The 55149-nt window shown below is 60.3% G+C and carries 58 protein-coding genes and 1 pseudogene (2 of these 59 only partly in view); 26 read left to right on the top strand and 33 right to left on the bottom strand.

Features of this window, described 5'->3' with window-relative positions:
- The 4 genes in view from AC1D2Q_RS04755 to AC1D2Q_RS04740 are tightly spaced (at most 39 nt apart) and all read left to right on the top strand, a layout consistent with a single transcriptional unit that may run on beyond the window.
- A protein-coding gene (locus AC1D2Q_RS04755; RefSeq protein WP_477812403.1) for a COG3014 family protein crosses the window boundary here: on the top strand, positions 1-1196 show its 3' portion. 199 nt of this gene lie to the left of the window's left edge; only the last 1196 of its 1395 coding nucleotides appear in the window; its start codon lies beyond the left edge, outside the window; the stop codon is at positions 1194-1196.
- Between the two features lie 15 nt (positions 1197-1211).
- Positions 1212-1583, top strand: a complete 372-nt coding sequence (locus tag AC1D2Q_RS04750; RefSeq protein ID WP_018927555.1) for a YcfL family putative periplasmic lipoprotein — start codon at positions 1212-1214, stop codon at positions 1581-1583.
- Between the two features lie 39 nt (positions 1584-1622).
- On the top strand, positions 1623-2210 hold the full coding sequence (lpoB, locus tag AC1D2Q_RS04745; protein ID WP_428635428.1) for a penicillin-binding protein activator LpoB: 588 nt from the start codon (positions 1623-1625) through the stop codon (positions 2208-2210).
- Between the two features lie 3 nt (positions 2211-2213).
- Positions 2214-2957 carry a penicillin-binding protein activator LpoB gene (locus AC1D2Q_RS04740; RefSeq protein ID WP_477746132.1) on the top strand — a complete coding sequence of 248 codons (744 nt, stop codon included), beginning with the start codon at positions 2214-2216 and terminating at the stop codon, positions 2955-2957.
- Between the two features lie 70 nt (positions 2958-3027).
- Here the strand turns inward: AC1D2Q_RS04740 and AC1D2Q_RS04735 are convergent, their stop codons facing one another.
- The 3 genes from AC1D2Q_RS04735 to AC1D2Q_RS04725 all read right to left on the bottom strand — a co-directional run bounded on the left by AC1D2Q_RS04735 (position 3028) and on the right by AC1D2Q_RS04725 (position 6278).
- Positions 3028-3660, bottom strand: a complete 633-nt coding sequence (locus tag AC1D2Q_RS04735) for a LysE family transporter (protein ID WP_477812402.1) — start codon at positions 3658-3660, stop codon at positions 3028-3030.
- 117 nt (positions 3661-3777) lie between these two features.
- Positions 3778-4368, bottom strand: a complete 591-nt coding sequence (locus AC1D2Q_RS04730) for a mechanosensitive ion channel domain-containing protein (RefSeq protein ID WP_477812401.1) — start codon at positions 4366-4368, stop codon at positions 3778-3780.
- Positions 4368-6278, bottom strand: a complete 1911-nt coding sequence (locus AC1D2Q_RS04725) for an ATP-binding cassette domain-containing protein (protein WP_477812400.1) — start codon at positions 6276-6278, stop codon at positions 4368-4370. Before AC1D2Q_RS04725 ends, AC1D2Q_RS04730 begins: the two co-directional genes overlap by 1 nt.
- A 50-nt stretch (positions 6279-6328) precedes the next feature.
- Between AC1D2Q_RS04725 and AC1D2Q_RS04720 the strand changes: the two genes are divergently transcribed.
- Positions 6329-6793 (top strand): TIGR02444 family protein, encoded by a 465-nt coding sequence (locus tag AC1D2Q_RS04720; protein WP_428635425.1) that lies wholly within the window; start codon positions 6329-6331, stop codon positions 6791-6793.
- On the opposite strand, the gene AC1D2Q_RS04715 is transcribed toward AC1D2Q_RS04720, so the two are convergent.
- Positions 6790-7908: an AlgP family protein gene (locus tag AC1D2Q_RS04715; protein WP_428635424.1), complete on the bottom strand. Its 1119-nt coding sequence runs from the start codon at positions 7906-7908 to the stop codon at positions 6790-6792. The genes AC1D2Q_RS04720 and AC1D2Q_RS04715 overlap by 4 nt on opposite strands.
- Before the next feature lie 192 nt (positions 7909-8100).
- Between AC1D2Q_RS04715 and AC1D2Q_RS04710 the strand changes: the two genes are divergently transcribed.
- A complete protein-coding gene (locus tag AC1D2Q_RS04710; RefSeq protein WP_477812399.1) occupies positions 8101-8766 on the top strand; it encodes an FKBP-type peptidyl-prolyl cis-trans isomerase in 666 nt (221 codons plus the stop codon).
- A gap of 61 nt (positions 8767-8827) precedes the next feature.
- Here the strand turns inward: AC1D2Q_RS04710 and rsd are convergent, their stop codons facing one another.
- From rsd to AC1D2Q_RS04675, 7 genes and pseudogenes are all read right to left on the bottom strand, one after another.
- Positions 8828-9298 (bottom strand): sigma D regulator, encoded by a 471-nt coding sequence (gene rsd, locus AC1D2Q_RS04705; RefSeq protein ID WP_253417656.1) that lies wholly within the window; start codon positions 9296-9298, stop codon positions 8828-8830.
- A gap of 180 nt (positions 9299-9478) precedes the next feature.
- Positions 9479-10019, bottom strand: a pseudogene (locus tag AC1D2Q_RS04700) (disulfide bond formation protein B).
- Positions 10020-10379: 360 nt separating this feature from the next.
- Positions 10380-11618, bottom strand: coding sequence for a heme biosynthesis HemY N-terminal domain-containing protein (locus AC1D2Q_RS04695; protein WP_477812398.1), 1239 nt, complete (start codon positions 11616-11618; stop codon positions 10380-10382).
- The gene (locus AC1D2Q_RS04690; protein WP_477812397.1) at positions 11615-12769 is read right to left on the bottom strand and encodes a uroporphyrinogen-III C-methyltransferase; all 1155 of its coding nucleotides are present in this window, start codon (positions 12767-12769) and stop codon (positions 11615-11617) included. The genes AC1D2Q_RS04695 and AC1D2Q_RS04690 overlap by 4 nt, the downstream gene beginning before the upstream one ends.
- A 16-nt stretch (positions 12770-12785) precedes the next feature.
- Positions 12786-13553, bottom strand: a complete 768-nt coding sequence (locus AC1D2Q_RS04685) for a uroporphyrinogen-III synthase (protein ID WP_477812396.1) — start codon at positions 13551-13553, stop codon at positions 12786-12788.
- A complete protein-coding gene (hemC, locus tag AC1D2Q_RS04680; protein ID WP_477812395.1) occupies positions 13550-14491 on the bottom strand; it encodes a hydroxymethylbilane synthase in 942 nt (313 codons plus the stop codon). Before hemC ends, AC1D2Q_RS04685 begins: the two co-directional genes overlap by 4 nt.
- Positions 14492-14618: 127 nt before the next feature.
- Positions 14619-15365: a LytR/AlgR family response regulator transcription factor gene (locus tag AC1D2Q_RS04675; RefSeq protein ID WP_007899317.1), complete on the bottom strand. Its 747-nt coding sequence runs from the start codon at positions 15363-15365 to the stop codon at positions 14619-14621.
- Positions 15366-15827: 462 nt separating this feature from the next.
- Between AC1D2Q_RS04675 and argH the strand changes: the two genes are divergently transcribed.
- Entirely contained in the window at positions 15828-17222 is a 1395-nt protein-coding gene (gene argH / locus AC1D2Q_RS04670; protein WP_477812394.1) for an argininosuccinate lyase, read from the top strand.
- A gap of 108 nt (positions 17223-17330) precedes the next feature.
- On the opposite strand, the gene AC1D2Q_RS04665 is transcribed toward argH, so the two are convergent.
- A complete protein-coding gene (locus AC1D2Q_RS04665) occupies positions 17331-17990 on the bottom strand; it encodes a glutathione S-transferase family protein (protein ID WP_477812393.1) in 660 nt (219 codons plus the stop codon).
- 126 nt (positions 17991-18116) lie between these two features.
- Here AC1D2Q_RS04665 and AC1D2Q_RS04660 point away from each other — a divergent pair, with 126 nt between their 5' ends.
- From AC1D2Q_RS04660 to AC1D2Q_RS04650, 3 genes are all read left to right on the top strand, one after another.
- A complete protein-coding gene (locus AC1D2Q_RS04660; RefSeq protein ID WP_477812392.1) occupies positions 18117-18401 on the top strand; it encodes a hypothetical protein in 285 nt (94 codons plus the stop codon).
- A gap of 233 nt (positions 18402-18634) precedes the next feature.
- The gene (locus AC1D2Q_RS04655) at positions 18635-18880 is read left to right on the top strand and encodes a TIGR02647 family protein (protein ID WP_477812391.1); all 246 of its coding nucleotides are present in this window, start codon (positions 18635-18637) and stop codon (positions 18878-18880) included.
- A 207-nt stretch (positions 18881-19087) separates the two neighbouring features.
- Complete coding sequence (locus AC1D2Q_RS04650) at positions 19088-21934, top strand: class I adenylate cyclase (RefSeq protein WP_477812390.1); 2847 nt, start codon at positions 19088-19090, stop codon at positions 21932-21934.
- Between the two features lie 6 nt (positions 21935-21940).
- On the opposite strand, the gene rnk is transcribed toward AC1D2Q_RS04650, so the two are convergent.
- From rnk to cyaY, 3 genes are all read right to left on the bottom strand, one after another.
- The gene (gene rnk / locus AC1D2Q_RS04645) at positions 21941-22351 is read right to left on the bottom strand and encodes a nucleoside diphosphate kinase regulator (RefSeq protein WP_477812389.1); all 411 of its coding nucleotides are present in this window, start codon (positions 22349-22351) and stop codon (positions 21941-21943) included.
- Positions 22352-22504: 153 nt separating this feature from the next.
- On the bottom strand, positions 22505-22732 hold the full coding sequence (locus AC1D2Q_RS04640; RefSeq protein ID WP_305410495.1) for a DUF1289 domain-containing protein: 228 nt from the start codon (positions 22730-22732) through the stop codon (positions 22505-22507).
- Between the two features lie 4 nt (positions 22733-22736).
- Positions 22737-23069, bottom strand: coding sequence for an iron donor protein CyaY (gene cyaY / locus AC1D2Q_RS04635; protein ID WP_018927535.1), 333 nt, complete (start codon positions 23067-23069; stop codon positions 22737-22739).
- Between the two features lie 238 nt (positions 23070-23307).
- On the opposite strand from cyaY, the gene lptM reads away from it, so the two are divergent.
- From lptM to AC1D2Q_RS04605, 6 genes are read left to right on the top strand one after another with little or no spacing between them, the layout of a single operon-like run.
- Complete coding sequence (gene lptM, locus AC1D2Q_RS04630) at positions 23308-23481, top strand: LPS translocon maturation chaperone LptM (RefSeq protein WP_253417644.1); 174 nt, start codon at positions 23308-23310, stop codon at positions 23479-23481.
- A 9-nt stretch (positions 23482-23490) separates the two neighbouring features.
- A complete protein-coding gene (lysA, locus tag AC1D2Q_RS04625) occupies positions 23491-24738 on the top strand; it encodes a diaminopimelate decarboxylase (protein WP_477812388.1) in 1248 nt (415 codons plus the stop codon).
- 4 nt (positions 24739-24742) lie between these two features.
- On the top strand, positions 24743-25573 hold the full coding sequence (gene dapF / locus AC1D2Q_RS04620; protein WP_477812387.1) for a diaminopimelate epimerase: 831 nt from the start codon (positions 24743-24745) through the stop codon (positions 25571-25573).
- 13 nt (positions 25574-25586) lie between these two features.
- A complete protein-coding gene (locus AC1D2Q_RS04615; protein WP_007941280.1) occupies positions 25587-26312 on the top strand; it encodes a DUF484 family protein in 726 nt (241 codons plus the stop codon).
- A gap of 2 nt (positions 26313-26314) precedes the next feature.
- Positions 26315-27214, top strand: a complete 900-nt coding sequence (gene xerC, locus AC1D2Q_RS04610; protein ID WP_258698516.1) for a tyrosine recombinase XerC — start codon at positions 26315-26317, stop codon at positions 27212-27214.
- Positions 27211-27918, top strand: a complete 708-nt coding sequence (locus AC1D2Q_RS04605) for an HAD family hydrolase (RefSeq protein WP_477812386.1) — start codon at positions 27211-27213, stop codon at positions 27916-27918. Before xerC ends, AC1D2Q_RS04605 begins: the two co-directional genes overlap by 4 nt.
- Before the next feature lie 80 nt (positions 27919-27998).
- Here AC1D2Q_RS04605 and sutA read toward each other — a convergent pair whose 3' ends face one another.
- The 4 genes from sutA to glnK form a co-directional block, all read right to left on the bottom strand.
- Positions 27999-28322 (bottom strand): transcriptional regulator SutA, encoded by a 324-nt coding sequence (gene sutA / locus AC1D2Q_RS04600; protein WP_018927530.1) that lies wholly within the window; start codon positions 28320-28322, stop codon positions 27999-28001.
- 102 nt (positions 28323-28424) lie between these two features.
- A complete protein-coding gene (locus AC1D2Q_RS04595) occupies positions 28425-28850 on the bottom strand; it encodes a secondary thiamine-phosphate synthase enzyme YjbQ (protein WP_007989493.1) in 426 nt (141 codons plus the stop codon).
- A 212-nt stretch (positions 28851-29062) separates the two neighbouring features.
- Positions 29063-30400, bottom strand: a complete 1338-nt coding sequence (locus AC1D2Q_RS04590; protein ID WP_477812385.1) for an ammonium transporter — start codon at positions 30398-30400, stop codon at positions 29063-29065.
- Between the two features lie 35 nt (positions 30401-30435).
- A complete protein-coding gene (gene glnK / locus AC1D2Q_RS04585) occupies positions 30436-30774 on the bottom strand; it encodes a P-II family nitrogen regulator (protein ID WP_002555808.1) in 339 nt (112 codons plus the stop codon).
- Between the two features lie 417 nt (positions 30775-31191).
- Here glnK and AC1D2Q_RS04580 point away from each other — a divergent pair, with 417 nt between their 5' ends.
- A complete protein-coding gene (locus tag AC1D2Q_RS04580) occupies positions 31192-31452 on the top strand; it encodes an accessory factor UbiK family protein (RefSeq protein ID WP_008076132.1) in 261 nt (86 codons plus the stop codon).
- 458 nt (positions 31453-31910) lie between these two features.
- The gene (locus AC1D2Q_RS04575; RefSeq protein WP_204124183.1) at positions 31911-32432 is read left to right on the top strand and encodes a BRO-N domain-containing protein; all 522 of its coding nucleotides are present in this window, start codon (positions 31911-31913) and stop codon (positions 32430-32432) included.
- A 52-nt stretch (positions 32433-32484) separates the two neighbouring features.
- On the opposite strand, the gene AC1D2Q_RS04570 is transcribed toward AC1D2Q_RS04575, so the two are convergent.
- Both AC1D2Q_RS04570 and AC1D2Q_RS04565 read right to left on the bottom strand, forming a co-directional pair.
- Positions 32485-32790, bottom strand: coding sequence for a HigA family addiction module antitoxin (locus tag AC1D2Q_RS04570; RefSeq protein ID WP_030129123.1), 306 nt, complete (start codon positions 32788-32790; stop codon positions 32485-32487).
- Positions 32791-32798: 8 nt separating this feature from the next.
- On the bottom strand, positions 32799-33077 hold the full coding sequence (locus AC1D2Q_RS04565; protein WP_026331819.1) for a type II toxin-antitoxin system RelE/ParE family toxin: 279 nt from the start codon (positions 33075-33077) through the stop codon (positions 32799-32801).
- 249 nt (positions 33078-33326) lie between these two features.
- Here AC1D2Q_RS04565 and AC1D2Q_RS04560 point away from each other — a divergent pair, with 249 nt between their 5' ends.
- Both AC1D2Q_RS04560 and AC1D2Q_RS04555 read left to right on the top strand, forming a co-directional pair.
- Entirely contained in the window at positions 33327-33512 is a 186-nt protein-coding gene (locus AC1D2Q_RS04560; RefSeq protein ID WP_019580492.1) for a hypothetical protein, read from the top strand.
- 123 nt (positions 33513-33635) lie between these two features.
- A complete protein-coding gene (locus AC1D2Q_RS04555; RefSeq protein WP_096479376.1) occupies positions 33636-35129 on the top strand; it encodes a YifB family Mg chelatase-like AAA ATPase in 1494 nt (497 codons plus the stop codon).
- A 6-nt stretch (positions 35130-35135) separates the two neighbouring features.
- On the opposite strand, the gene AC1D2Q_RS04550 is transcribed toward AC1D2Q_RS04555, so the two are convergent.
- The 3 genes from AC1D2Q_RS04550 to AC1D2Q_RS04540 form a co-directional block, all read right to left on the bottom strand.
- Positions 35136-36350, bottom strand: coding sequence for an aldose 1-epimerase family protein (locus tag AC1D2Q_RS04550; RefSeq protein WP_477812384.1), 1215 nt, complete (start codon positions 36348-36350; stop codon positions 35136-35138).
- 182 nt (positions 36351-36532) lie between these two features.
- Positions 36533-38509 (bottom strand): methyl-accepting chemotaxis protein, encoded by a 1977-nt coding sequence (locus AC1D2Q_RS04545; protein ID WP_305410502.1) that lies wholly within the window; start codon positions 38507-38509, stop codon positions 36533-36535.
- Between the two features lie 185 nt (positions 38510-38694).
- Positions 38695-39615 carry a LysR substrate-binding domain-containing protein gene (locus tag AC1D2Q_RS04540; protein WP_305503808.1) on the bottom strand — a complete coding sequence of 307 codons (921 nt, stop codon included), beginning with the start codon at positions 39613-39615 and terminating at the stop codon, positions 38695-38697.
- A gap of 157 nt (positions 39616-39772) precedes the next feature.
- Here AC1D2Q_RS04540 and AC1D2Q_RS04535 point away from each other — a divergent pair, with 157 nt between their 5' ends.
- A complete protein-coding gene (locus AC1D2Q_RS04535; protein ID WP_477812383.1) occupies positions 39773-41170 on the top strand; it encodes a NorM family multidrug efflux MATE transporter in 1398 nt (465 codons plus the stop codon).
- A gap of 84 nt (positions 41171-41254) precedes the next feature.
- Here AC1D2Q_RS04535 and AC1D2Q_RS04530 read toward each other — a convergent pair whose 3' ends face one another.
- A complete protein-coding gene (locus AC1D2Q_RS04530) occupies positions 41255-42925 on the bottom strand; it encodes a putative bifunctional diguanylate cyclase/phosphodiesterase (protein WP_477812382.1) in 1671 nt (556 codons plus the stop codon).
- Between the two features lie 262 nt (positions 42926-43187).
- Here AC1D2Q_RS04530 and rep point away from each other — a divergent pair, with 262 nt between their 5' ends.
- Together rep and AC1D2Q_RS04520 are read left to right on the top strand one after the other, a co-directional pair.
- On the top strand, positions 43188-45197 hold the full coding sequence (gene rep / locus AC1D2Q_RS04525) for a DNA helicase Rep (RefSeq protein ID WP_018927510.1): 2010 nt from the start codon (positions 43188-43190) through the stop codon (positions 45195-45197).
- 57 nt (positions 45198-45254) lie between these two features.
- Complete coding sequence (locus AC1D2Q_RS04520) at positions 45255-45827, top strand: xanthine phosphoribosyltransferase (RefSeq protein WP_477812381.1); 573 nt, start codon at positions 45255-45257, stop codon at positions 45825-45827.
- A 97-nt stretch (positions 45828-45924) separates the two neighbouring features.
- Here AC1D2Q_RS04520 and AC1D2Q_RS04515 read toward each other — a convergent pair whose 3' ends face one another.
- The 6 genes from AC1D2Q_RS04515 to dadA all read right to left on the bottom strand — a co-directional run bounded on the left by AC1D2Q_RS04515 (position 45925) and on the right by dadA (position 52088).
- Complete coding sequence (locus AC1D2Q_RS04515; protein WP_477812380.1) at positions 45925-47865, bottom strand: acetyl-CoA hydrolase/transferase C-terminal domain-containing protein; 1941 nt, start codon at positions 47863-47865, stop codon at positions 45925-45927.
- 132 nt (positions 47866-47997) lie between these two features.
- Positions 47998-48426, bottom strand: a complete 429-nt coding sequence (locus AC1D2Q_RS04510; RefSeq protein WP_081625748.1) for a c-type cytochrome — start codon at positions 48424-48426, stop codon at positions 47998-48000.
- Between the two features lie 170 nt (positions 48427-48596).
- Positions 48597-49145: a cupin domain-containing protein gene (locus tag AC1D2Q_RS04505; protein ID WP_018927504.1), complete on the bottom strand. Its 549-nt coding sequence runs from the start codon at positions 49143-49145 to the stop codon at positions 48597-48599.
- A 128-nt stretch (positions 49146-49273) separates the two neighbouring features.
- A complete protein-coding gene (gene alr / locus AC1D2Q_RS04500; RefSeq protein ID WP_477812379.1) occupies positions 49274-50347 on the bottom strand; it encodes an alanine racemase in 1074 nt (357 codons plus the stop codon).
- A gap of 111 nt (positions 50348-50458) precedes the next feature.
- Positions 50459-50812, bottom strand: coding sequence for a RidA family protein (locus AC1D2Q_RS04495; RefSeq protein ID WP_477812378.1), 354 nt, complete (start codon positions 50810-50812; stop codon positions 50459-50461).
- Complete coding sequence (dadA, locus tag AC1D2Q_RS04490) at positions 50784-52088, bottom strand: D-amino acid dehydrogenase (protein ID WP_477812377.1); 1305 nt, start codon at positions 52086-52088, stop codon at positions 50784-50786. The genes AC1D2Q_RS04495 and dadA overlap by 29 nt, the downstream gene beginning before the upstream one ends.
- Before the next feature lie 156 nt (positions 52089-52244).
- On the opposite strand from dadA, the gene AC1D2Q_RS04485 reads away from it, so the two are divergent.
- A complete protein-coding gene (locus AC1D2Q_RS04485) occupies positions 52245-52733 on the top strand; it encodes an Lrp/AsnC ligand binding domain-containing protein (RefSeq protein ID WP_003177284.1) in 489 nt (162 codons plus the stop codon).
- 3 nt (positions 52734-52736) lie between these two features.
- On the opposite strand, the gene AC1D2Q_RS04480 is transcribed toward AC1D2Q_RS04485, so the two are convergent.
- Positions 52737-53090, bottom strand: coding sequence for a YkgJ family cysteine cluster protein (locus AC1D2Q_RS04480; protein ID WP_007934627.1), 354 nt, complete (start codon positions 53088-53090; stop codon positions 52737-52739).
- A 147-nt stretch (positions 53091-53237) separates the two neighbouring features.
- Between AC1D2Q_RS04480 and AC1D2Q_RS04475 the strand changes: the two genes are divergently transcribed.
- Complete coding sequence (locus AC1D2Q_RS04475) at positions 53238-54551, top strand: NAD(P)/FAD-dependent oxidoreductase (protein ID WP_477812376.1); 1314 nt, start codon at positions 53238-53240, stop codon at positions 54549-54551.
- A 51-nt stretch (positions 54552-54602) separates the two neighbouring features.
- Here the strand turns inward: AC1D2Q_RS04475 and AC1D2Q_RS04470 are convergent, their stop codons facing one another.
- On the bottom strand, positions 54603-54848 hold the full coding sequence (locus AC1D2Q_RS04470) for a DUF1127 domain-containing protein (RefSeq protein ID WP_477812375.1): 246 nt from the start codon (positions 54846-54848) through the stop codon (positions 54603-54605).
- A gap of 179 nt (positions 54849-55027) precedes the next feature.
- Here AC1D2Q_RS04470 and AC1D2Q_RS04465 point away from each other — a divergent pair, with 179 nt between their 5' ends.
- Positions 55028-55149, top strand: the 5' end (the start) of a protein-coding gene (locus AC1D2Q_RS04465; RefSeq protein ID WP_477812374.1) for an aminotransferase-like domain-containing protein. It continues 1300 nt past the right edge of the window; the window shows 122 of its 1422 coding nt (coding positions 1-122); its start codon is at positions 55028-55030; its stop codon lies off the right edge, out of view.

Below are 55149 nucleotides of genomic sequence, written 5' to 3'. Positions count from 1 at the left end.
GTGAACTGCTGCGCGCCAAAGGCGACTTGTCCGGTAGCCAGAACGCCTGGAGCAGCGCCGATCAGGTGGTGGGCAAGTGGGAAGACTCGGTCAAGCTCGACACCGAAAAGTACCTGGCTCAGTTCGGCAGCTTCCTGGTCAATGACAAAGTCCGTCGCTACGAAGGCTACGACTACGAAAAAGTCATGCTGACCACGCAGATGGCCCTCAACCTGCTGGCAGTGAACGACTTCGACGGCGCGCGCACCGCGATCAAGAAGACTCACGAGCGTGAAGCGGTGATCGCCGATTTACGCGACAAGGAATACCTCAAGAGCGAAGAGCAGGCCGAGAAGGAAGGCGTCAAAACCCAGTACAAGGATCTCCAGGGTTATCCGGTGGCCAGCCTCGACGCGCCAGAAGTGGTCAGCCTGAAAAACAGCTACCAGAGCGCGTTCAGCCATTATCTGGCCGGTTTCGTCTATGAAGCCCTGGGCGAGAAAGACCTGGCCGCGCCGGGTTATCGCAAGGCCGCCGAGCTGCGCCCGAACACCCCGCTGCTGGAACAGGCGCTGGTGAATCTCGACAAACCCGCCAAGGACGACGACAGCGACATCCTGATCGTCGTGCAAAGCGGCCTGGCGCCGTCCCGCGACTCGATCCGCATTCCTCTGCCATTGCCGATCAGCAACAACGTGGTGATCACGCCGCTATCGTTCCCGATCATCAAGCCGGACACCTCCACCGCCCCCTTCGCCCAGATTGGCGTGGACGGTCAGCAACTGAACCTGACGCAACTCAACAGCACCACCGCCATGTCCCGCCGCGCGCTGCGTGATGACATGCCGGGCATCATCCTGCGCACCACTGTTCGTGCCGTGACCAAAGGCGTGGCGCAGAAGAAGATCAACGAAACCAACCCGCTGGCGGGTCTTGCGGTCGGCATCTCTTCAGCCGTGCTCGAAGGTGCCGATACCCGTACATGGCGCACCCTGCCGGACACCACTCAGGTGGTGCGTCTGCGCTTGAAGAAAGGCGAGCATCACGTCTCGCTGCCGAGTGCCATAGGTGGTTCGGTGGTCAAGATCACCGTCGATCAGCGCTATCAGGTCATCAGCCTGCGCGCCGTGGGCAATCAGGTATTCGCCAGCGGCCAGGCCGCCCATGTGATCCCGAGCGCCAACCCGACCACCGTGGCCAGCCTCAAACAACCTTAAGAACGGAGTCTTTGCATGCGCTTCAAACTCATCACTGTTGTCGCCCTGGCCTTGCTGGCCGGCTGCGCCACCCCGCCACCACCGGAGCCAGGCAGCGCTGCCAGCAAGGTCGTGGCCATGGGCAAGCTCAAGAACATCGTGGTCGGCGCCATGCGCGTGGCGCGGGAAAACGGCTTCATGACGGTCAACGCACAGCTGAGCAACACCAGCTACAACAACAAGACCTTCTACTACCGCTTTGCCTGGCTCGGCCCTGAAGGCTTCCCGGTTGCCGAAGAGGAAACCTGGAAAAGCCAGATGATGTACGGCGAGCAGACCAGTTTCATTCAGGCCATTGCGCCAACCGCCAAAGCCGTGGATTTCCGTCTCGAAATCAAAACGCCTTAAGCCCGACACCCTATTCGTTCAGTTCTAGAGAGCATTCCCATGTTTGCACGCTTTTCGTTCATCGCCGTCATCGCCCTCCTGGCCAGCGGTTGCGCCAACACTTCGCCGACGCTGGGCAGCAAAAACATCAGCTACGGTGACACCAAAGCCGTGGAAACCGTGACCAACGAGTTCGGCTCCACCGACCTGCAGATGATCGCCGAATCCATGACCCGCTCCCTGGCCCAGTCCGGCATCCTGCAAGGCCGTCCGGTGGTTCAGGTCTACGACGTGAAGAACAAGACCAGCGAGTACATCGATACCCGCGAAATCACCACCAGCATCAAGACTCAGCTGATGAAGACCGGCGTCGCCCGCTTCGCCAGCGACAACACCGCCATGCAAAGCCAGGTCGACCAGCTCAAACTGCAAAACCAGAGCGGCCTGTACAAGAAAAGCACCGTGGCCAAGACGGGCAACATGATCGCTGCCCATTACCGCCTTGAAGGTTCGATCAGCTCGATCGTCAAGCGCAGCAGCGACTACAAGGACGTCTTCTACAAATTCAGCCTGCAGTTGATCGACGTTGAAAGTGGTCTGGCCGAATGGATGGACGAAAAAGAGATCCGCAAAACCACGGAGCGTTAATCGATGCGCACATGGATTGGCATGATGGCCCTGGCTTGCGCGTTCAGCGTGCAAGCGGCCCCGAAAGTTGCAGTAGCGGATCTGGCGTACCAGGAGCGCGTGGAGCAATACGTCCACACTGTTTCGGCACAGAGTAACCACAGCCAGAGCTATTACGGCGCCAGTGGTTCGTCCAGTTACGAAGAGTACGAAGCCACCAGCAGCTACATCGAGCAAGGTGAGCTGCGCAAATTCACTGGTGACATCAAGGGCGAGATTCTGCGCACCGGCATGTTCCAGCTGGTGCAGGGCACGCCTTATACGGCATCGTCCAAAGGTGACGTGTATGACGTGATCAAGCGCATCAAGGCCGGTAGTTTCAAGGGTGCCGACTACGTGCTGTTCGGCACCGTGTCAGACATCGACTTCACCCGCGACATGAACGAACTGGCCAACACCGACAGTTATTCGGCGGTGCTGGCGTTGACGCTGGTGGCGGACTTCAGCCTGATCAACACCAAGACCTTCGAGATCACCTCGGCCTTCACGGCGATGGGCGAAGGTCAGGACACCAAACTGGTGAATGGCCGGGACATCCGGGTTTCCCTGAACCGCCCACGGGTGGTGCGTGACGTGTCCAAGGCGTTGGGTGAAGACGTGGCTTCACAACTGAGCCAACAGCTCGGTGGTGGCGGTTACGAGCAGCCGGGGCAGGCACCGCTGCGTAATAACCTGCCGCGAGATACGGCGCCGGTGATTCTGCACTGATCTCAGACTGGCCACTCTGTAGTAATGAAAAAGGCGACCTCGATAGGTCGCCTTTTTTGTGCCTGAAGCTTTATGTCGCTGCTTTGCGCAAAGTCGCCATGAATGCCGCCGCGCCGATGAACAGCCCGGCAAAAGTGCGGTTCATGCGTTTCTGCTGCCTGGGCGTGCGCAACAAACGCAGAACCTTGGCCGCAAGCCCGGTGTAGCCGGCCATGACGATCAGGTCGACACAGATCATGGTCACGCCGAGGATCAGGTACTGGGCCACTAGCGGCGCGTGGGGATCGATGAATTGCGGCAGCACCGCGAGCATGAACACCAAGGCCTTGGGGTTGCTGACGTTCACTAGAAAACCGCGGAACATCAGCGCCATCGGCTTGCCGATCTGCCGAATGGCAGCGTCGTCGTTCATCTCATTGGGCAGCGCGCGCCATTGCTTGACCGCGAGGTAGACCAGGTAGGCCACGCCGAACCATTTGATCACATAAAAGGCAGTGGCAGAGGCCGCGAGGATCGCACCGACACCGGCAGCGACAATCGCAATCTGCAACGCCAGACCCAGTTGCAGACCCAGGGCGTTCCAGTAACCGCGCCAGAAACCGTAGCGCAGGCCGCTGGACATCGACGCAATGGCGCCGGCACCGGGGGAAAGACTGATCACCCAGCAGGCGGCAAAAAATGCCAGCCATGTTTGAAGCAGCATCGCACACCTCGACTCAGACTCGTGACAAACGTCTAAGCTAATGCGCCTTACGGCCAATGACTATCGATTTTTTGCAGGACAGAGTGACTGCCGACCAGCGTTGACGGCGGTAGCGTCCTATCGAGCCTGTTTTTCGAACCCGTTCGAAGGAAATACATCAGTACCGCGCCAGCGTCGAACCGAGCGCTGGAAGAACAAGCTGTTGGGCACTTGCACCATGGCACTGCCGGTACCGAGCTCTTGGGCTTCGACCAGCGTGGTGTAGAGCAGATTGATCGCCACCACCCGGCCCTTGACGCCCGGCTTGTCGGTGGTGTCCACCAACTCGACCACATCGCCGATTCGGAATGGGCCGACGGTGAAGATCAGGATCGCGCACAACAGGTTGGACAGCACGCTCCACATGGCGAAAAACGCCACGGCAGCCACCGCCACGAAACCGGACAACGCGGTCCAGAGCACCGTGGCCGACACACCAAGGCGTTCCAGCACGAAGATCAGCGCGCTACCCATGATCAGCCAACGCAAACCACCGCGCAGCGGCATCAAGAACTGCGGCGGGAACGGGTAACGCTCGCCCAGGCGAGTCAGGCATTTGGCGACGACGCGCTGGGCGACATAGCCGGCCAGCAGGATCAGCAGGATTTGCACCACCAGCCAGAGCGGCTCGACCCACATCGCCGGCAACGGCAGCTTGAAGGCATCCATCAGGACAATGCCTCCAGCTCCGCCTGCATGCTTTCGAGCAATTCGAGCGCTTCCATCCAGGCTTCTTCCAGCTCGGCTTCACGCACCTTCAGCCGGGCCTGTTCGGCCAGCAGATCACGCAATTCGTTCTTGCGTGCCGGCTCGTAAATGTCGCTGTCGCCGAGGCTGGCGTCGATCTTCGCCAGTTTCTCGTGCAGTTTGCCCAACTCGGCTTCGAGCTTGTCGGCCTCGCGTTTGTGCGGTGCCAGTTGCTGACGCAACGCGGCGGCGGCCTGGCGCTGGGCTTTCTTGTCGGTCTTGTCCGGGTTGACCGGGGTGTTGCTGACCGGCACGTTGCGCTGACGGTACTCCACCAGCCAACGGGTGTAGTCTTCCAGGTCGCCGTCGAACTCCTCGACCTTGCCGTCTGCCACCAGATAGAAATTGTCAGTGGTGCTTTTGAGCAAATGACGATCGTGGGAGACCACCAGAACCGCGCCACTGAATTCCTGCAAGGCCATGGTCAGCGCCAGGCGCATTTCCAGGTCCAGGTGGTTGGTCGGTTCGTCGAGCAGCAACAGGTTCGGCCGGCCCCAGGCGATCAGCGCCAGGGCCAGTCGCGCCTTTTCGCCACCGGAGAAATTCAACACCGGCTCATCGATGCGTGCCCCCCGGAAGTCGAAACCACCGAGGAAGTCACGCAGGGTCTGCTCACGTTCGGTTGGCGCCAGGCGCTGCAAGTGCAGCAACGGGCTGGCCTTGGAATCGAGGGAATCCAGTTGATGCTGGGCGAAGTAACCGACCACGGTGTTCTCGCCTCGGGTCAGTCGGCCCGCCAATGGTTCGAGCTCACCGGAGAGGTTTTTGATCAGGGTCGATTTACCGGCACCGTTGGGGCCGAGCAAACCGATCCGCGCGCCAGGGGTCAATTGCAGCTTGACCTTCTCCAGCACGGTTTTTTCGCCGTAACCCAGGCGAGCGTCCGATAGATCGATCAGCGGGCTGGAGATTTTCTGCGATTCGCGAAAGACGAAATCGAACGGCGAATCGACGTGCGCGGCGGACAGCTCTTCCATCCGCTCCAGCGCCTTGATCCGGCTCTGGGCCTGACGGGCCTTGGTGGCCTGGGCCTTGAAGCGGGCAATGTAGCTTTCCATGTGCGCACGTTGCGCCTGTTGCTTCTCGTACGCCTGCTGTTGCTGTGCCAGACGTTCGGCGCGGGCCCGTTCAAACGCGGTGTAACCGCCGCGATACAGGGTGATCTTGCGTTGATCGACGTGAGCTACGTGATCGACCACGGCATCGAGGAAGTCTCGGTCGTGGGAAATCAGCAATAAAGTGCCGGGGTAGCTTTTGAGCCACTCTTCGAGCCAGATGATGGCGTCGAGGTCCAAGTGGTTGGTCGGTTCGTCGAGCAGCAACAGGTCCGATGGGCACATCAAAGCCTGCGCCAGATTCAGACGCATCCTCCAGCCACCGGAGAAATCTCCTACCTGCCGGTCCATTTGCTCGTTGGTGAACCCAAGGCCCGCCAACAGCTTGCGAGCCCGGGCATCGGCGGTGTACCCGTCGGCGCTGTCGAGTTCCGAGTGCAGGCGGGCCTGAGCGGCACCGTCATGGGCTGCTTCGGCCGCCGCCAGGTCGCGTTGCACCTGGCGCAGGCGCAGGTCGCCATCGAGCACGTAGTCGACCGCCAGGCGTTCGAGGGTGTCGACCTCCTGGCGCATGTGGGCGATGCGCCAGTCGGCCGGCAGGAAGCAGTCACCCGAGTCTGGGTGCAGCTCGCCCCGAAGCAAGGCGAACAGGCTCGATTTGCCGGCGCCGTTGGCACCGATGAGGCCGGCTTTGTGGCCGGTGTGCAGGGTTAGCTCGGCGTCTTCTAGCAGACGTTGCGGGCCACGCTGTAAAGTCAGGTTCTGAAGTCGAATCATAATGGCGGCGGAGTCTACCAGCTTCGCTCGCAACTGGCGCGAGTAGCACTATGTCCTCTGACCTGTGGAGCTTTTCCCTCGAGACTTACGCCCGTCCCGGCGTTGAACACGCCTGCCTGCAATTGCAGACAGCGGGCGTGAACGTGTGCCTGCTGCTGTGCGGGTTATGGCTGGGGGAACGTGGCGTTATCTGCAACGAACAACGCTTGCAGCTGCTACGCGATGTAGCCGGGCCTTGGGACGTGGATGTCGTGCAACCGTTGCGCGCCTTGCGCCAGCAATGGAAAGCCGCCGCTAGCGAAGATGCCGGGTTGGATGATTTACGTGAACAAGTGAAGACACTGGAGATGGAAGCCGAAAGGCATTTATTGCTGCGACTGGAGTGTTTGGCACAGAGTTGGCCGCAGTATGAGGCGACCGATCTAACGGCCTGGCTGGAAGGTGTGGCGGCAGGCGCCGCCCACCTGGACCGCGACGCGCTGCATCAGCTGCGCGTCGCGGTAAGCAGCACTTAGGAAGCGCTGGTTGGGGTGGTTGCTGCGATCGATGCGGCGGCCGGCGTTGGCGCTGGCGTGGCTGTCGAGGTGGCTGCTGCTAAAGCAGACGTCGCTGCCGGGTTGGCTGGCTTGGCAACTGGCGCGGCGGTCGGCTTGGCAACTGGCCCGGCGGCCGGCTTGGCGGCAACCGGTTTTTTCACGGCTGGTTTTACAGCTGGCTTGGCGGCTGGTTTTGCAGCCGGTTTGGCAGCGGCAGGTTTGGCTGCTGGTTTCGCTGCGGCAGGTTTTGCAGCAGCAGTTTTGGCAGCCGGTTTGGCTGCAGCTTTTGCAGCTGGCTTGGCAGCAGTTTTAGTCGCGACTGATTTCGCGGCAGGCTTGGCAGCAGGTTTCGCAGCGGCAGTTTTAGCCGCTGGTTTTGCAGCCGGTTTGGCAGCTGGTTTAGCCGCAGCAGTTTTCGCCACCGCCGGTTTAGCAGCAGCGGTTCTTGCAGCCGGTTTAGCGGCCGCTGTTTTGGCAGCGGCTGGCTTGGCGGCAGGTTTGGCAGCGGCTGTTTTAGCAGCCGGTTTTGCAGCGCTAGCAGCGATTGGTTTTTTTGCCGCAGGTTTAGCGGCAGGTTTTGCTGCGGCTTTCACCGGTGCTTTGGCGGCCGGTTTGGCGGCAGGCTTGGCCGGTGCTTTTGCAGCAGCCGGTTTGGCAGCGGCTTTCTTCGCAGGTGCCGCGGCTGGCTTGGCCGAACGCAGGGACAACGCCTTGCCGACAGCCTCTTGGACACGACCGACACCCTGGGCCAGTTTCAGGCTTTCTTGAGCGTCGCGTTTGAGTTGCAGGATGTAGCTGCGAGTGTCGGACTGACGAGCCTTGAGGGCGTCGAGCAGATCCTCAAGTTCTTTCACCGCATCCTTGGCCTTGGCTTGTGCCTTGGCTTTGCCGGCCGCCGCAGCGTCCTGCAGTTTGGTGCGGGATTTGTGCAGTTTTTCCTGCGCTTTTCCGCGCTGCTTCTCCAGTTTGGCGAGCAGTTTTTCAGCATCAGCCAAGGCTTGGGAACAAGCGTTTTCCAAATGCTCGAGCAGGCTGCCCGAGAGTTGTTGGAGTAAGTGCAACGGAGTATTTACTGGCTTCTTGGTGGCCGACATGGTTTACCTCCTGGCTGACGTGAATGCGGCTCATACTAGACCTCTGCTGCAACCGCCGCTAGGGCATGTTGACAGTATCGAAAGCGCTGCGTTGCAACGAAGTAAAAATGTTCTGCGCTTACGCAAAACCAGTTCACCTTCGAGAGCATTCACACTGGCATAATCCTGCGCATCCCAGGTCGGAGAGTGCCTATGTCGCGCTACCTTTTTTTATCGCTGTGCATGTTTTTCTCCGTGGTCCAGGCCGCCGAAAAAACCGCCACAAATGACGCTCACGATCTCGCTTACAGCTTGGGTGCGAGCCTTGGCGAACGCTTGCGCCAGGAGGTTCCGGACCTGCAACTTCAGGCACTGCTCGAAGGTTTGCAGCAAGCCTTCCAAGGTAAGCCGTTGGCGCTGAAAGACGAGCAGATCGAACAGATTCTTGCCGAGCACGAAGCCCAGGTCGCCGAGCAACCCGCCGTCGCGCAAAGCGAAGTTGCCCTCGAAAAAGAGCGGCGCTTTCTCGAGGGGGAAAAAACCAAACCCGGCGTCCGTCAATTGGCAGATGGAGTATTGCTGACCGAGCTGGCTCCCGGAACCGGCGCCAAGGCAGGACCGAACGGCAAAGTCCAGGTGCTGTATATCGGTCGTCTACCTGACGGCACCGTGTTCGATCAGAACAGTCAGCCGCAGTGGTTCAGTCTTGATAGTGTGATCAGCGGCTGGCGTAGCGCGCTGCAAAATATGCCGGTTGGCGCAAAATGGCGCCTGGTAATTCCATCGGCGCAAGCCTATGGCGCCGACGGTGCCGGCGACTTGATCGCGCCGTTCACGCCGCTGGTATTCGAAGTCGAATTGCGTGGCGCTACAAGCTGAATGCCGGAAACGAAAAACGGTGCGCAATGCGCACCGTTTTCAGTGTCCAGCCGGGAAGGGTTCAGGCCTGAACCGAACTCTCTTCCTTGTGGGCGGTATGCAGCACTTCGATCAGGCAATCTTCCAGTTCGAAGCGTTCACGCAGTTGGCTGCCCAGCTTTTCCAGCGCTTCGGCGAAACGCTCGGTGTCGTTGCAGTCACCCTTGTGACAATGATCATTGAACGACAGCGCCATCTCGGTGCTCACGTCGATTCGCGGGTTGATCTGCTCCGCCAGTTCAAGGCCGCCATCGTCGCCAAAGGCCTTGGCCTCATTGACCAGATGCTCACTCACTTCGAAGTGCCAGGCAGAAACGTAATCGACAAGAATCTCGCAGAACCGACCGTTCAAGGACTTGTCGGCGAAAGCCGGCTTGGCATTTCGCAAGTCGTGGAACGCCTTTACCAACTCTTCACGCTCTTGTAGCCAGCGGTCAATGAGCTTATGAACCCCACCCCAGCGTTCCTGAGCATTCTGACAACTATCTAACATGGCGATCTCTCTTCCCTAATGGGTCATGCCGTTCTACGCCTGCCCCCAAGACTCGGCACATCCGGTCTTGGTCAGGCAGAACAGCAACGAGCAACATAATTCCAATGATACGTGCGGGCCAGATTATGCCCGCGCGCCTATGGCTTCAAGGTACGCAGGAGATAAAGTTCATACAAGTGTTTAATCACCCGCCAATACCCGGTGCGACGACTCGTCGCTGACACGCGATCCAGACAAGGCGCAGCAATTGATACCCGCCCAGAATCATCATTGCAACGAAGAACAACAGGCTCCATTCCGGGATACTCAGGTCGAACAGCGTCCAGGAAATTTCCGCGCAGTCGGCGGTTCCCTTGAACAACCGTTGCACGGCGCACAACCAGGGTGTACTGGCAAACAGATCAGTCAGGTTGGGCGAGCATGCCGAGAGCTGATGCACCGGATCGCTCTGCAACACAACCTGCCGCCACGCCGTGACGGTACCCGCCACACTGCATAGCAGACCCAGTAACCAATACAGGAATGATCCGAAGCGACCAGGACCGTGCACCGAACCCGCCAGGCAGACACCCGTGAGCAGCGCCAGGCAAGCCCGTTGCAACAGGCACAACCCGCAAGGCTTGAGGCCGACCGCATATTCCAGGTAATAGGAAACGCCCAAGGCCAGGGCACCTGCAATGAAAACCATGAAAAACAAGGAGCGTGAGCAGGCCAAAGACATGGCTTTTCCGTAACTGTAGAGACAAGCGGTTACGGTAGAGGAAAGCGCAGCAGCCTTTCAAGGCAGGCCAGCACGGACACTTCACCAGAAGTGTAGGGAATTCCCGACAGAGTCGAGAGGATAAGATGTAGTCCGCTGTAGGACTTTGCCAGATAAGGACTACAACGTAAAAACAGTGGTGGACTCGGAGCGGTTGGATCGCCCTGACGAACGACTCCCCTGTAGCAACTGGCGCAGCCGGCGTTCGGCTACGCTGCAGTCGTAATCGGTTTAACACGACTCACCTGATCCGACTGCGGCGCCTGATTTACGACTGCTGCGCAGCCGAACGCAGCCTTCGGCAGCGGCTACAGGCCGGCATCAAGCATGAGCCGGCACCGGCAGCGGAGCCGACAGCAAGCGCTTGTCCAGCAGGCCCAAGCCCTCCTGGAACAACTGATTACTGCGTTCGGTATCACCCAATTGCGCCAGCAACCGCGCCAGTTCGGCGCAGGCTTCAGGATTACGCTGTACACGCAGACTGTTTTCCAGATAGTCCCGGGCCTTGCCCCACAGACTGCTTTGCAGACACAAACGCCCCAACGTCAGCAACAGGCTCGGGTCGGCCGGATGGTCCTTGAGCCAACCTTCAGCGGTGTGCAGCTGCTTGGCCGGATCGCTACCGTGAACCAGACCGTACAGGCGTGCCAGATGACTGTCGTATTTGCGCTTGAGAGCCGTGCGCAGAACCTCTTCGGCCTCGACCTGCGCCCCCAGTTGCCGCAGTTGCTCGGCATAGGCCAGCACCAGTTGCGGCTCCTGCCGCTGAGCGGCGGTGAGCTGCTGCCAGGCACGAGCGAGCGATTGCAAACCGACCGTTCCGCCCTCTTCCCGGTGCGCCGCCAACGAAAGGTTCTCACCCCAGGCACGTTGCTCCAGTTCAGCCAGCTCGGCCGGCGGCAGCACCTTGTCCTTGCGTAACTCCGGCAGCAAGCGAATCACTGCCGACCAGTCGCCCCGCTGCTGATGCAGGCGTTGCAACTGGCGCAGGGTCTGGACGTTATGAGGATGACGCTCGTGCATGGCTTGCAGGGTGACCAGGGCGCCGTCGGTGTCGCCGCGGTCGGTCTGCAATTGGGCATGACTCAAGGCAATCGCCAGCTCGGCCTGGGGCTGTCGCTCCAAAGCACGCTCCAGCAAGTTATCGCTTTCCTGGTAGAGACCTTGTTCGTTCGCGGCGCGGGCAGCCCCCAGGTAGTAGAGCAGCGGCTGACGTTCGGCTTCCGCCGCGCGATACAGGTGACGCTGCGCACTGGCCCAGCGGCCCTCGGCCAAATCCAGCTGGCCGTGCTCGATCGCCACTTGCACCCGTCGACTGCGATTGCGCCGCGACCATGGGTTGACCACCCCACCGGAAGTCGTCACCAGTTCGACCAGCGCCTTGATGCCCCAGAACACCAGCCACAGCACGGCCACCAAAGCCAGGGTTGCCCACAGGCTCGACTCGTAACGGAAGCTCTTGTAGGCGATCAGCACGTAGCCGGAATGCTCGGCAATCGCCAACCCCAACGCGGCGGCGGCAGCGATGACCACGAACACGATCACATAGAGACGCTTCATGGTGTGGCCTCCTGCGCAGTGCTCGCGGCAGGTTTGGCCAGAGGTTTCACTGAGTCCTCGGCGTTGACATTGCGTCGCTCAAGGTAAGCCTGGACGGCGCTCAACGTGCCAGTCAGATCCGGCGTGACCACCGTGACTGGCTGTTTGCTCAACTCGGCCACCTGCTCCAGCATGATCTTGCTCTGAGGGTTGTCCGGGTTGAAGTTACCCTTGAGCACGTCCCGCGCTTCGGTCAGCGCCTGAGTGTAAACCGCAGCCTGACCGTTGAGCGCGGCCCACTGCGCCTGTTCCAGCACCAGGCTCAGGGCCAGACGCACCTGGCTCAGGCTCTGCCCTGCCAGCAATGGACGGACATTCTTGTCGGCGTTGAAATCGATACGGATGTAACGCGAGATCTGATCCCACCATTGCGCCCAGCGACTGGCGCCGTCGCCATCGGCCGTCAGACCCAGCAGGGATTCGCCACGGTCCTTGTACTCGGGCGCCAGCTCGGTGAGGCTGATCACTTGATCGCGCAAGGCACCCAGTCGCAGGAACAACCCGGTGCGATCCGGCTGTTCAGTACTGCGCAGGGCCACCAGGGTTTTGGCCACTTGCTCGCGAGCGGCAAAAGCCCCCGGGTCATTCTGTTCACGGAGTATCTCATCGGCCCCCTGCACCAGGGCCTGGGCGCTGCTGATGTCCTGCAAGGCCGACAGACGCAGGCTGGCCAGTCGCAGCAAATGCTCAGCCTCGGCCAGACGCCAATCCTTGCGGCTGGCACCGAGGACGGTTTCCAGGCGTTGATTCAAACGCTGTTGATCGCCCTGAAGTTGAGTGACCAAGCGACTGCGCGCATCGAGCTCTTCGGCGGCAGGCATTTGTTCGAGGCGAGCGGTCAGACGCTGCTCGTTGAGCTTCAGGCTCTGCGCCTGATCGTTCAACGCCTGTACCTGACTCAACTGTTGCAGGTTATTGGCTTGCAGGTGACGCACCTGCCAGACTCCCCAACCGCCCACGGCAACACCGGCAGCGCCCAACAGCAGCGCGACGATTGCCAGCCCATTGCCTCGGCGCGGCTCAGTAGCAGGTGGCCCGGTTACAACCGGTGCTTCTACCGGCGCATCGAGCACCGGCTGGACGTCATCTTTAGGCAAGGCTGTTTTGCTCACGTATCCATCCTTTGCATTAGAAAACGGGTACGGGGTGCTCCCGTAACGCCGTCAGCAAGGCCGTGGCACTGGCGCCACGACAATCCACAACTGTTTGGGCCCCGGCGGCGCGTGCCAGCTCGGCGACCCTGGGGCTTGGAACAAACAACGGCAACCGCGCCATGATCGGCCAGGCATCGCCAGCCAATCGGTGCAGGTGCTCAAAACCCTGTCCACTGCTGACCACCAGCCCGTTCAAGCGTTCCGCCTCGATCCGCTCAGGCAACGCTGCCGGTGGGTACTGCGGCAAGCCGCGTCGGTACAACTCCAGATACTCGACACTAGCACCAAGCTCGCGCAAACGCTCAGCCAGCAACTCGCGCCCACCCTCCCCACGCACGATCAACACCCGTGGATCGGGACGGGCGATAGCCTCGCGCAACCGTGGAAGTTCAAGCAAGGCTTCGCTGTCATCACCGTCGGCCGGGAAGCTCACATCCAGCCCGTTAGCCTCGAGGATCTGCGCCGTTGCCGCGCCGACGCTGAACCACGTCAGAACCGGTGGTTGCGGCCAATGCTGGTGGAGCAGCTCGACAGCGATTCTGGCGGCCGGTTTGCTGACCACGATCACCGCGCAATAGTGATCCAGGCCCTGAATCACTGCGCGCATTGTGGCAGAGGCCGGCATCGGCTCGATGTCCAAAAGCGGCAAGCTGCTACTGAAAACCCCCGCGTCAGCCAACACACGGGCAAGCACCGCCGATTCATCCGCAGGGCGCGTCAGCAGCAGGCGCCAGCCAGTCACTCGTGCCCAGCCTCGCCATAGACTGCTTTGAGAATGGCGTCGGCGCCCTGACTCAGCAGGTCTTCGGCCACTTGCACGCCCAGGGCCTCGGCCTCGCTGCGCGGCGCTCGGGCCTCGGCGCAGAGCAGCAGGCCGCCGTTCGGATCGCCCACCAAGCCACGCAACCAGATCTGCTCGCCTTCAAGTACGGCGTAGCAGGCGATCGGCACCTGGCAGCCGCCATTCAGATGTTTGTTGAGGGCACGTTCAGCGGTCACGCGGATGGCCGTATCCTGGTGATGCAGCGGCGCGAGCAGTGCATGAATCTCAGTGTCGGCGCTACGGCACTCGATACCGACCGCGCCCTGGCCTCCGGCCGGCAGGCTGTCATCGACACTGATGGCCGAGGTGATGCGGTCTTCGAAGCCCAAACGAATCAAACCCGCCGCGGCGAGGATGATAGCGTCGTATTCGCCGGCATCGAGCTTGGCCAGGCGCGTGTTGACGTTGCCACGCAGGAAGCGGATTTGCAGATCCGGGCGACGGGTCAGCAACTGAGCCTGGCGGCGCAGGCTGGAGGTGCCGATGATGCTGCCTGGCGGCAACTCATCCAGGCTGGCGAAGGTATTGGAGACAAATGCATCGCGCGGGTCTTCGCGCTCGCAGATGCAGAACAGACCGAGGCCTTCGGGGAAGTCCATCGGCACGTCTTTCATGGAGTGCACGGCGATGTCGGCTTCGTTTTCCAGCAACGCGGTTTCCAGCTCCTTGACGAACAGGCCCTTGCCGCCGATTTTCGACAGGGGCGAATCGAGCAGCTTGTCGCCGCGACTGACCATGGGCACCAGTGTCACGAGCAGGCCCGGATGGGCCTGTTCCAGACGAGCCTTGACGTATTCGGCCTGCCATAGGGCCAGAGCACTTTTGCGGGTGGCGATGCGGATTTCGCGAGAGGACATGGATCAATCCGTACTGAATAGATACGGCGGATAATAACAGCTCAGCCAAATCCACTTTGACTTGTATCAGAAACTGCATGGCCTCCCTGGCCCTCAAGGTCCGGAAACAGGGTAGAAATCCGCTCGATTACAGCTGTTGCATCATTTTGCGCACGCCGGCCACATGGCGTCGGCTGACGATCAGGGCGTCGCCGTTCAGGCCTTTGAGAAACAGCTGGAAATGCCCCAGGGGGGTGCGTTGCAACCGTTCAATGCGTTCGCGGGCGACCAGTGCGTTGCGGTGGATCCGCACGAAACGGTCGCCGAATTCGTCTTCGAGGGCCTTGAGCGGCTCATCCAGCAGCACTTCGCCACCTTCATGGCGCAAGGTCACGTACTTGTGGTCGGCAATAAAGTAGACCACCTGGCCCAACGGGATCAGTTCAATACCTTTACGGGTGCGGGCGCTGATATGGCTGCGTGGGCCGCTGCCGGTTTCGGCGGCGGGACGAGTCAAGGCGGCGAGCTGGACGCGATTGGGGCGTTCGGCTTTTTTCAATGCTTCATGTAGCTGTTCTGTGCGCACGGGCTTCACCAGATAGCCCACGGCGCTGGCCTGTAGGGCTTCCACGGCAAATTCATCGGGCCCTGTGCAAAACACCACGGCGGGCGGGGTTTCGCGTTCGCACAATCGTGCCGCCACTTGCAGGCCATCGAGGCCCGGCATGCGAATATCGAGCAGTACGATATCCGGCTTGTGGCTGTCGATCAGTGCCAACGCCTCTTCGCCATTCGTGGCGCTGGGCTCCAGGACGTTGTATCCCTCGAGTTCGCCGACCATTCGGCTCAGGCGCTCGCGGGCCAGGGGTTCGTCATCAACGATCAGGACATTCATATTGCGCTGGATTCCTGCGTGAGTCTCGCACAAAGATAGCGTAGACAGGTGAAGTGACGTCCGTCACCGCGATCCACGCTAAGACTAGCGCGAGGGCCAAAAAGTGCCGCGAGACCGGCGGCTAAATTTTCATCTGCCGGGTGACTGACGGCCCAGGCCCGCGTTGGCGAGGCATCGCCATAGGGTTTGCTGATACACAATATGAACACCCCTCTTCTCTCTATAGTCAGCTGCAGCATCGAGAAGTGCGCTGATCCTACTGTCCAACTGTAGACGGTTGCCGCGACGATATTGCTCAAATGAGAAATATCGTTGCGCAATTTGCGCATCGCTGGCTTCGAGTATGGATCGCCCCATGAGAAAAAAACGTATCGACCAGTGTCAGCGACAGGATTGGCAACCCTGTTATTATCCGCGTCAGCGTTCCACGCCATCTTTCTTCAAGCCGATACGAGCGAATTCATGAGCACTGACAAGACCAATCAGTCCTGGGGCGGCCGCTTCAGTGAACCCGTCGACGCCTTCGTTGCCCGCTTCACCGCCTCCGTCACCTTCGACCAGCGCCTGTATCGCCACGACATCATGGGCTCGATCGCCCACGCCACGATGCTGGCCAAGGTCGGCGTGCTGACCGATGCCGAGCGCGACAGCATCATCGATGGCCTGAAGACCATCCAGGGTGAAATCGAGGCCGGCCAGTTCGACTGGCGCATCGACCTCGAAGACGTGCACATGAACATCGAGGCGCGCCTGACCGACCGCATCGGCGTGACCGGTAAAAAGCTGCACACCGGCCGCAGCCGCAACGACCAGGTCGCCACCGACATTCGTCTGTGGCTGCGTGACGAGATCGACCTGATCCTGGCCGAGATCACCCGCCTGCAAAAAGGCTTGCTGGAGCAGGCCGAGCGCGAAGCCGGCAGCATCATGCCGGGCTTCACCCACCTGCAAACCGCGCAGCCGGTGACCTTCGGGCACCACATGCTGGCCTGGTTCGAAATGCTCAGCCGCGACTACGAGCGCCTGGTGGACTGCCGCAAGCGCACCAACCGCATGCCGCTGGGCAGCGCTGCACTGGCTGGCACCACTTACCCGATCGACCGCGAGTACACCGCACAGTTGCTGGGCTTCGACGCTGTTGGCGGCAACTCTCTGGACAACGTGTCCGATCGCGACTTCGCCATTGAGTTCTGCTCGGCCGCGAGCATTGCGATGATGCACTTGTCGCGATTCTCCGAAGAGCTGGTGCTGTGGACCAGCGCGCAGTTCCAGTTCATCGATCTGCCGGACCGTTTCTGCACCGGCAGCTCGATCATGCCGCAAAAGAAAAACCCGGACGTGCCGGAGCTGGTTCGCGGCAAGACTGGCCGGGTGTTCGGTGCGCTGATGGGCCTGCTGACCCTGATGAAARGCCAGCCGTTGGCCTACAACAAGGACAACCAGGAAGACAAGGAACCGCTGTTCGACGCTGCCGACACCCTGCGCGACTCGCTGCGGGCCTTTGCCGACATGATTCCGGCGATCAAGCCCAAGCACGCCATGATGCGCGAAGCAGCCCTGCGCGGTTTCTCGACCGCTACCGACCTGGCCGACTACCTGGTACGCCGCGGCTTGCCGTTCCGTGATTGCCACGAGATCGTTGGTCACGCGGTGAAGTACGGCGTGGACAGCGGCAAGGACCTGGCGGAAATGAGCCTGGAAGAACTGCGCAAGTTCAGCGATCAGATCGAGCAGGACGTGTTTGCCGTGCTGACCCTGGAAGGCTCGGTGAATGCCCGTGACCATATCGGCGGAACCGCGCCGGCACAGGTCAAGGCTGCCGTGGCTCGCGGTCAGGCACTACTCGCCAGCCGTTAAAAGCTTCGCGGGCAAGTCGGATCGCCGCACCGCTCGCGCCTACAGGGGACCGTACTCCCTCAGGCGCGAGACTTGCCCGTGAGAGCATTCTCAAGATCGTTACACAATCTATTTCTTCGACGCGATCATCTCCAGAAACGCGGGCATTGCTGCGCCCTTGTCTGCCGCAATTCGCTGCACATTCGGATTCTGCCCCAGACGCTCCAGCAGCGCCCTGGCCGCCGGCATATCTGCCAACAGATCGATATCGAACAGCTTCTGCGCCACGGCACAGGCCATCGGCACGCTGTACAGGAAATACAAATCCGCAATGCTGAAACTGTCGCCCGCTACGTAAGGGGCGAACTTGCCGTGCCTGCCCAGCGAGGCAAACCCCAGCAGTAGCTCGGCCTTGGTCTTTTCCTGGATAGCCTCCGGTACCGACATGCTGAAGAATGCCACCGGGAAACAGGCTCGCGCGGGCAGTTCGATGTACAGCTCGATCTCCTTGGCCAATGCCAGGGTCTGCGCTCGCTCGAAGGGATCGCTCGGTAGCAGTGGCATGCCTTTCTGGCTCTGCTCGAGGTACTCGAGAATCACGCTGGTTTCGTTGACGAAACCTTGTTCGACGCCCAGCACAGGAATCTTGCCACGCGGGCTGATGGCCAGCGACTCGGGGCTAGTGTTTGGGTAAAACGGTACTTCCTCAAACGGCAGTCCCTTCTCCAGCAACGCCAGCTTGACCATGTTGTAGTAGTTACTGACGCAAAATCCATAAAGCTTGAGCATTACATAGCCTCCAGGCCGTGCAGGGGGTTGGCAGGCCAGAGTTATAGAACGCCCGGGCACTTCTTGCCAGCAGCATCACAACGTTGAATGCAGGTAAACTGGCCGCCTTTCCTTGAGGAGCCTGCCATGAGCGAGCCAAACGACATCGACAACGAAGAAGAAGAGTTCACCGAGACAACGCTGATCGAAGCGATCGAGAACCAGATCGAAAGCGACAACCCGCCAGCGGCCAAGGCAACCTTCAACAAGCTGACCCTGGTGGGTTACGAGCGTGAAGAAATCCTCAATCTGATGGCCCACGTGCTGGCGGTGGAAATCGACGCGATCCTCGAAGAAGACCGCGCGTTCAACACCGAATGGTACGAAGCGGCGCTACGCGCGCTGCCAGAATTACCGCCGGAAAAGAAATAACCCAAGTCCTCCCTGTATGAGCGAGGCTTGTCCGCGAAGGCCCCACCGCGGTCTTCCTGAAAAAACGGATCATCGTTCTTCGCGGGCAGGCCTCGCTCCTACAGAAACCACCCCGCTGCCCGCACCACCCGCCGGGTAAGCGAAAAAACCCTGTTGCCAGCACTGGACATGCCTCACTGACGGGTTCACCTTAGGGGCGCTGTCGTCCAATTCCTAGAAAGTCTGGAGTCCTTATGTCGCTTACCCCTGAGCTGGTTGCCGAACTGGAAATCCTCGCACTCTTCAACCTGGACAGTTCCCAGGAAGGTTTGAAAATTCATCAGACCGCTGCCCCGAAAGCCATTGCTGCCGCACAAAGACTGTTCGACAAAGAATTGATCACCCAGCCCGATGGCGGTTATCTGACCAGCCTGGGGCGTGACGCCGCACAAAATGTGCAGGCCGTTCTCACCATTCTGTCCGTCCAGGAAACTGCCTGAGTACCAGCGCATGGCCCACGGAAAGCTCTGTCACGGGATTTCCGCGGGCACACTTGATGACTGGCCCTGTTACCTGCCGTCGCCAAACGATAGAAATCTGACGCCAGGAAAACAAAATCAGCTTAAAAGTCCCGGGGCCGAGGCGCTAAACTGCCCCTCACCCTGAGCCCTCCTACGTCCGAGCCCCGCGAGCCGGATTGAGCTGACATGACCCGCACCCATGAAATCCGCCCCGATCTGGACGAGGGAATCGATCGCAAGGTTCTCAGCCAGCTGCGCGCCCGTTTTCTGAAGCTCAACGAGGGTCGCATGGCCCGTGCCATGGAAGGGTTGTCGACGCGCCAGCAAACGGTTCTGACCCTGTTGCCGCTGTTTTTCCACGTCAATCATCCGTTGTTGCCGGGTTACGTTTCGGGTAGCACCCCGGCCGGTTTGTCGAATTATGAACCCGACACCAACACACTCGCCGAAGCCCAACGCCTGACTCGCTCGTTTTCTTACAAGCCGCGTCACGGCAGCAATCCGCCGCGCCCCATTCACGGCCTGTTCCTGATGGGCAGCCTCGGCACCCTGGCCCAGGCCGATCAGAGCGACATGGACGTGTGGGTCTGTCATGGGCCGGACTTGAACGAAAGCGAGCTCACTGAGCTGCGCAAAAAATGCCAGTTGCTGGAAGTCTGGGCCGCCAGCCAGGGCGCCGAGGCGCACTTTTTCCTGATCGACCCGGCCCGCTTCGTGCTCGGCGAGCGCGATACGCAGTTGAGCTCGGAAGACTGTGGCACCACCCAGCACTACCTGCTGCTGGACGAGTTCTACCGCACCGCGATCTGGCTGGCCGGACGCACCCCCATCTGGTGGCTGGTGCCGGTCTACGAAGAGGCTGCGTACGACCGTTACACCCACACGCTGCTTTCCAAACGCTTCATCCGTGCCGACGAAACCCTGGACCTGGGGCATCTGGCGTACATCCCGCCCGGGGAGTTCATCGGTGCCGGGCTCTGGCAGTTGTTCAAAGGCATCGAGTCGCCCTACAAATCAGTGCTCAAACTGCTGCTGACCGAGGTCTACGCCAGTGAACACCCGAAAGTCCACTGCCTGAGCCTGCGCTTCAAACAGGCGGTGTTTGCCAATCGACTGGACCTCGATGAACTGGACCCGTACATGGTGGTTTACCGGCGCATCGAGGAATACCTCACCGCTCGGGGCGAACCGGAGCGGCTCGAACTGGTACGTCGTGCGCTGTACCTGAAGGTCAATCGCAAGCTCACCGGCAGTAGCGGTCGCACCCAGAGCTGGCAGCGTTCGTTGCTCGAACGCCTGGCCCACGAATGGCATTGGGATCAGCGTCAGTTGGCGTTGCTCGACAGCCGCAGCCAGTGGAAAGTCCGCCAGGTCAGCGCCGAACGCCGGGCCTTGGTCGGCGAACTGAATTACAGCTACCGCTTCCTGACACAGTTTGCCCGTAACGAGCAGACCGTCAGCCTGATCAACAAGCGCGACCTCAATGTGCTGGGCCGGCGGTTGTACGCGGCCTTCGAGCGCAAGGCCGACAAGGTCGAATTCATCAACCCGGGCATCGCCCCCGACCTGGCCGAAGACACCCTGACGCTGGTGCAAGCCCCGAACAAGAGAGAACCGGGGCAAACCCAATGGGGTTTGTACAACGGCAGCCTGACCGCTCATGAGTGGGAGCATTTCGCGCCGATCAAGCGCAGCCGCCAGTTACTCGAACTGCTCACCTGGTGTCACCGTAACGGCGTGATCGACAGCAGTACCCGCCTGGCCCTGCACCCCGGCACCAGCGACTTGAGCGAGTTTGAACTGTTCAACCTGCTCGGCAGCCTGCAGCAAAGCATCGCCCTGCCCCTGACCACCGTCGCCGAAGAGCCTTTGCTGCGCGCCAGCGTGCCGAGCGAAATACTGATTCTGGTGAACGTCGGCGTCGATCCGCTCAAGCACCATCGCGACATGAACATCCTGATGACCACCGAGCGCACCGATTCCCTGAGCTACGCCGGCGTGCGGGAAAATCTGGTGCTGACCCTGGATCAGGTCACGCTAAACAGCTGGAACGAGGTGCTGGTCAGCCGCTTTGACGGTCCCCATGCCCTGCTCGACTGCCTGCGCGATTACCTCAACAACCTGCCGGACGGGCCACAGCAGCCCAAGCTGCGGGTACGTTGCTTCTGCCACAACCGCGCGCAATTCATAGCCCGACGAGTCGAAGAAGTTCTCGATACCGCGCAAAACCTGCTGCTGAGCAAACTCAATCATCGCTACCTGATTCAGGTCCAGCAGCATTACCACGTGCTGGAGCTGGTGCCCGGCCAGGTCAATCACGTTGCCCTCGCCACGCTACCGGCGCTGTTTGACTACCTTGGCGAAGAGCTGGCCAGCTACAGCCCGCTGCATCTGGACCCGATGGCACTGGAAGACCACGACCTGGCGCTGATCCTGCCCATGGGGCAACCCGACTGCGTTCAGGTGTTCTACCGGATCAACGAACACCAGGCCGATATGTACGTACTGGATGAGTTCAATGCCTTGTGGCAACAACGCTTGCCCTATCACGACGAACAAAGCCTGCTGGTGCCACTGCAACGTTTCCTGCAATCGATCCAGTACCGGCGCGACGCCTTGCTGCCGATGGACGCCGCCCAGCCGCTGAGCCTGGAGACTTTGTATTACCAGTTATTGCCTTCAGGCTCCGCGCGGGCGCGTCGGGTCGAAGCCCGACCGGCGCCGCAAACCCCAGTCAACAAACCGTTCTATGACGTGCAGGCGATCGTCGGCAAAGCCGCACCGGGACAGGTGCAAGTCACGTTGTATTGCAATCAGCGGGAATTTTCAGAGCTGGAACATGGCGACCAACTGTTCAGTGTGGTCGCCCGGGAAATCGTCGGACAGCGCCGCGAGACCGAACGCTATCGCTGCTACATCACCGACCTGGACCTGTCGGGCCTGCTCGGTGATGGTCAGAGTTCAAGCAATTTGTATTTGCGCTACAAGGCCGACCTGGAGCGCGCATTGAACGAGGCGCTCGAGCAGGTCTGAGTTTTTTTATTCGGGGAAGTCGCCGCCATGGGCAGGCTGCGATTCAACTTCCAGCAGGGTCAGTTTGAGGGTCTTGCCACCCGGTGCCGGCCAGTCGATGTGCTGGCCAACCTTCAGGCCGAGCAACGCACTGCCCACCGGCGCCAGAATGGAAATCCTGCCTTCGTCGGCGTTTGCATCCTTGGGATAGACCAGGGTCAGGTGATAGTCCTTGCCACTGCTCTCTTCACGGCAATGCACTTTAGAATTCATGGTCACGACATCGGCTGGCACCTCTTCGTGACCGACCAGGGTATCGGCGCGATCCAGTTCGGTTTGCAGCGCGATAACGCCCGGCAGCGTGTCATCCAGGCTGTCGATCAGGCGCTCCAGACGTTGCACGTCCAGACGGGTAAGGGTGATGGAAGGTGCGGTCATGATCAGGGCAGACTCCTTTCTTCTGCACGAAAAAAGCAAAACCCCGCCAGAAAAAGGCGGGGTTTTCACGAGCCTCGATGGGTTGAGGCGTACCCGGACACTATCACAGCTCAATAAATATACAAGTCGCCACCGGACGGCCTGCGGCATCTCCTACGAAGGATTGGCAGTGGCCTTGCGATTCGAGGCTTGGGCGCAGATCACCCGCCGCCGCTCATCATCGGCCGAGCGCCATTCGCGGATATCTTCGACATGCCGAAAACACCCCAGGCAAACCTTCTGCTCATCCAGCCGGCACACACCGCTGCACGGCGAAGGCACTGCCGGGCTGACGTTGCTATAGAGCGGTTTGGGCGGGCGAACGGGCGCAGGCTGGGTCACGATCTCACAGACCTTCGAAATCGAGTTCGACGTCGGCTTGCTGCTTGACGATGCGCTCGAGCATCTCACCCAGTTGCTCGTCGCTCTTGTCACACATCCAGCGCTTGCTCTCTTCGTCGTAGTCGAAGTGGAAGCCACCGGACACCGCCGCCAGCCACAATTGCCGCAACGGCTCCTGACGACTGAAGATCAACTGGCTGCCGTTTTCGAACTTGACGGTGAGCACACCGGCCGAGCTCTCCAGATCGATATCCAGGTCACTCTCATCGAAAATATCCTCCAGCGTCTGCTGGGTGGCATCGACCAGGTCGTGAAAACGGGCTTCAGTCAAACTCATTACGGGAACCTCAAAAAGTGTCTACTCACGCTCAAGCGCCGCAAGATACGGGCGAGCCCCGATGATTGCAAAGAATAACCACCAAGGACGAGGTGCGGTACGAAATATCCCTGCGCGACGCAGGACAAGTTACTGCGCCACAGTCAAAGGCCCGCCGGACGGGAGCCGCGTTACATAGGCAAGCTGCCGGGTGGCCGGTATACTCCGGCGCAATTAACGCATTTTCAAGGATTTCGCCATGAAGCGCCTGATCTCTTCCCTTGCTGCGATCGTCGCGGTTGCCTGCCTGGTGTCGGCCTGTGGTCAAAAAGGCCCGCTGTACCTGCCCGATGAAAATCAGGATCCTGCAGAGCAAGCCAAATCGTCGCAACAGTCTCCGTCGAAAGCACACAAGCACGACGTCTACCAATAAGGGAACGCCATGGACGCTTTTAACTACCGTGACGGTGAGCTGTTCGCGGAAGGGGTTGCCCTGTCCGCCATCGCCGAACGCTTTGGTACACCGACCTACGTCTACTCCCGCGCCCACATCGAAGCCCAGTACCTGGCTTACGCCGATGCGCTGGCCGGCACGTCGCACCTGGTCTGCTATGCAGTCAAGGCCAACTCCAACCTGGGTGTACTGAATGTCCTGGCCCGTTTGGGCGCCGGTTTCGACATCGTTTCCCGTGGCGAACTGGAACGCGTACTGGCCGCGGGCGGCAGTGCCGACAAGATCGTGTTCTCCGGTGTCGGCAAGACCCGTGACGACATGCGTCGCGCCCTGGAAGTCGGCGTGCACTGCTTCAACGTCGAATCCACCGACGAGCTCGAGCGTCTGCAAGTAGTCGCCGCCGAGCTGGGCGTTCGCGCGCCGATCTCGCTGCGCGTCAACCCGGACGTCGATGCCGGCACTCACCCGTACATTTCCACCGGTCTCAAAGAGAACAAGTTCGGCATCGCCATCGCCGACGCCGAAGACGTGTATGTCCGCGCCGCGCAACTGCCTAACCTGGAAGTGGTCGGCGTCGATTGCCACATCGGTTCGCAACTGACCACCCTGCCGCCCTTCATTGATGCCCTCGACCGCCTGCTGGGTCTGGTCGACCGCCTTGGCGATTGCGGCATTTACCTGCGCCACATCGATCTCGGTGGCGGTCTGGGCGTGCGTTATCGCGATGAAGAGCCGCCATTGGCCGCCGACTACATCAAGGCTGTGCGCGAACGTCTCGACGGTCGAGACCTGGCGCTAGTGTTCGAGCCGGGCCGTTTCGTCGTCGCCAACGCCGGCGTGCTGCTGACCCAGGTCGAGTACCTCAAGCACACCGAACACAAAGACTTCGCCATCGTCGATGCGGCCATGAACGACCTGATCCGCCCGGCGCTGTACCAGGCCTGGATGGACGTTACCGCCGTGCGCCCTCGCGATACCGCGGCGCGTGCCTACGACATCGTCGGCCCGATCTGCGAAACCGGCGACTTCCTGGCCAAGGACCGCCAGCTGGCGCTGGAGGAAGGCGATCTGCTGGCCGTGCATTCAGCCGGTGCCTACGGGTTTGTCATGAGCTCCAACTACAACACCCGCGGCCGCGCCGCTGAAGTGTTGGTGGACGGTGATCAGGCAATCGAAGTGCGTCGCCGCGAGACGGCAGCCGAGTTGTTTGCTGGCGAAAGCCTGCTGCCGGAGTAACCCCATGCTGCTGCGTTTTACCAAGATGCACGGCCTGGGCAATGACTTCATGGTTCTCGACCTGGTCAGCCAGCACGCGCACATTCTGCCCAAGCATGCCAAGCAATGGGGCGATCGGCACACCGGCATCGGGTTCGACCAGTTGCTGATCGTCGAGGCGCCCAGCAACCCGGACGTGGATTTCCGCTATCGGATCTTCAACGCCGACGGCTCCGAAGTGGAACAGTGCGGTAACGGCGCACGCTGCTTCGCCCGCTTCGTGCTCGACAAGCGCCTGACCGCCAAGCGGCAGATTCGCGTCGAGACCAAAAGCGGCATCATCGAACTGGACATCCGCAACGATGGCCAGATCAGCGTCAACATGGGCGCCCCGCGCCTGGTGCCGGCCGAGATTCCGTTCGAAGCCCCAAGCCAGGCCCTGAGCTATCAGGTCGACGTCGACGGCACCATGGTCGAACTGGCTGCGGTGTCCATGGGCAACCCCCATGCCGTGTTGCGGGTCAGCGATATCAACAATGCACCGGTGCATGAACTGGGGCCGAAAATCGAACATCACCCGCGCTTTCCGGCGCGGGTCAATGTCGGTTTTCTCCAGGTCATCGACCGGAACCGCGCGCAGTTGCGCGTCTGGGAACGCGGGGCCGGGGAAACCCAGGCCTGCGGAACCGGCGCCTGTGCTGCCGCAGTGGCCGCGATCAGCCAGGGGTGGATGGATTCGCCGCTATTGATCGACCTGCCCGGCGGGCGCCTGTCCATTGAATGGGCAGGCCCTGGCCAACCGGTCATGATGACCGGTCCGGCAGTACGCGTATACGAAGGACAAGTGCGTCTTTGAGTGAGCGAAATCCATGACCGACAAGCCCCAGGTTCCCGCCCTACAGCCCGACGAATCCCCTTCCGAAAGCCTTGAGGCGGCGGCGATTGCCGCGTACCTGGAGGCTCATCCGGATTTTTTCATCGAGCACGAAGAACTGCTCCCGGCCCTGCGCATTCCGCACCAGCGCGGCGACACCATTTCGCTGGTCGAACGCCAGATGACGATCCTGCGTGACCGCAACATCGAGTTGCGTCATCGCCTCTCGCACCTGATGGACGTGGCCCGCGACAACGATCGTCTGTTCGACAAGACCCGCCGTCTGATTCTCACATTGATGGACGCGACCAGCCTGGAAGACGTGGTGATCGGCGTCGAAGACAGCCTGCGCCAGGACTTTCAGGTGCCCTTCGTCAGCCTGATCCTGTTGGGCGACAACCCGATGCCGGTAGGCCGCTGGGTCACCCACGCCGATGCACAAACGGCCATCGGCGGCCTGCTCTCGGAAGACAAGAGCGTCTGCGGCAGCCTGCGTGAACATGAACTGGACTTCCTGTTCGGCGAAGAACAGCGCAAGCAGATCGGCTCCACCGCCGTCGTCGCCATCAGCCACCAGGGCATCCACGGTGTTCTGGCCATCGCCAGCCGCGATCCGCAGCACTACAAGAGTTCGGTGGGCACGTTGTTCCTCAGCTACATCGCCGAAGTCATGGGCCGCGTACTGCCACGGGTCAACAATTCCCTGCGCTCGGTACGCTGATCGTGGAACGGCAACTGGACGCTTACTGCGAACACCTGCGCAGTGAGCGGCAGGTGTCGCCGCACACGCTGTACGCCTACCGCCGCGACCTCGACAAAGTGCTCGGCTGGTGCCTCAAACAGAACATTGGCAGCTGGGCCGCACTGGATATCCAGCGGCTGCGCAGCCTGATCGCCCGCTTGCATGCACAAGGCCAATCGTCCCGCAGCCTGGCGCGGCTACTGTCGGCGGTGCGCGGGCTCTATCATTATCTGAACCGCGAAGGTCTGTGCGACCACGACCCGGCCAATGGCCTGGCACCGCCCAAAGGCGAGCGTCGTCTGCCGAAAACCCTCGACACCGACCGTGCACTGCAACTGCTGGAAGGCGCGGTTGAGGATGATTTTCTGGCGCGTCGGGATCAGGCGATTCTGGAACTGTTCTATTCCTCCGGCTTGCGCCTTTCCGAACTGACCGGACTCAACCTTGATCAACTGGACCTGGCTGACGGCATGGTCCAGGTCCTCGGTAAAGGCAGCAAGACCCGACTGTTGCCAGTGGGTAAAAAGGCTCGCGAAGCATTGGAGCTATGGTTGCCGTTGCGGGCCATGACCAACCCGGCGGACGACGCGGTGTTTGTCAGCCAGCAAGGCCGGCGCCTTGGCCCCCGGGCGATTCAGGTGCGGGTCAAGGCCGCCGGCGAGCGCGAACTGGGGCAGAACCTGCACCCGCACATGTTGCGACACTCCTTCGCCAGCCATTTGCTGGAGTCCTCGCAAGACCTGCGCGCCGTGCAAGAGCTACTCGGCCACTCAGACATCAAGACCACCCAGATCTATACCCATCTGGACTTCCAGCACCTGGCGACGGTCTACGACAGCGCCCATCCACGGGCCAAACGCATTAAAGGCGATGATTCATGACCATCCAACTGATCACCTTCGACCTCGACGACACCCTGTGGGACACCGCCCCGGTAATCGCCAGCGCCGAAGCCATATTGCGTGAATGGCTGACCGAGCATGCGCCGAACCTGGGCGCGGTGCCGGTGGAGCATTTGTGGTCGATTCGCGAGCGGGTGTTGAGCAATGAGCCGAGCCTCAAGCACCGAATCAGTGCGCTGCGTCGGCGGGTGCTTTTTCATGCTCTGGAAGAGGCTGGTTACGACCATGGTCAAGCCTCAGACCTGGCTGATCAAAGTTTTGAAGTGTTTCTGCATGCCCGGCATCAGCTGGAAGTTTTCCCCGAAGTCGAGCCGACGCTGGAGACACTCGCCAAGCACTACGCCCTCGGTGTAGTGACCAACGGCAACGCCGATGTGCGCCGACTGGGCCTGGCGGATTACTTCAGGTTTGCCCTGTGCGCCGAAGACATCGGCATCGCCAAACCGGATGCGCGACTGTTTCATGAAGCGTTGCAACGTGGCGGCGCGACCGCCGAAACCGCGGTGCATATTGGCGATCATCCAGGGGATGACATTGCCGGAGCACAGCAGGCGGGGTTGCGAGCGATCTGGTTTAACCCGGCGGGCAAAGTGTGGGAAGCCGAGAGGGCGCCGGATGCCGAGATTCGCAGTTTGACCGAGTTGCCTGCGCTGCTCGCCCGCTGGAACTCAGCCGATATTTGAGGTGCTGCGATCTTTTGATTTTCGCCCATGAAAAAGCCCGCAGCGACGGCGGGCTTTTTCAGCAAGCAGGAAGCAGGCGCTTAGATAGGCCGGCTGCCGTACTTGTTATCAGGCTTCTTGGGAGGATCGGCGACCACATTGGCCTCCACTTCCTGCACCTTGCCGCCCCGTGCCAGAAACTCTTCCATGGCCTTGGCCAGGGCATCGCGTTCCTTGTTCTTGGCTTCGACGCTCGGCAGCTCATCGACCGATACCGCTGCCTTGGCTTTGCCTTTGGCAGTCGGAACGGGCACATCACCGCCGTCATCTTCAGCGACGTCTTCAGCCGCCGCTTCCAGGCCTTCTTCGGTTTCGTCGTCGTCGCCTACTTCGAGGTCGTCGTTTTCCAGATCATCGTCGCTCATGTTCTACCTCATGACTTGCGAAAAGCAGATTAGTTATAGCCCAGCTTCGCCATCTGTCGAAGGCTGCCGGAAAAAATTCAACCACCGCTGGTGACCAGCGGTTTATGCCCCTTCACCGTGTACGGTGGCGAGGACTTTACGGGCACCGCCATGATCACGGTGCTCGCCCAGATAAACGCCTTGCCAGGTTCCCAACGCCAGTCGGCCTGCCGAGATCGGCAAACTGAGCTGACAGCCAAGCACGCTGGCCTTGAAGTGCGCCGGGAGGTCGTCCAGGCCTTCGTCGTTATGCTCATAGCCGTCTGTTCCTTGTGGGATCAGACGATTGAAAAATCGTTCGAAGTCGCGACGTACCGCCGGATCGGCGTTCTCGTTGATGGTCAACGAGGCCGAGGTATGCTGTAGCCACAAATGCAACAGACCGACCCGACATGCCTTGAGTTCAGGCAAGCCGGCGAGTAACTCGTCCGTTACCAGATGAAACCCCCGGGGCCGTGCCCGCAGGGTTATCAGAGTCTGTTGCCACATACAGTTCTCCGCACGTTCGGGGCGCATTCTAGCGCGCTCTGGGAAAAAACAAAGGCCCTAATATTCCTTCAATCGTGTAAGCCATTGGCCGCAGAAAAACACCCGTTGTAAACGCCCCTGAACGTGTATGAAAAAACCTTTCAGCCGCTCCTTCACTGACAAATCTCAGACAAAAAAATGCCCGGCAAGCCGGGCATTTTTTATAGGCGTGCTTACAAGTTGTAGCCGCGTTCGTTGTGGAGCGCCAGATCGATGCCGACTGCTTCTTCTTCCTCGGTGATGCGCAGACCGATGACAGCGTCTAGCACCTTGAGGATGATGAAGGTGACGATCGCGGTGTAGATCACCGTGAAGCCGACGCCTTTGCACTGAATCCAGACTTGAGCCGCGATGTCGGTAACGGTACCGAAACCACCCAGGGATGGTGCCGCGAACACACCGGTCAGGATCGCGCCGAGAATACCGCCGATACCGTGCACGCCAAAGGCATCCAGGGAATCGTCATAACCGAGTTTGCGTTTCAGGGTAGTCGCGCAGAAGAAGCACACCACGCCTGCTGCCAGACCGATCACCAGAGCGCCCATCGGGCCCACGGTGCCAGCGGCCGGAGTGATTGCAACCAGACCGGCCACCACACCCGAAGCGATACCCAGTGCACTTGGCTTGCCGTGAGTGATCCACTCGGCAAACATCCAGCCCAGCGCCGCAGCGGCGGTGGCGATCTGAGTCACCAGCATCGCCATGCCTGCAGTGCCGTTGGCGGCCGCAGCGGAACCGGCGTTGAAACCGAACCAGCCGACCCACAACATCGCAGCACCCATCAAGGTGTAACCGAGGTTGTGCGGCGCCATTGGAGTGGTCGGGAAGCCTTTACGCTTGCCCAGTACCAGGCAGGCAATCAGACCTGCCACACCGGCGTTGATATGAACCACGGTGCCACCGGCGAAGTCCAGAACCCCCCAGTCCCACAACAGGCCGCCGTTGCCGGACCAGACCATGTGCGCAATCGGTGCGTAAACCAGGGTGAACCACACGCCCATGAAGATCAGCATGGCGGAGAACTTCATCCGCTCGGCGAAGGCGCCGACGATCAGCGCCGGGGTAATGATGGCGAAGGTCATCTGGAAGGTGACGAACACTGCCTCAGGGAACAGCGCCGCAGGCCCGGTCAGACTCGCTGGCGTGATACCGGCGAGGAAGGCCTTGTTCAGGCTCCCGAAGAACGAGTTGAAATTGATGACGCCCTGTTCCATGCCGGTGGTGTCGAACGCGACGCTGTAGCCATAAATGACCCACAGAACGCTGATCAGACCGGTAATGGCGAAGCACTGCATCATCACGGAAAGAATGTTTTTCGACCGAACCATGCCGCCGTAGAACAGCGCGAGGCCGGGAATGGTCATGAACAGCACCAGGGCTGTCGAGGTCATCATCCAGGCGGTGTCGCCGGAATTGAGGACTGGGGCCGCCACTTCGTCTGCCGCCATGGCCAGGCCGGGCATTACGAGGGACAACAGGGCTCCTAGCCCTGCGATTTTACGCAGAGTCATATTGTTTTCTCCTGGGGCGTTGGGTTTGTGGCGGCTTAGATTGCGTCGGTATCGGTTTCGCCGGTACGGATGCGAATCGCCTGTTCCAGATTGACCACGAAGATCTTGCCGTCACCGATCTTGCCGGTGTTGGCGGCCTTGGTTATCGCCTCGATAACCCGGTCCAGATCCTTGTCGTCAATGGCGACATCGATCTTCACCTTGGGCAGAAAATCGACCACGTACTCCGCGCCGCGATACAGCTCGGTGTGACCCTTCTGCCGACCGAAGCCTTTGACCTCAGTAACGGTAATGCCCTGCACGCCGATCTCGGACAGCGACTCGCGCACGTCGTCCAGTTTGAACGGCTTGATGATGGCAGTGACTAGCTTCATGAAAACTCTCTCCCGAATTGGTGGACTTGCCCCAGGAAAACAAACCCGACTCAAGTCTAAGCGCAGTGCCTGGCTTTGTAACGCATCGTTCGGCCTTACCTGCCCGTCCGACGCCAGCTAACCACTCCGCACGAAACTTCCCCCGTTCCGCTTGGCGCACTGCATTCGTCACAGCGACTGCATCAGTGCATGGGTCACCAGCGACTAAGCAGAAAGCTTGCCATCTATCCAAAACCCATTGATTTCAAGCCCTTGCCCGCTACCGCAGGCCCCTCCAGCCGATTGACGCCACAGTTACGCACAACAACAGTGCGCGGCTGTCCACTCGCATGCGCGAAAAGCGTGCATCCCAGCCGCCGAGATTGACTATAGACACTGCGTGGTACACTGCTCGCCATTGTTGACAGGACATTTCCCATGCTCGCGCCCAAAGACTTCCTCGACGCCCTGAGCGGCACCGCCTCCCGCCTCTTCAGCGGCGACACCCCACTGCCGAAAAGCGAAATCGAAAGCCAGTTCAAGGCTTTGTTGCAGAGCGGCTTCAGCAAGCTGGACTTGGTGAGCCGTGAAGAATTCGACAGCCAGATGGTTGTGCTGGCGCGGACCCGCGCCCGGTTGGAGAGCTTGGAGGCGAAAGTGGCGGAGCTGGAAGCGAAGCTCAATCCACCTGCCGAGTAACGCACTGACTCTTCTGTGAAATGCATTCCCTGTGGGAGCGGGCTTGCTCGCGAATGAGGGCGCCTCGGTCTACCAGCCCTCCCATACTGGACAGACCACCTTTGTAGGAGCTGTCGAAGGCTGCGATCTTTTGATCCTTAGCCTCGCAAACATCCCGGCAACGTCCTACAAAGAACACCACCGCCGTCCGATTGCGTCGTAAGGCCTCCAGTTTCTATGCTCATCCCCAGCTGAATGTTCAGCTCTGGGTTTGGCGACCCGGAAGACCCCGACGCACCGCGACCACATTCGACCGAGGAATTTGTTCCCATCTCGAATTATGGCGGCTATGCGTGGGAGACCTTCGGGTCTGCCGGTTTTCGGGCGTCACCGGTTCGCCAACCCGCGCATGGCTGCCACCTTTTTCGTTTGGCGACGATCAGAGGCAGTTTTCTTCATTTGATCCCGAGAACTGCACCATGGACGAAAACTATCTAATCCCCCACATCTTCACCCGCCACAAACTCCACCTCCACGCCCTCCTCCTCGAAAACCAAGCCTGGTTCAGCGCCCGCGACCTCGGCCGATTGCTCCGCCTCTTCCTCGACGAACGAGCGCTACGCAAACTCGATCCCGACCAACACCAGAATCTGCAAATGCTCATCCACGGCACTGTAGAAAACACACTGCTGATCAGCGAATCCGGCGTCTACGCATTACTGGTCTACCACTACTGCCCCGAATACCGAGGCCTGCGCGAATGGCTGACCCACGACGTAGTACCAGCCCTCAGAGACGCCCAACAACCCACCTCAACCGAACGCCCGATTCTGAGCCTGCTCAATTGGCCGCAGATGTCGTTGAGTTTGCTGCACTGGAATAACCAGCCGTGGATTCGGTTGCAGGATGTTCCGCAACTGCTGCCGAATGAGGAACGACCGCGAAGTATGGTCAATGCTCCGTGGTGGAAGCGTGCGTCACGAATACTCCAGGTATTCTGAACGACAAAAAAACCCCACGTTTATCGCGTGGGGTTCGTTCAGGAACAGAGGTTCAGGCGCAGTGCGGGAGCCGCTCAACCTGATCCCGGATCGCAGCCCCTCGTTCGATCTCGGCTTTTCGCAAATCGTATGTCGATTGCAGGTTCAGCCAAAACTCGGGAGTCGTGTCCAGGCAGATAGATAGCCTTAGAGCCATATCGGCACTGACACCTCGACGCTGAAGTACGATGTCGTTCACCGTAGGCGTCGAAACGCTCAACGCTCTGGCCAAGGCTGCAGCCGTAAGGCTCAGAGGCTCCAGGTATTCCTCTTTGAGGATCTCGCCAGGGTGAACCGGGCGCATACCATTCTTAGTCATTACTCACCTCAGTGATAATCGACGATTTCGACATTCTCTGGTCCGTTAAGACCCCAAACAAAGCAAATTCGCCATTGAGCGTTGATGCGGATGCTGTGCTGACCTTTTCGATCTCCTTCCAGCGCCTCCAATCGATTGCCTGGTGGTGATCGAAGGTCCATCAGCACCGCAGCAGCATCAAGCATCGTCAGCTTTCGTTCCACGACACTCAGAATGGCTGACCACATACGGGTCTTTCCGTTGCGAAACAGGTACTCGGTCTCAGAACACTTAAAGCCAACGATCATAATTTAAAGCTTAACGTTATGCATTAATCTTGAGTGTATAACCTGAATTCACTAATGCAAACGCGGTGTTGCGATTCTTGGTCCCCCTCTCAAAACTTTAGGAAAAGGACTACCTGAGCCCTTCAGAAGGCTTTCGAAATCCAGCCGAATCCTACAAAAACAAGCGCCAATTCCCATTGCATCAAAACCGTGTCCACCTCTTAAGCTGACTGACCCAAAAAAACCAATCTACAAATCGAAAAAGTCGCTATGAAATCTAAAAAACAAAAAGCCAAACTGTTACTCGCCACTAAATATCATGCTGAGGCACTCCGGTTAGCCGGGAGCGTATCGGCCAATCAACGCCGCTTTTTTGATGTCGCCGCTGCTCAGGGCAAAGAACTTGAACCGAGTGGCTGGCTTGCAGGCACGAGCCTGACGAAGCTCCCGGATTAGCTCACCAAAACTCGCAACATCCTGCGAAAGTTTCCTTCCCTTGCCGCCACGCTAAACCCTCACTCCCCGTCTACCCTTCAAAAACCCGCAGGAAGCGGTTCCCCGTCAGCTCAAGGAACGACCATGTCCCTATCCATCGTCCACAGCCGCGCCCAAGTCGGCGTGGATGCGCCCGCCGTCACCGTCGAAGTGCATCTGGCTAACGGCTTGCCGTCGCTGACCATGGTCGGGCTGCCCGAGGCGGCGGTGAAGGAAAGCAAGGATCGGGTGCGTAGCGCGATCATCAATTCGGGGCTGCAATTTCCAGCGCGGCGCATCACCTTGAATCTCGCTCCCGCCGATTTGCCGAAGGATGGCGGGCGTTTCGATCTGGCGATTGCCTTGGGGATTCTGTCGGCCAGCGTGCAGGTGCCGACGTTGACGCTGGATGACGTGGAGTGCCTGGGAGAGCTGGCGCTGTCGGGCGCGGTGCGGGCGGTTCGCGGGGTGTTGCCGGCGGCGCTGGCAGCGCGCAAGGCCGGGCGCACGCTGGTAGTGCCGCGAGCGAATGCCGAGGAGGCGTGCCTGGCTTCGGGGTTGAAAGTGATTGCGGTGGATCATCTGCTTCAAGCGGTCGCGCATTTCAATGGTCACACGCCCATCGAACCCTACGCTTCCAACGGTTTGCTCTACGCCAGCAAACCCTATCCCGACTTGAACGAAGTGCAGGGACAACTTGCAGCCAAGCGAGCCTTGCTGATTGCCGCGGCGGGGGCTCATAACCTGTTGTTCAGCGGACCGCCGGGGACGGGGAAAACGTTGTTGGCGAGTCGTCTGCCGGGGCTGTTACCGCCATTGGCCGAGAGCGAAGCACTGGAAGTCGCAGCGATTCAATCGGTCGCCAGTTGTGTGCCGCTGAGTCATTGGCCTCAGCGTCCCTTCCGACAGCCACACCACTCCGCTTCAGGCCCCGCACTGGTGGGTGGCGGTTCGAAACCGCAACCCGGCGAAATCACTCTCGCCCACCATGGCGTGCTGTTCCTTGATGAGCTTCCAGAGTTTGATCGCAAGGTATTGGAGGTGTTGAGAGAGCCATTGGAATCCGGCCACATCGTGATTTCCCGCGCCAAGGACCGCGTACGTTTTCCGGCGCGCTTTCAACTGGTGGCTGCGATGAATCCCTGCCCCTGTGGATATCTTGGCGAACCAAGCGGCCGTTGTTCCTGTACGCCGGACATGGTGCAGCGCTATCGCAACAAACTGTCGGGGCCGCTGCTGGATCGCATCGACCTGCACCTGACAGTTGCTCGCGAAGCCACGGCGTTGAATCCTGCGTTAAAACCCGGCGACGATACAGCCACCGCCGCCGAGCTGGTTGCCGATGCAAGAGAGCGGCAACACAAACGCCAAGGTTGCGCCAATGCCTTCCTCGACCTGCCAGGCCTACGCCGGCACTGTAAGTTATCCACAGTCGATGAAAACTGGTTGGAATCCGCCTGCGAGCGTTTAACGCTGTCGTTGCGAGCGGCCCATCGACTGCTCAAGGTCGCGCGCACGCTGGCGGACCTTGAACAAGCCGACGGGATCAGACGCGAACACTTGGCCGAAGCGCTGCAATATCGGCCGACAACACTCTAGCCGGCGTCACCCCTTGGTGAGATCAACCAACGGCGTCTGCCGCACCTCCGTCTCGCGCCCACCCTGAATCTCGCTCACCTGCTTCAATGCCTTATCCACAGCCGCTTTATCCGCCAGCAAGCTGTAGCTGATGCGGAACTGCTTCTGTTCCTTCGGCGCAATTGTCGGCACCAGGTTCAGTGGCCGCTGATACCGGCGGTTGTAGGAAAAACTCGTCCCTGGCTCCAGCCCCGTGACATAGCCCTGGCCCTGGGTATCGGTGTTTTTCCACAGGGAGAACACCGGCAGTGTTTGAGTGTTGAAGCCGACCGAGACACCCAGGCTGCCGGCCTCGTTATGCAGCACGGTCAACGTATCGCCCTTGGCATCGGCATATGGCACCACGTTGTAAACCGTCTCGTCGTAGTCCTTGGTCGGTGCGCGGTAGGTTTGCCAGTCCGCCAGATCGCCTTTGGCTTTGTCGTTGAACGGTGAGACCTGCTTCACCGGCGCGGCGAAGCGAGCGCCCTCCTCCAGGAACGGAGTGCTGAAGTTGCTGTGATACAGCGCCTGGTATTCCTTCGGATAGTCGCCGTTGTTGGTCAGGGTGTCGTTGAGAGCGAACACTACGCTGCCGGGCTCGGTCACCAGTTCGGTCGCGACGGAGAAGTCGACTTTCTTGAATGCCTGCTCTTTCAGCTCGCCGCGCAGGCTGATGGCGTATGGCGRTTTTTCATCGATGTGCAGGGTGACTTTGTTGGCCGGGATGTTGGCGGCGCGACCGTGCAGGGTCAGCAGTTCGCCATTGTCGATGCCAGGGTGGCCGACCCATTCATAGCCGCAGCGGGTGACCAGCTCATTGAAACCTTCCAGCCAGCCCAGGCCACCGCGGCCATTGAGCTCGATGAAGGACGGGTTGACCACTTCCTTGACCGGCGAATCCCAGCCCATGCGCACGTTGCCGACCGAGGCCTGCAAGACGTTCATGCCGCGAGTCGGTACCACCGAGAGTTTCATTGTGCCGTTATCGATGTCGACGATGCTGACACCCTCCTGCCGACCGCCATGCAAGGTGCGCAGGGTTACGGAGAAGGGTTTGTCGGTTTTCACGCCGAGTTGCTGGCTGGTGATCTGCCAGCTCTGGGCGGCTTTGTCGGTATCGAGCAGGACGTAATCCCAAGCCATGGCGTGGGAAGCAGCGGACAATGCGCTGAGGGCAACGAAGAGTTTGAGCGGGGTCATGGCAGCAGCCTTTCTTGGAGTTGTGCCATTTTTATAAACTTGAAGAAACGTTTCAGCAAGCATAAAAATCGAGATCACGATGGCAAATGCCAAACGATCGTCGATACGAGGCTTGTGGATAACGCGCAGAATTGAGTTGATGCCATCGCGAGCCTGCCCGCGATGGCTGTTTCGGAGGTACCTCAGCGGAACCGGTCAACCTCATGCCGCAAGTCCGCCGCGAGCTTCTCCAGCTCTTTGGCAGTCACTGCCAGGTTCGACACCACCTCCCGCTGTTCACTGTTCGCCAAGGCAATGCTTTGCAGATTGCTGCTGAGCAAGGTCGCGGTGCTGCTTTGTTCCTGGGTCGCGGTGGTGATGGCGGCGAATTGCTGACCGGCCGAGCGGCTTTGCTCATCGATCCGCGCCAGGGCTGAGGCGACGTTGGCGTTGCGCGACAAGCCTTCCTGCATCAGCACGTTACCCTGCTCCATGGTGCTGATCGCGTTGCCGGTTTCCTGCTGGATACTTTGGATCATCCCGGAAATTTCGTCAGTGGCCTGGCGAGTACGCGAGGCCAGGTTGCGCACCTCATCAGCCACCACCGCAAACCCACGACCTTGCTCACCGGCACGGGCGGCTTCGATGGCAGCGTTGAGCGCCAGCAAATTGGTTTGCTCGGCGATCGCGGTGATCACCCCGACAATGCCGCCAATTTCCTGGGAGCGCTGACCCAAGGTGTTGATCACCGTCGCGGTGCTGTTCAGCGCACCGGCGATTTGTTCCAGAGACGAGGACGCTTCGTCCATCGACGTACGACCGATCTGGGTTTGCTGTGCGTTTTCCTGCGCCAGACGCTGGGTGTTGCCCATGTTGTCGGCAATGTTCAACGAGGTGGCGCTGAACTCTTCCACGGCGCCGGCCATGCTGGTGATTTCGCCGGACTGCTGCTCCATCCCTTCATAGGCACCGCCAGACAGACCGGACAACGCTTGGGCGCGGCTGTTGACCTCTTCCGAGGCTCTACGAATGTGCTCGACCATGGTCGACAAAGCCTGGCTCATCTGGTTGAAAGCGCGGGCCAACTGACCGATTTCGTCGTTGCTCGACACGTTCAGGCGCACACTCAAATCACCGGCACCCAAGGCTTCGGCCTGACGCACCAGATCCCCCAGCGGCGCCAGTTTGCTGCGCAACAACCAGACCGCCGAACCCACGGCCAGCAACATCGCCAACAGGCTGCCGATGGCCAGGCGAATGCCGACGCTCCAGGTCACCGCGCGGATTTCCGCTTTCGGCATGCTCGCCACCACCGACCACGGCCCGCCTTCGAACGGCACGGCAATGCTGTAGAAGTCTTGCGACTTGTCACTCCAGAAATCGCCCTTGCCCGGCGTCTTGGCCAGACCGACGATGGCCGGGACGGCCACGTCCAACGCTTGCACACCGGCGATCGGCACCAGCCATTTGCTCTGCTCATCGAGCAGCGCCAGGGAGCCGGTCTGGCCGATGCGGAAGCGCTTGAGGTTTTCGAACTGGGCGTTCTGGGCGTCGGTGTAATCGAATCCCACGAACAGCACGGCAATCACCTTACCGCCGCTGTCGCGTACGGGGGTGTACTGAGTCATGTAGGACCGTTCGAAGAGCAAGGCGCGGCCGACGTAGCTCTGCCCGGCCATCAAGCGCGCATAAGCCGGGTGAGCGTGATCCAGCAATGTGCCGATGGCCCGGGTGCCGTCCTGTTTGCTCAGGGACGTGCTGACCCGAATGAAGTCTTCACCACTGCGCACGAACAGCGTCGCAACGCCGGCAGTCATTTGCTTGAACTCGTCCACTTCCTTGAAGTTGTTGTTCAACACTTCGCCACCCAGGTGCAGGCCCGGGGTCTGCACACCCGCCACGGTCACCGGCTCATCCGGGTGCACGCTCAAACCGGCGCTGAAGCGCTTCTCGAACAGGCCGCTGAGGCGCTGGGTACTCTCACGCAACGTGCCGTGGAACGTGCTCAGCTGATCGGCCAGCAGCCGCGCCTCGCTGGCCAGGTGCTCTTCGCGGGTGGCGAGGTTGGCGGCGTCCAGCGAGCGCAGGGCAAACACGGTGCTGCCGCTGATGACAATCGCCAGTATCACGGCAAGCGCAAGACCCAGCTGTGAGGCAATCCGAGCACGAGGTTGAGACATGACAGCTCCTGACCCAGTGGGCCGGATCATCCTGATCCCGTCGCACTCGGCAAAATTTCTGATAGTGGGGAAAACATGGAGCCTGGCACTAAGGTTCCATCAGCAGATTTTCGGCGGCAAAACCGAATACTTGAGTGATTAGCCGGGATATGGCTCAAGGCCGCCATTGCAGCGGCTCCATCAATTCAGCCCAGGCGTTCGACATCCGGTAATTCCATGGCCCGGACTTCGCCTTGCAGGAAATCGCTGAGTCGGCGCAAACGTTCACCGCCGGGGCGGGTTTTCGGCCAGACCAGGTAATAGTGCTCACCACTGGCGACGGCCGTCGGCCACGGCAAACTCAGGCGTCCCTGGGCGACATCTTCCGCGACCATCAGCAAATCGCCCATGGACACGCCGTAGCCCCGGGCGGCAGCGATCATGCCCAGTTCCAGCGTATCGAACACCTGTCCGCCCTTGAGCGAGACTTGATCGGTCAGGCCCATGCGCTCCAGCCAGTTGCGCCAGTCGCGGCGGTCCGGCGTCGGGTGCAGCAGCTCGGTGCTGGCCAGGCGCGCAACGTCCCACGGTTGATCCTTCAGCAGATTCGGCGCGCCCACCGGAATCAGCTCTTCGGGAAACAGCAAAGTCGTCTCCCAGTCCGGTGGAAAATGCCCGTTGCTGAGGATGACGGCGCAGTCGAAGGGTTCGTGGTTGAAGTCCACCGTATCAACGTCCATCCAGGCGCTGGTCAATTGCACCTCGTTCCCCGGTCGCAGGTGGCGAAACCGACTGAGCCGCGCCAACAGCCAGCGCATGGTCAGGGTCGACGGGGCTTTCATGCGCAGGATGTCGTCCTCGGCACGCAGGGTATTGCAGGCTCGTTCCAGGGCGGTGAAGCCTTCGCGAATGCCGGGCAGTATCAGCCGCGCCGATTCGGTCAGTTGCAGGTTGCGCCCGCTGCGATGAAACAGGCGACAGGCGAAATGCTCTTCGAGCGTACGAATGTGCCGGCTGACCGCACTTTGGGTGATCGACAGTTCTTCGGCGGCGCGGGTGAACGAGCTATGTCGCGCCGCCGCTTCGAATGCTCGAAGGGCATACAAGGGAGGAAGACGACGAGACATTGGGAAAGCTCCTATAGCGCGGTTGCCTCAACTTATCAGAAAGTCCCTGGCATGAGTTTTAATCATGCCACCCATCCTTTTTATCCCTTTGTGGAAACCCCGCAGAGCGCCGAGAATCGACGCTTCCTGTTCTCTCTGACAATCGAGCGTGATGATCATGCAGCATCCAGCGCGTATTGAACTCTGGGCCATCCTGCGGCTGGCGGGGCCGTTGATTGCCTCGCAGTTGGCGCACATGTTGATGGTCCTCACCGACACCTTGATGATGGCGCGCCTGAGTCCCGAGGCGCTGGCCGGCGGCGGTCTGGGCGCGGCGACGTATTCGTTCGTGTCGATCTTCTGCATCGGCGTGATCGCGGCGGTCGGCACCCTGGTGGCGATCCGTCAGGGCGCGGGCGACATCATCGGCGCAGCGCGGCTGACCCAGGCCGGTTTGTGGCTGGCCTGGTTGATGGCGCTGGTGGCGGGTCTGCTGCTGTGGAACCTCAAACCGGTGTTGCTGCTGTTCGGCCAGACCGCAACCAACGTCCAGGCCGCCGGCCAGTTTCTGTTGATCCTGCCGTTCGCCCTGCCCGGCTACCTGAGTTTCATGGCACTGCGCGGCTTCACCAGCGCCATCGGCCGGGCGACGCCGGTGATGGTCATCAGCCTCGGTGGCACCGTGGCCAACTTCCTGCTCAACTATGCGTTGATCACCGGCATGTTCGGCCTGCCGAAAATGGGCCTGATGGGCATCGGTCTGGTCACAGCGATCGTGGCCAACCTGATGGCGCTGGCGCTCGCGCTGCACATTCGTCGGCACCCGGCCTATGACGCTTATCCGTTGCGCCAGGGGCTGTCGCGGCCCAATCGTCAGTACTTGAAGGAGTTGTGGCGCCTGGGCCTGCCGATTGGCGGCACCTATGCGGTGGAAGTCGGCCTGTTTGCCTTCGCCGCGCTGTGCATGGGCACCATGGGCAGCACGCAACTGGCGGCGCACCAGATCGCCCTGCAAATCGTCTCGGTGGCGTTCATGGTGCCGGCGGGGCTTTCCTACGCGATCACCATGCGCATCGGCCAGCATTACGGCGCCGGGCAATTGCTGGATGCGCGGCTGGCCGGACGGGTCGGGATCGCCTTCGGGGCGGTGTCGATGCTGGGGTTCGCGATGGTCTTCTGGCTGCTGCCGAATCAGTTGATCGGCTTGTTCCTCGACCACAACGACCCAGCCTTTCACCCGGTCATAGAACTGGCCGTGAGCCTGCTGGCGGTGGCGGCGTGGTTCGAGCTGTTCGACGGCACGCAAACCATTGCCATGGGCTGCATTCGCGGGCTCAAGGATGCCAAGACCACGTTCCTGGTGGGTTTGGGCTGCTATTGGCTGATTGGTGCGCCGGCCGCCTGGTGGATGGCCTTCCATCTGAACTGGGGGCCGACGGGCGTCTGGTGGGGGTTGGCGCTGGGGCTGGCGTGTGCGGCGGTGAGCCTGACGCTGGCGTTTGAGTGGAAGATGACTCGAATGATTCGGCGCGAGCCTTCAGCGCAAGACAGCTTTCGGGTGATTCAGCCGGATTAAGATCAAAAGATCGCAGCCTTCGGCAGCTCCTACAGGACCGCGCACGACCGCGTTTTTGTAGGAGCTGCCGAAGGCTGCGATCTTTTAAATGGCCTCAACCACAACCTGCTGGCTGGAGCCGAAGGTCAAATACTCAACCAATTCCGCCAACGGCAACGGCTTGCTGATCAGGTACCCCTGCACCTGATCGCAACCAAACCCGCGCAACAAATCCAGCTGCGCCTGTGTTTCCACGCCTTCGGCAACCACTTCGAGGTTGAGGTTGTGCGCCAGGTTGATCATGGCGTGCACCAGTTTGCGATTCTCTTCCCGCTCTTCCATGCCGCCGACAAAGCTCTTGTCGACCTTCAACAAGGCGATCGGCAGGCTGTTCAGGTGCACGAACGATGAGAACCCGGTGCCGAAATCGTCCAGCGAGAAGCGCACACCGAGCCGCCCGAGGGCGTCCATGGTCTGCTTGACCAGGTCACTGCGACGCATCACCGCGGTTTCGGTCAGTTCGAATTCCAGCCATTGCGCCTCGACGCCACGCTCGGCAATCAGCCGGCTCAGGGTCGACAGTAATTGGCTGTCCTGAAACTGCCGGAACGACAGGTTGATCGCCATGTGCAGCGCTGGCAGACCCCGCTCACGCAGCGCCTGCATGTCCCGCAGGGCTCGGGAAATCACCCAGTAACCCAGCGGCACGATCAAGCCGCTTTGCTCGGCCAGTGGCACGAATTCGCTGGGGGGCAGCAAACCGCGTTCACCATGACGCCAGCGCACCAAGGCTTCGAGGCCGACGATCTGGCCGTCCGCAAGGTTCAGGCGTGGCTGGTAATGCAACTCCAGCTCATCGCGACGTAAGGCCCGGCGCAGCTCGCTTTCAAGGTCGGCGATGCTGCGAGCATTGCGATTGATCCGCTCGTTGAAGATGTGAAAGGTGCAGCCTTGAGTACTCTTGGCCTGCTGCATGGCGATGTGCGCGTGCCACATCAGCGGGTCGGCGCCGGCCTGCGCCCGGGCGTGAGCAATGCCGAGACTGGAACCGATCAACAGGCTTTCGCCGTCGATCCAGTAGGGTTCGGACAGGGCTTCGGTAATCCGTTCGGCCATCCATTCAGCGCGCTGAGGGGCGCGGCGGGTGTCGATCAGCAGGGCGAACTCATCGCTGCCCAGCCGCGCCAGTTGATCGCCGGCCTCCAGCTGGCTTTTCAGCCGCGAGACCACTTGCAGAATCAACCGGTCGCCTGCCTGATGGCCGAGGGCGTCGTTGGCGTGTCGAAAGTTGTCGAGGTCGAGGTGACCGAGGGCCAGGCCGCGGCCGTCGTTGTCCGCCAGACGCGCCGCCAGCAAGGTCTGGAAACCCTGACGGTTGGCGATGCCGGTCAGCGGATCCTGCTCGGCCAGGCGTTGCAAGGTGTTTTCCAGCACCCCGCGCTCACGCACATGACGCAGGCAGCGGCGCAACATGCCGGGATCCAGCAGATTGCGCACCAGCCAGTCGCTCACACCGTCGGGCGGCGCCAGCGGCTCGTGTTCGAGCAGCAACACCGTAGGCAGGTTGCAACGGCCGGGTGCCGGCTGCAGAGCAGGAATCGTCAACAACACCGCGCTGCGGTTGTCATCGAACAGGTTGCTGACCGACTCCCAGCTCGGTGCGCTGAGCAGCACTGCCGAACTCCCCATTGGAGCCAGACACTCGCGCAACAACGCTGCCCACGCCGGCTCTTGGGCCAGTAGCAGCAAACGCAAGGGTTCGACAGGCGTAGACAAGCTAGCTCCCTAGACTCTGCAAAGATGTAGGCGGCGGGCATTATGCCGCCCGGGTAACCAATGACCAAATGACATTAGTTATCAAACACGACTTTGTGTCTTGAATACGAACATTAGACGCAAATTCACTGCGCATCCTGCGTGAAAGTATCAAAACCGGCAAATGGAGATCGCGTGTTGCGTCACAAGTCGGAGAGAGCAGCACAATTCGCTGAGCCTGTTAAAATGCCGGCCCATTTCGCTAAAGACTCCCTGATTTCGTATGTCCCGACTCAATCCCCGGCAGCAAGAAGCCGTGAGCTACGTCGGCGGCCCTCTTTTGGTGCTCGCCGGTGCAGGCTCCGGCAAGACCAGCGTGATCACCCGCAAAATTGCGCATCTGATCCAGAGCTGCGGCATCCGTGCCCAGTACATCGTCGCCATGACCTTTACCAACAAGGCCGCGCGAGAGATGAAGGAACGGGTCGGCACGTTGCTCAAGGGCGGTGAAGGCCGCGGCCTGACGGTGTGCACCTTTCACAACCTGGGCCTGAACATCATCCGCAAGGAACATGTGCGGCTGGGCTATAAACCGGGCTTCTCGATCTTCGACGAGACCGACGTCAAAGCCCTGATGACCGACATCATGCAGAAGGAATACTCGGGCGACGACGGCGTCGACGAGATCAAGAACATGATCGGCGCCTGGAAAAACGACCTGATCCTGCCGCCCGAAGCCCTGGAAAACGCACGCAACCCCAAGGAACAGACCGCCGCCATCGTCTACACCCACTACCAGCGCACGCTCAAGGCGTTCAACGCGGTGGACTTCGACGACCTGATCCTGCTGCCGGTAAAACTGTTCCAGGAGCACGACGACATCCTGGAAAAATGGCAGAACAAGGTCCGCTACCTGCTGGTGGACGAATACCAGGACACCAACGCCAGCCAGTATTTGCTGGTGAAACTGCTGATCGGCAAACGCAACCAGTTCACCGTGGTAGGCGACGACGACCAGTCGATCTACGCCTGGCGCGGCGCCCGCCCGGAAAACCTGATGCTGCTCAAGGACGATTACCCGTCCCTGAAAGTGGTGATGCTGGAGCAGAACTACCGCTCCACCAGCCGCATCCTGCGCTGCGCCAACGTGCTGATTTCGAACAACCCGCACGAATTCGAAAAGCAGCTGTGGAGTGAAATGGGTCACGGCGACGAGATCCGCGTGATCCGCTGCCGCAACGAAGACGCCGAAGCCGAGCGCGTGGCCGTGGAAATCCTCAGCCTGCACTTGCGCACCGACCGGCCCTACAGCGATTTCGCGATTCTGTATCGCGGCAACTACCAGGCCAAGCTGATCGAGCTGAAGCTGCAACATCACCAGGTGCCTTACCGACTGTCCGGCGGCAACAGCTTTTTCGGACGCCAGGAAGTGAAGGACCTGATGGCCTACTTCCGCCTGATCGTGAACCCGGACGACGACAACGCCTTCCTGCGGGTGATCAACGTCCCACGCCGGGAGATCGGTTCGACCACACTGGAGAAGCTGGGCAACTACGCCACCGAGCGAAAAATCTCGATGTACGCCGCCACCGACGAAATCGGCCTGGGCGAACACTTGGACAGCCGCTTCACCGATCGCCTGTCGCGCTTCAAGCGCTTCATGGACAAGGTCCGCGAGCAGTGCGCCGGCGAAGACCCGATCTCCGCCCTGCGCAGCATGGTCATGGACATCGACTACGAGAACTGGCTGCGCACCAACAGCTCCAGTGACAAGGCCGCCGATTACCGCATGGGTAACGTCTGGTTCCTGATCGAGGCACTGAAGAACACGCTGGAGAAAGACGAAGACGGCGAGATGACCGTCGAAGACGCCATCGGCAAACTCGTGCTGCGCGACATGCTGGAGCGTCAGCAGGAGGAGGAAGACGGCGCCGAAGGTGTGCAGATGATGACCTTGCACGCCTCCAAGGGCCTGGAATTCCCTTACGTGTTCATCATGGGCATGGAAGAGGAAATCCTGCCGCACCGCTCCAGCATCGAAGCCGACACCATCGAAGAGGAACGTCGCCTGGCCTACGTCGGGATTACCCGAGCGCGTCAGACCCTGGCTTTCACCTTCGCCGCCAAGCGTAAGCAATACGGCGAGATCATCGACTGCGCGCCCAGCCGCTTCCTCGATGAACTGCCGCCGGACGACCTGGCCTGGGAAGGTAACGACGACACCCCGACCGAAGTCAAAGCCGTTCGCGGCAACAGCGCATTGGCCGATATACGCGCAATGTTAAAGCGCTAGAATTGAGCACTTTTATTTAGGCCTTCGGCACAAAAGACGCCAACAGAGGACAGCTTCATGGAAGCACTGCACAAGAAAATTCGCGAAGAAGGCATCGTGCTTTCCGACCAGGTCCTGAAAGTCGACGCTTTTCTGAACCACCAGATCGACCCGACACTGATGAAGCTGATCGGCGACGAATTCGCCTCGCTGTTCAAGGATTCGGGCATCACCAAGATCGTCACCATCGAAGCCTCGGGTATTGCCCCGGCGATCATGACTGGCCTGAACCTCGGCGTACCGGTGATTTTCGCGCGCAAGCATCAGTCCCTGACCCTGACTGAAAACCTGCTGTCGGCGACGGTTTACTCGTTCACCAAGCAAACCGAAAGCACCGTGGCGATCTCCCCACGCCACCTGACCAGCAGCGACCGCGTGCTGATCATCGACGACTTTCTGGCCAACGGTAAGGCGTCGCAAGCGCTGATCTCGATCATCAAACAGGCCGGCGCGACCGTGGCCGGTCTGGGCATCGTGATCGAGAAGTCGTTCCAGGGTGGCCGTGCGGAACTGGATGCCCAGGGTTATCGAGTTGAATCGTTGGCTCGGGTGCAGTCCCTGGCCGGCGGTGTTGTGACCTTTATTGACTAACTAGCCAAACGCAAAAGATCGCACCCTGCGGCAGCTCCTACGCCGAATGCATTCTCCTGTAGGAGCTGCCGCAGGCTGCGATCTTGGCGATCTCTGATTACCGGAGAAATCCCGATCGACCGGCAGTGGCCTTCAGGCCAGTCAGCAACAACCGCTGAAACAAATCCTCCTTCAGCCCTTCTGGTTTCGTCAGCTGCATCCGCTCCAGATGCTCAGGAAACTCCGAAGGCTCTGGCGCATCCAGCGCCGCCTTGCCCAATTCCAGAATCTCCGTGAGCTTGAACTTGCTCTTCAACCAGTTCAGCGCCCGCAGCAGGTCCCTCTCTTGCGCGGTGAAATCACACCCCAACGGATATTCCAGAAACAGATTCGAATGCCGTGCCTGAATGGCCTGCAAACGCTGTGGGCTGTTGTCGGCGAAACGCGGATCGAGGCGGAAATGCTTCGGCAATTTGCCAACGTTTTGCGCCTGCTCGATCAGCCCCGGCTGGAAGCGTGAGTCGCTGATGTTCAGCAACGCCTCGATCACTGCCGCGTCGGTCTTGCCCCGCAGGTCGGCGATGCCGTACTCGGTGACGACGATGTCCCGCAGGTGCCGCGGGATCGTGCAATGGCCGTATTCCCAGACGATGTTCGAACTGACTTCACCGCCCGACTCGCGCCAACTGCGCAGAAGCAGGATGGAGCGCGCGCCTTCCAGCGCATGCCCCTGGGCGACGAAGTTGTATTGCCCGCCGACGCCGCTCAGCACCCGCCCGTCTTGCAGCTGATCGGCCACGCCGGCACCGAGCAGGGTCATGGTGAACACGGTGTTGATGAAGCGCGCATCGAGGCGCTGCAAGCGTTTGAGTTCTTCCTGGCCGTAGAGCTCGTTGATGTAACTGATGCGGGTCATGTTGAATTCGAGCCGCTTGCTCTGCGGCAACTCGCGCAAGCGCTCGTAGAAACTGCGCGGGCCGAGAAAAAAACCGCCATGCACCGAGATGCCGTCGGTTTGCGCGGCCTCGTTCAGCGTGCCGGCGTTGGCCTGCTGCTGGGTCGGCACGTCAGGGTAGACTTTGCGCCGCACGATCCCGGCATCCGCCAGTACCAGCAAGCCGTTGACGAACATTTCGCTGCAACCGTAAAGGCCCTTGGCGAACGGTTCGACGCCCCCTTCGCGCTCGATCAGCTGCGTCCAGTGGCTGAGATTCAGATCCGCCAGCAACGCCTTGTAACCGTCACAGTCCGCCTGCCGCGCCAGTAACGCCGCCGTCAGGGCATCGCCCATGGCGCCGATGCCTATCTGCAAGGTGCCACCATCGCGCACCAGCGTGCTGGCGTGCAGCCCGATGAAGTGATCCTGGCAACCCACCGGCATGTTCGGTGTGGAGAACAACGTGGTGTTGTCCTTGGCGTCGATCAGCAGATCGAAGGTGTCGATGCCGATTTCCGCATCTCCAGGCATGTACGGCAAATCGTTGTGCACCTGGCCCACCATCAGGATCGTCTCCCCCGCCGCCCGGCGCTTGGCGATCATCGGCAACAGGTCGAGGGTAATGTCCGGGTTGCAGCTCAAACTCAGGCGATCGGGATGTTCGTTATGGCTGGCGATCAGTTGCGCCACCAGGTTCAAACCGGCGGCATTGATGTCCCGCGCGGCGTGGCTGTAATTGCTGCTGACGTAATCCTGCTGGGCCGGGGCGCTGTTCAGCAAACTACCCGGCTGCATGAAGAACTGATGAATGCGGATGTTGTTCGGCAGGCTGTCGCGATGCAGGTCGGCGAGGAAATCCAGTTCCGGGTAATCGCCGAACACCCGCTCGATGAAGGGTTCGAGGAAGCGCTTTTGCAAACCATCGCCCAAGGGCGGACGGCCGAGACACAGGGCGGTGTAGACCGTCAGCTGCCGCTCGGGCAGTTGCGCGACACGTTGATACAGCGCGTTGACGAAGTGGTTGGGTTTGCCCAACCCCAGCGGCAGGCCCATGTGGATATGCGCCGGCAATCGTGCCAATACGTCATCGACCGCCTGCTCGATAGAACACAGCTGCACCATCTGATCCTCCCGCCCGTTCCATGCATTGGGGTTGGACGGAGCTTGCCGGGTCTTTGCTTCAAAGAATAGCCTCGGGGGAAAATCGCAGGCACAAAAAAGCCGCTCGTAAGCGGCTTTTCGCTGAAGACGGGGTTATTTCAGGCCAGACATCTTCTGGATGGCGCCTTCAAGGTCTTTCAGTTCGCAGTCACTGCATGTGCCTTTTGGCGGCATCGCATTGAGCCCGCTCAACGCTACCTTCGCCAAGCCAGCAGCGGTGCCGCCTTCTTTATCGGCGCGTTTTTTCCAGTCTGCGGCATCACCGATCTTCGGTGCGCCCAACAGGCCGGTGCCATGGCAAGCATTGCAGTGTTTGGCAATAATTTCGTCAGGAGTTTTCGACGCACCGCCGCCAACCGAAGCAGCGACTTCCATCCCCTTGCATTCTTTACCCTGCACACAGACTTGGCCGACTGGTTCAAGACGTTTAGCGATATCGTCGTTGGTCGCAGCTTGTGCGCTGACTGCCCATAGGGCCAATACGGTTGCTGGTGCGGCCAGCATTTTCATAATTAGGTTCACGCGTACACCCTCAATGGTGGCTAGTCACGCCTGCGGCCACGGTTCGCAGGCGGGCGCAAGTATAGCGGTAAGCCCGCCACACTGAAACAACCCCAAAGTCGAAGGGGTCTTATCACCGGGCGGGAATACAGCATGGGCGTCTGCGCAATCCGGGCACGACGCCGTGTCTCTTAGAAATTCGCTGGAGTGGCTGCGCTGATTAGTCGCGCCGGGGCATCGAACGGATTCCGGAAACGGTGCGGCTTGGTACTTTCAAAGTAGTAGCTGTCGCCGGCTTCGAGCACAAATGTTTCGAGCCCTACCACCAGTTCCAGCCGACCCTCCACCAGGATCCCGGTTTCCTCGCCCTCGTGGGTGAGCATCTCCTCGCCGGTGTCGGCGCCTGGCGGGTAGATTTCGTTGAGGAACGCGATAGCCCGGCTCGGGTGAGCCCGACCGACGAGCTTCATGGTCACTGCGCCATCGGAAATATCGATCAGCTCGTGGGCTTTGTAGACGATCTGAGTCGGCTTTTCCTGCAGGATTTCTTCGGAAAAGAACTCGACCATGGACATGGGAATCCCGCCCAGTACCTTCCTCAGCGAACTGATCGAGGGGCTGACGCTGTTCTTCTCGATCATTGATATGGTGCTGTTGGTAACACCCGCGCGTTTGGCGAGCTCACGCTGGGAAAGACCTTTGAGCTTACGGATCGATTGCAGTCGTTCACCGACGTCCAATGCTTGCGCCTCCAGGGATTCAGGTTGCAGGAATATTGAGCGTTATCATGGCGACAGCGTTCAGTATTTACAACACTTGCGCCTGAATCCAGCGTGGCGAAGCGACTTTCGGTCGGGAGCGCTGTTTGTCAGGCCCCGGAATAGAGCAGCGGTACCCGACGCAGGTTGCAGAAGATCTGATAAGGAATCGTGTCGGCGGCCGTCGCGACGTCACTGGCGAGGATATTTTTACCCCACAACTCGACGGGCGAACCGAGGCCGGCTTGCGGTACGTCGGTCAGGTCGACGCAGAGCATGTCCATCGATACCCGCCCCAGCAATTGACTGCGCTGCCCGGACACCAGCACCGGCGTGCCGCTCGGAGCCTGACGCGGATAACCGTCGGCATACCCCATCGCCACCACACCCACACGCATCGGTTTGGGGGTGATGAATTTCGCGCCGTAACCAATCGGCTCGCCGGCCGGCAGTTCACGCACGCAAATCACTTTCGATTCCAGGGTCATCACCGGTTGCAGACGGGACGCCACGGCATTGGCCTCTTCAAACGGCGTCGCGCCGTAAAGCATGATGCCTGGGCGCACCCAGTCGCTCGGAATCTGCGGCCAACCGAGCACCGCCGGCGAGTTACGCAGGCTGATTTCGGCCGCCAAACCCTGACGCGCCGCCTCGAATACCGCAACCTGATCGACGCTGGCCTGGCAGTGAAGCTCATCGGCGCGGGCGAAGTGACTCATCAACACGATCTTCGCCACTTTGCCGCTGGCCAACAGCCGTTGGTAGGCTGCCTGGTAATCCGCTGGATGCAGGCCAACCCGATGCATGCCGGAGTCGAGCTTGAGCCACACCGTGATCGGTCTGCTCAGCGTGGCTTTTTCGATGGCTTCGAGTTGCCACAACGAATGCACCACACACCAGAAGTCATGCTCGACGATCAGCGCCAACTCATCGGCTTCGAAAAAACCTTCCAGCAACAGTACCGGCGCACGAATACCGGCGGCGCGCAGCTCCAGAGCTTCCTCGATGCACGCCACGGCAAACCCGTCCGCCTCGGCTTCCAGCGCCTGGGCGCAACGCACCGCGCCATGACCATAGGCATCGGCTTTGATCACCGCGAGGGCTTTGGCCCCCGTGACTTCACGGGCAATCCGGTAGTTGTGACGCAGGGCTTGGAGGTCGATCAGGGCACGGGCAGGACGCATGGCGGCGGACTTCTAGTCGGTCATTAGGAAAAAAACCGGCGCTGGCTGACAGCGTGAACCACCAACAGCGCCGGGAGAGGGATCTTTCTGACTTGATTAATGGCAGAGCATTTATGGCAACGCGGCGACAACCGACAGCTCAACCAGTATTTGCGGTTCGCACAGCTTCGCTTCTACCGTGGCACGGGCCGGCGCGACGCCTTTTGGCAGCCACTGGTCCCACACCGAATTCATGCCTGCGAAGTGCGCGTCGATGTCTTTCAGGTAAATCGTCACCGACAGCAGACGGTTCTTGTCCGTCCCGGCCAGATCCAGCAAACGCTCGATATTGGCGAGGGCTTCACGGGTCTGCTGTTCAATCCCGGCGCTCATGTCGTCGCCGACCTGTCCTGCCAGATACACCGTACCGTTATGGACAACGATCTGGCTCATGCGCTCATTGGTGAGCTGGCGCTGGATTGACATGTTTTGCAGGCTCCTTAAGTGTGTTGCCATAACGGGAAATATCGAGACCTTCGGCGCTGATCTGCGGCGTTCTCTTGGCCATCAGGTCAGCCAGCAAACGACCGGAACCACAAGCCATGGTCCAGCCGAGCGTACCGTGGCCCGTATTCAAGAACAGGTTTTTGAACGGTGTGGCGCCGACAATCGGCGTGCCGTCCGGAGTGGTCGGACGCAGGCCGGTCCAGAAACTCGCTTCGGGCAGATTGCCGCCCTGAGGATAAAGGTCGTTGACGATCATCTCCAGGGTTTCGCGCCGGCGCGGGTTCAACGACAGGTCAAAACCGGCAATTTCAGCCATGCCGCCGACGCGGATGCGGTTGTCGAAACGAGTGATCGCGACCTTGTAGGTCTCGTCGAGAATGGTCGACGTCGGAGCCATCGCCGGGTTGGTGATCGGCACGGTCAGCGAGTACCCCTTGAGCGGATACACCGGAGCCCTGATGCCCAGCGGCTTGAGCAACTGCGGCGAGTAACTGCCGAGGGCCAGCACGTAACGGTCGGCGGTTTCCAGCTTGCCGTCGACCCACACACCGTTGATGCGATCACCGGCGAAGTCGAGGCGCTGGATGTCCTGGCCGAAGCGGAACTCCACACCCAGTTTCACAGCCATTTCGGCCAGGCGGGTGGTGAAAATCTGGCAGTCGCCGGTCTGGTCGTTCGGCAGGCGCAAGGCACCGGCGAGAATGTCGGTGACGCTGGCCAGGGCCGGTTCGACCCGGGCAATGCCGGCGCGGTCGAGCAGTTCGAACGGCACGCCGGACTCTTTCAGCACGGCGATGTCCTTGGCGGCCCCATCGAGTTGTGCCTGGGTGCGGAACAGCTGGGTAGTGCCGAGGCTACGGCCTTCGTAGGCAATGCCGGTTTCGGCGCGCAATTCATCGAGGCAGTCGCGGCTGTACTCGGACAGACGCACCATGCGCTCCTTGTTCACCGCGTAACGGCTGGCGGTGCAGTTGCGCAGCATCTGCGCCATCCACAGGTATTGGTCGATGTTGGCAGTGGCCTTGATCGCCAATGGCGCGTGGCGCTGCAACAGCCACTTGATGGCTTTGAGCGGCACGCCCGGCGCGGCCCACGGCGAGGCATAACCCGGCGAAACCTGCCCGGCGTTGGCGAAACTGGTTTCCATGGCCGGCGCTGGCTGACGGTCCACGACCGTCACTTCAAAGCCGGCTCGTGCCAGATAATAGGCACTGGCGGTACCGATGACGCCGCTACCCAAGACCAGAACGCGCATTTTCATATCCCTCATCGCGGCTTACCGCTGACGTTTATTGTGCAGACCGAAGATGTGGGCAGTTTAAAAAAGATTAGCCAGTGCTTTTCACTATATAAGTGCTTATATTTGGCGACAATTCTCGGCAAAAACCCTTTTCACGGAGGCGCATCCCCTATGCGGACCAACACTCAGACCAAACGTGAGCTGGACAAGATCGACCGCAACATCCTGCGGATTCTGCAAGCGGACGGGCGTATCTCCTTCACCGAACTGGGGGAAAAGGTCGGCCTCTCCACCACCCCCTGCACTGAACGGGTACGGCGCCTGGAGCGCGAAGGGATCATCATGGGCTACAACGCCCGGCTGAATCCGCAGCACCTGAAGGGTAGTCTGTTGGTGTTCGTCGAGATCAGTCTCGACTACAAATCCGGCGATACTTTCGAAGAGTTCCGACGTGCGGTGCTGAAACTGCCCCACGTCCTTGAATGCCATTTGGTGTCAGGGGACTTCGATTACCTGGTGAAAGCGCGGATTTCCGAGATGGCCTCGTACCGCAAATTGCTGGGCGACATCCTGCTCAAGTTGCCGCATGTGCGCGAATCCAAGAGCTATATCGTGATGGAAGAAGTGAAAGAGAGTTTGAGTCTGCCAATTCCGGATTGAGCCCTACACCAACACCTGCCGGGTACTGGCCATGTATTCGTGGATCTGCTTCTCGACCCGCGGGTGAATCAGCTCCACCGGCCGCCGCCCATTAGGGCATGGCAATGTCTTGGTGGTACCGAACAGACGGCAGATCAATGGGCGCTCGTCATACACCGTGCACCCGTTGGGCCCCAGATGGACGCAATTGAGTTCGTCCATCGCCGCGTCCTGCTCGGCCCGGGTCTTACGCGGCAGGCGGGACATTTCTTCGGGCGAGGTGGTGACCGGCCCACAGCAGTCATGGCAGCCGGGCACGCACTCGAAGGTGGGAATTTGCTGGCGCAGCGTGCGAATTTTCTGACTGTTGCAGCTCATCTAAACGGTGACCGAATGCGGAATAGACCGGGATTCTGACGCAAAAGCCCCGATCCAGACAGCACCAACCGACCAATGTTGCCCGTATCCGAAGGGGCGGCTTATGCTCCGTCAACTTTTTCAAACACACGCATCAGGATGACGTCCATGAACGCCCCCGTTCAGCAACCTGCCCCTAACCACCGGCACGTCGCCTCTTATTACGCCGCCAGCAGCCTGCCGCAACCCGACTTTCCAACACTCACAGGTGAGCTGGTCGCGGACGTGTGCGTGGTGGGCGGTGGGTTCTCCGGCCTGAACACGGCGCTCGAACTGGCCGAACGTGGCTTGCGCGTGGTGCTGCTGGAAGCGCACAAGATCGGTTGGGGCGCCAGCGGACGCAATGGCGGGCAATTGATTCGCGGCGTCGGCCATGGCCTCGATCAGTTCGCCAATGTGATCGGTACGGACGGTGTGCGTCAGATGAAACTGATGGGACTGGAAGCGGTGGAAATCGTCCGACAGCGGATCGAGCGCTTTCAGATCCCTTGCGACTTGACCTGGGGTTACTGTGACCTCGCCAACAAAGCCCGTGACCTGGAAGGCTTCGCCGAAGACGCCGATGAACTGCGCGGCCTCGGTTACCGTTACGAAACCCGTCTGCTGCAAGCCAACGAAATGCACAGCGTGGTAGGTTCCGAGCGCTACGTCGGCGGTTTGATCGACATGGGCTCCGGGCATCTACACCCACTGAACCTGGCACTGGGTGAAGCGGCCGCCGCCCGGCAATTGGGCGCCAAACTGTTCGAGCAGTCGGCGGTGACCCGCATCGACTACGGCCCCGAGATCAAGGTCCACACCGCCCTGGGCTCGGTCCGCGCCAAGACTCTGGTGCTGGGTTGCAACGCCTACCTCAACGATCTCAACCCGCAACTTGGCGGCAAGGTGCTGCCCGCCGGCAGTTACATCATCGCCACCGAACCCTTGAGTGAAGAGCAGGCTCACGCGCTGCTGCCGCAGAACATGGCGGTCTGCGATCAACGGGTAGCGCTGGATTATTACCGACTCTCGGCGGATCGCCGCCTGCTGTTCGGCGGCGCCTGCCATTATTCAGGACGCGATCCGAAAGACATCACCGCATACATGCGTCCGAAGATGCTGGCGGTGTTCCCGCAACTGGCCGGGGTGAAGATCGACTATCAGTGGGGCGGGATGATTGGCATCGGGGCTAATCGCCTGCCGCAGATCGGCCGGCTCAAGGAGCAACCGAATGTGTATTACGCCCAGGCTTATTCCGGTCATGGCGTAAACGCCACGCACCTGGCAGGCAAGTTGTTGGCTGAGGCCATCAGCGGCCAGCACAGTGGTGGTTTCGATCTGTTTGCCAAGGTGCCACACATTACCTTTCCAGGCGGCAAACATTTGCGCTCGCCGTTGTTAGCGTTGGGGATGCTTTGGCATCGTCTTAAAGAACTGGCCTGAACCCCTGTAGGAACTGCCGAAGGCTGCTCCTGCAAGGGATCGCGGTTTATCTCACAGACGCCAGAAAGGTTTAAGCCCCTCCTCCCGCGCCTGCTCCCGACTCAACCCGACATCCTTGAGTTGCTCCGGCGTCAGTTCCAGCAACGCTTTACGCGTGTGCAGACGATGCCAGAACAGACCCCAGCGACCCAGGCAGGACGGGGCGTTGCGCATGACCGCCTCGCGCGCGCCGTTCTGTTGCCCTGCCGCCAGTTCCTGACTGTGTAACGTCAGCCGCACATCGCTCAAGCCGTTCATTTTCGTCGCTCCTGTTTACTTGGGTAGCCAGAGCTTTCATGATGCGCGGACGGCAAAAAGCATTACAGATTCAACAGAGCAGTATTAACTCCATACAGTTTTTCTGTTTCGGCCTCTGAATCGCTTATTTTTGCCCCATCTGTATTGGTTAACCGAATCACCCACATCGAGACTGCACCATGACCCTTTACGTCAACCTCGCCGAATTGCTCGGCACACGTATCGAACAGGGCTTCTATCGCCCCGGTGACCGGCTGCCCTCGGTGAGGGCGCTGAGTGTCGAGCACGGGGTCAGCCTGAG

Source organism: Pseudomonas sp. P1_A1, assembly GCF_056406935.1.
This window is presented reverse-complemented; position numbering and strand designations above follow the sequence as displayed.

Excerpts from the sequence above, each read along its gene's own strand:
- AC1D2Q_RS04615 (WP_007941280.1), top strand. The coding sequence starts at position 25,587 with ATGACCGACAAGCCCCAGGTTCCCGCCCTACAGCCCGACGAATCCCCT.
- dapF (WP_477812387.1), top strand. The coding sequence starts at position 24,743 with ATGCTGCTGCGTTTTACCAAGATGCACGGCCTGGGCAATGACTTCATG.
- AC1D2Q_RS04570 (WP_030129123.1), bottom strand. The coding sequence starts at position 32,790 with ATGACTAAGAATGGTATGCGCCCGGTTCACCCTGGCGAGATCCTCAAA.
- AC1D2Q_RS04515 (WP_477812380.1), bottom strand. The coding sequence starts at position 47,865 with ATGGTGCAGCTGTGTTCTATCGAGCAGGCGGTCGATGACGTATTGGCA.
- lysA (WP_477812388.1), top strand. The coding sequence starts at position 23,491 with ATGGACGCTTTTAACTACCGTGACGGTGAGCTGTTCGCGGAAGGGGTT.
- rep (WP_018927510.1), top strand. The coding sequence starts at position 43,188 with ATGTCCCGACTCAATCCCCGGCAGCAAGAAGCCGTGAGCTACGTCGGC.
- AC1D2Q_RS04535 (WP_477812383.1), top strand. The coding sequence starts at position 39,773 with ATGCAGCATCCAGCGCGTATTGAACTCTGGGCCATCCTGCGGCTGGCG.
- AC1D2Q_RS04495 (WP_477812378.1), bottom strand. The coding sequence starts at position 50,812 with ATGTCAATCCAGCGCCAGCTCACCAATGAGCGCATGAGCCAGATCGTT.
- AC1D2Q_RS04480 (WP_007934627.1), bottom strand. The coding sequence starts at position 53,090 with ATGAGCTGCAACAGTCAGAAAATTCGCACGCTGCGCCAGCAAATTCCC.
- lpoB (WP_428635428.1), top strand. The coding sequence starts at position 1,623 with ATGTTTGCACGCTTTTCGTTCATCGCCGTCATCGCCCTCCTGGCCAGC.
- AC1D2Q_RS04740 (WP_477746132.1), top strand. The coding sequence starts at position 2,214 with ATGCGCACATGGATTGGCATGATGGCCCTGGCTTGCGCGTTCAGCGTG.
- AC1D2Q_RS04470 (WP_477812375.1), bottom strand. The coding sequence starts at position 54,848 with ATGAACGGCTTGAGCGATGTGCGGCTGACGTTACACAGTCAGGAACTG.
- dadA (WP_477812377.1), bottom strand. The coding sequence starts at position 52,088 with ATGCGCGTTCTGGTCTTGGGTAGCGGCGTCATCGGTACCGCCAGTGCC.
- AC1D2Q_RS04660 (WP_477812392.1), top strand. The coding sequence starts at position 18,117 with ATGAGCGAGCCAAACGACATCGACAACGAAGAAGAAGAGTTCACCGAG.
- rnk (WP_477812389.1), bottom strand. The coding sequence starts at position 22,351 with ATGACCGCACCTTCCATCACCCTTACCCGTCTGGACGTGCAACGTCTG.
- AC1D2Q_RS04665 (WP_477812393.1), bottom strand. The coding sequence starts at position 17,990 with ATGCTCAAGCTTTATGGATTTTGCGTCAGTAACTACTACAACATGGTC.
- AC1D2Q_RS04590 (WP_477812385.1), bottom strand. The coding sequence starts at position 30,400 with ATGACTCTGCGTAAAATCGCAGGGCTAGGAGCCCTGTTGTCCCTCGTA.
- rsd (WP_253417656.1), bottom strand. The coding sequence starts at position 9,298 with ATGTTAGATAGTTGTCAGAATGCTCAGGAACGCTGGGGTGGGGTTCAT.
- cyaY (WP_018927535.1), bottom strand. The coding sequence starts at position 23,069 with ATGAGTTTGACTGAAGCCCGTTTTCACGACCTGGTCGATGCCACCCAG.
- AC1D2Q_RS04555 (WP_096479376.1), top strand. The coding sequence starts at position 33,636 with ATGTCCCTATCCATCGTCCACAGCCGCGCCCAAGTCGGCGTGGATGCG.
- AC1D2Q_RS04485 (WP_003177284.1), top strand. The coding sequence starts at position 52,245 with ATGCGGACCAACACTCAGACCAAACGTGAGCTGGACAAGATCGACCGC.
- AC1D2Q_RS04560 (WP_019580492.1), top strand. The coding sequence starts at position 33,327 with ATGAAATCTAAAAAACAAAAAGCCAAACTGTTACTCGCCACTAAATAT.
- AC1D2Q_RS04720 (WP_428635425.1), top strand. The coding sequence starts at position 6,329 with ATGTCCTCTGACCTGTGGAGCTTTTCCCTCGAGACTTACGCCCGTCCC.
- AC1D2Q_RS04475 (WP_477812376.1), top strand. The coding sequence starts at position 53,238 with ATGAACGCCCCCGTTCAGCAACCTGCCCCTAACCACCGGCACGTCGCC.
- sutA (WP_018927530.1), bottom strand. The coding sequence starts at position 28,322 with ATGAGCGACGATGATCTGGAAAACGACGACCTCGAAGTAGGCGACGAC.
- AC1D2Q_RS04725 (WP_477812400.1), bottom strand. The coding sequence starts at position 6,278 with ATGATTCGACTTCAGAACCTGACTTTACAGCGTGGCCCGCAACGTCTG.
- lptM (WP_253417644.1), top strand. The coding sequence starts at position 23,308 with ATGAAGCGCCTGATCTCTTCCCTTGCTGCGATCGTCGCGGTTGCCTGC.
- AC1D2Q_RS04735 (WP_477812402.1), bottom strand. The coding sequence starts at position 3,660 with ATGCTGCTTCAAACATGGCTGGCATTTTTTGCCGCCTGCTGGGTGATC.
- AC1D2Q_RS04595 (WP_007989493.1), bottom strand. The coding sequence starts at position 28,850 with ATGTGGCAACAGACTCTGATAACCCTGCGGGCACGGCCCCGGGGGTTT.
- AC1D2Q_RS04730 (WP_477812401.1), bottom strand. The coding sequence starts at position 4,368 with ATGGATGCCTTCAAGCTGCCGTTGCCGGCGATGTGGGTCGAGCCGCTC.
- glnK (WP_002555808.1), bottom strand. The coding sequence starts at position 30,774 with ATGAAGCTAGTCACTGCCATCATCAAGCCGTTCAAACTGGACGACGTG.
- AC1D2Q_RS04520 (WP_477812381.1), top strand. The coding sequence starts at position 45,255 with ATGGAAGCACTGCACAAGAAAATTCGCGAAGAAGGCATCGTGCTTTCC.
- AC1D2Q_RS04650 (WP_477812390.1), top strand. The coding sequence starts at position 19,088 with ATGACCCGCACCCATGAAATCCGCCCCGATCTGGACGAGGGAATCGAT.
- AC1D2Q_RS04545 (WP_305410502.1), bottom strand. The coding sequence starts at position 38,509 with ATGTCTCAACCTCGTGCTCGGATTGCCTCACAGCTGGGTCTTGCGCTT.
- hemC (WP_477812395.1), bottom strand. The coding sequence starts at position 14,491 with ATGTCCTCTCGCGAAATCCGCATCGCCACCCGCAAAAGTGCTCTGGCC.
- AC1D2Q_RS04695 (WP_477812398.1), bottom strand. The coding sequence starts at position 11,618 with ATGAAGCGTCTCTATGTGATCGTGTTCGTGGTCATCGCTGCCGCCGCC.
- AC1D2Q_RS04655 (WP_477812391.1), top strand. The coding sequence starts at position 18,635 with ATGTCGCTTACCCCTGAGCTGGTTGCCGAACTGGAAATCCTCGCACTC.
- AC1D2Q_RS04565 (WP_026331819.1), bottom strand. The coding sequence starts at position 33,077 with ATGATCGTTGGCTTTAAGTGTTCTGAGACCGAGTACCTGTTTCGCAAC.
- AC1D2Q_RS04710 (WP_477812399.1), top strand. The coding sequence starts at position 8,101 with ATGTCGCGCTACCTTTTTTTATCGCTGTGCATGTTTTTCTCCGTGGTC.
- AC1D2Q_RS04575 (WP_204124183.1), top strand. The coding sequence starts at position 31,911 with ATGGACGAAAACTATCTAATCCCCCACATCTTCACCCGCCACAAACTC.
- AC1D2Q_RS04540 (WP_305503808.1), bottom strand. The coding sequence starts at position 39,615 with ATGTCTCGTCGTCTTCCTCCCTTGTATGCCCTTCGAGCATTCGAAGCG.
- AC1D2Q_RS04605 (WP_477812386.1), top strand. The coding sequence starts at position 27,211 with ATGACCATCCAACTGATCACCTTCGACCTCGACGACACCCTGTGGGAC.
- AC1D2Q_RS04580 (WP_008076132.1), top strand. The coding sequence starts at position 31,192 with ATGCTCGCGCCCAAAGACTTCCTCGACGCCCTGAGCGGCACCGCCTCC.
- alr (WP_477812379.1), bottom strand. The coding sequence starts at position 50,347 with ATGCGTCCTGCCCGTGCCCTGATCGACCTCCAAGCCCTGCGTCACAAC.
- AC1D2Q_RS04715 (WP_428635424.1), bottom strand. The coding sequence starts at position 7,908 with ATGTCGGCCACCAAGAAGCCAGTAAATACTCCGTTGCACTTACTCCAA.
- AC1D2Q_RS04750 (WP_018927555.1), top strand. The coding sequence starts at position 1,212 with ATGCGCTTCAAACTCATCACTGTTGTCGCCCTGGCCTTGCTGGCCGGC.
- AC1D2Q_RS04675 (WP_007899317.1), bottom strand. The coding sequence starts at position 15,365 with ATGAATGTCCTGATCGTTGATGACGAACCCCTGGCCCGCGAGCGCCTG.